We start from the raw sequence: 45,561 nt of genomic DNA, 5'->3' as shown, positions 1-45,561 counted from the left end.
AAAATAGTTAAAGATTCTTTAGTCGTACCTCTTTCTGAATGACAGCTCAATAAAAGCTATCTTCCAAAAGGGAAGGAATTCAAGAAAAGTAAAGCATAATTAAATTTATAGAACTAAAAATTGAGGACTAAATAATTCTCCTCCTTTTTTCAAGGAGGAGTGGATTTCGTCCTCGTAAAAGGAGGAAAGACGAGGTGGTTATTTATCATATAATCACACTATCATTAATCCTATTGCTCTTCATCTGCCAAAGGAGAAATCATAATGTGTGCTCTATGCGTTCCAGGATTCATAATCCAAGGATGGTTTGAGGCTAAAGGAGCTTCTGGTAAACCTGTAGATTCTGAAGTTGCCCAAGGCATATAAACCACATAGCGTAGTTTAGCTCCTTCTACTTTAGATGTTTCAGGGTCGTATGCTGTTGATTTTCCGAAGTAAATATGCAAAGTAGCTCCAGTTGTGATTTTGAGAGCACCAGATTTAACTTCTTCCTCACGAATATCAAAAATCTCTTTAGGATTCTTTCCTTCTGCTTTTAAAGCACGTCCTCTTGCCATAAAAGGTTCTAAATCTTTATGATAGCATGCTGCACTAAATCCGTTTTTATTAGGATCATCTGCAAGAATAATAAACTCGTTTGTACCTTCTTTAAGTGTCACGAATTCGCCTTTCATATTGTAACCAATAACTTTAGAGTTAGCTCTACTTTCTTCAGGAGCTGCCATTAATGCTGTGGCAATTAAATCGGCATCTGTAGTAATAGTCTTTAATTCTCTATGGTTTTCAATTGGAGTATTTTCTTCTGTGATTTCTATTTTAGTAGAATTCTCAGTTGTTGTTTTAGTCTGTTCTGAAGAATTACAAGACACTAACAATCCTGTAAAAACTAAAGCTGTAATCAGATGTTTCATGTGTGTAGATGTTTTAAAAATTATTATGTGACATTGCGTATTGGAAAAAAACAATATATATGTTGTTTTGAAAACACTTAAGCAAAGCTTAGCGACTTACAAATTTCATATTCTTAACTGTCGTTTGGCTAAACTCTTTCCTAGTAATAATCCAATGACGGCTAATATAATATCACTAATGCTAAACCATAACTCTTTAGGTAACATTACGACATTAAAAATAGTTGCAGCCAACATTAAACCTCCAACAATATAAGCAGGTACCATACTGGTTTTAGAAATTAATCCTGCAACGAACATGCCTACAACAATTCCCATAAAATGACCAATTACAACCATGACTTTTGCTCCTGTTGGGATGAGGTTCATATTGTTTTTTATCCATTCCATATCCATTGGGTTGGCACCTTCTGGTAAAGGGAATAAGCTATGACCAATTAAGGTTTCAAAGATGTAAACCGTTAATGAGGCTAAAATGAAACCTACAATTGTTGCTAGAATATTTTTCATTGTACTGAAGGATTAGTTTGTTGGAATGAAGATACTGAAAAATTTTGACAGGTGTAATTAATTAGAGATTTCGTTTGAATGTGTTTATGCATGATTTCGTGTCGTGTTTAAGCAACTAAATTGGCAAAAATGAAACGAACCAGAAGAAATACCATAATAATTTCCATGTAGGTTAGAACTAGCAATGAACTATACACCATATTGGCTGTAGGTGTAATTAAACTCTATAGCTTTAACTTATAAGACCATTGTTTAGGTATAATCCAATAAGACTGAAGGTGTTAATTATTCCATGTGCAATTATTATAGGAAAAAGTTTTCGCTTAATTATAAAATAGACTGAGCCAAATATAAGGGCAATACAACTAGTGGCAATAACACCTGCTAGTCCTTGATAAATATGTAAAATTCCAAATATTACAGCATGTATTATTAATGCGATGAGTATTCCCAATTTATTATTTCCTGTACAATCTAACAATCTATTTAGTAGATACCCACGAAATAATAATTCTTCACCTAACGCTGCACCAAACCAAACAACTGAAATTAGGTAACCTATAAACACAAGAGGTTTTCCCATAAAAAAAGAAAATCTATCAGCTACACCTACTGGGTTTGTAAGCCCAAAACTTCCCAATATTGGTTTTACAATTAGTCCCATAATTGAAAAAACTAGTATTACAGTACCAAGTGCTATCAATATATTGCTTAACCAATTTCGTGTACCTTTTGGAAACTTAGGCCTAAACACTTTCCATTTTATTTTTTTTTGTTTCATGAAAATTGTGCTTACTATAATTCCACACCAAATTGCTATTGAGCCTGCACCAATCACCTCGAAATAATCTGCGAGATGTTTTATGGTCAATATAGTTAGGAATACAATTGCTATTTCTACAAAAATTTTAATATCAAAGGATTTTTTTTGTGGTTCTATATTATTCATCTGTTTGTTTTTTTGTAAGTTTAGGACAAATTTACTAATAATAATTTAATTAGGACAAGTTTACTAATGAAATCGACAAAAGACAAAATACTATATAATTCAAGGCGCTTATTTAATGAGCAATCTTATAGTTCAGTAACCATTAGAATGATTGCAAAATCGTTAAAGATGAGTTCAGGGAATTTAAACTATCATTTTAAAAAACGTGAAGAAATTTTGGAGGCTTTATATTTTGAAATGACAGAAGAATTCGATTATAGACTCTTAAGTTTCCCTGCGATGGAAGTTTCTATAAATCAAATAAAAATTGAAATTAAGTTGACGATGAAACGAATGATTGATTATCAATTTTTCTGGACAGATTTATATAATATATTAAATTTAAATGCTAATATTAAAACACATTTTCATGAAATATATGATGCACGATTTCAGAGTTATATCTTTTTATTTACTCAATTAAAAAAGAATAAATTAATGAAGGTATCTATACTGGACTGGGAATGTCAAAATCTTGCCGAACAAATGATTGTTTATAGTAATACTTGGTTGTATTCTACCGTATTATATGGAGGGAAAATACAGGATAGTATAATAGAAAAAAAAGCAAATACTTTATTAAGTTTACTTTATCCTTACCTTACTTTAAAAGGAAAGAAAGAATTTTATGAAATTACAAACTTTAATGAAAGTTAAATCTGTTTTTTAAAAATATTATCTTATTGAGATGTTTAATTTACATCCAACTGCAGTTAAACGAAGTTCGAGTATTTTTTTGATAAAGTGAATGCGTAAACGACGTATGTATAAAACAATAAAGTCCCAAACCTAAGTTTGGGACGTTTCAATAAAAATGAAGTCAACCATGTATTAAGCTCTATTTGCTTTGATTGGACAACCAATAGCTTTAGTAAAATTTGGTTCTGGTTTTGTACCATTTTTTAAAGCATTAATGGCATCTTCTAAGTAGTTTACTTTAACATCTTTAGGAGATTTTGCATTGTCATCAATGGTGCCAATGTATTGTACTTTACGGTCGCTGTCTAATAAAAATACGTGAGGTGTTCTTACAGCACCATATTGAGGGTAGATTTTTTGTCCTTCATCAACAAGGTAAGGAAACGTAAATCCTTTTTCTTTGGCACGTAATTTCATAGCTTCATAGCCTTCTTTTTCGTTTTCAGGACTGTTTGGGTTAATAGCTACTACAGGATATCCTTGTGGTGCATAGGTATTATTAATAGTTATTAAGCGGTCTTCATATAATTTTGAAAACGGACACTCATTACAGGTAAATGTTACAATATATCCTTTAGCTTTATCAATACTGGCTAATGATACCATAGATCCATTTACGTTTTTTAGATTAAAATCTGTGGCCACATCACCAATGTTGTAGCCTCCAATTTCTTCTAACGTCTTTGTTTGCTCTGGGCTTCCAGTTGGTGGTCCTTTACGGTCGCCTGGAGGTGGAGCTTTATGGTCGCCATCTTGGTGTGGTCCTTTTGGGTTTTTATCTCGATGTACTGATAATTCTTGTGTACCATTAGTCTCATTTTTACAAGAGATTAATACACTTGTTGATAAACCAATAATGGCAATTAATATGCTTATTTTTTTCATTTGTGTTGGTCTTAATATTTATGTATTGTGTTTTGTACTTCGTTTTCTAAATCTTCAAAACTTTCAAAAGAGCGTTCAAAAAAAGCACGCTTTTCTGCATTGAATATAATGGTAAATGGAATGGCTCCAGACCAATTAGGATCTATTTTATCAATCCATGTATTAGAATCTGGATCATCTAAAAGCACGACTTTAGATGTGATACCATGCTTTTGTAAAAAAGGTTTGAGTTTAGTATCTATATCTTTTTGAAAATCTAAACTCACTAATAAAATTTCGGCATCAGGATAGGCTTTTGCATATTGCTGAATATAAGGTAGCTCCTTAACACAAGGTGCACACCACATGGCCCAAAAATTAACAATATAGGTTTTGTTAGATGTTGTATACAGCAAGGGTTCGAAAGAGGTGAAGTTGTGTACTGGAATATCAGTACTCATATCCACGGTATGTTCATTATCATTTACCGTAGTAATTGCAGAGGCATTGTCTTTACATCTACTAAACACTAGTAAAACAATGATAAAATAACTATAATTAAGCTTTGCTAGTAAGCGTTTTGTAAGTGTTGATATTGTGATCATTTTATAACATGTGATATTAAGACGTCAAAAAAGAATAAAGGTTTAATTTCATTTCTATTTTTTTTACATTAAAAAAAAATCCCGAACAAATAGTCGAGATTTTAAATTTCCGCAGTAAAACGGAATGATAATTATATTTAAGATTTATCGTTATGGTCTAAATGACAGTTTGGTGTTTTACACTTGAGTATATTGCCAAACGTCGTTTAGCTACTATTACTCAATCAAAACCCATTCGCCTTTAGCGATTAATGGTTCGGCTTGTTTAAATTTTACAGTTTTGTTCTCACCACTCATAACATGCTTAATCGTTACACGATCATTACGACCAATTTTTGGTTTATCACGAACCACTGTCTCAATAACTTCTTGTTGACGAGAAGCACCAGAACCAACAGCTCTACTTTGCGCAGCACGTTCATCCATATTAGGGATTTCTTCCTTTTGCGTTTGTAAATTTTCTTGCTTACGCTCTTTAGCTTCTTGGATATTGTTTTGTGTTTCTTGAGGTAATTCTCCTTTAAATAAGAATGAAATGACATCTTTATTCACTTGGTCAATCATGTCTTTGAATAACTCAAAAGCTTCAAACTTATAGATTAACAACGGATCTTTTTGCTCATGAACAGCTAATTGTACCGATTGCTTTAACTCATCCATTTTACGTAAATGCGTTTTCCAGGCATCATCAACAATGGCTAATGAGATATTTTTTTCAAAATCATTAATTAACTGTGTGCCTTTCGTTTCGTAAGCTTTCTCAAGATCTGTAACCACTTGTAAGTTTTTTACACCATCTGTAAAAGGCACCACGATACGCTTGTATTTATCACGTTGATTAAGGTAAACATTCTCAATCACAGGATAAGCTAATTCTGCATTGCGCTCCATTTTAGCTCTATAATGTTCAAAGGCAGCTTTATAAACTTTACCTGCAATGTCTTGTACGTTTAGTTTTCTAAATTCTGCTTCGGAAATTGGCGAACTCATAGAGAAGTATCTAATTAATTCAAACTCGAAGTTCTTGAAATCTTCGGCAGCTTTGTTAGACTCTGCTATTCCTTCCGAAGTATCATAAATCATATTAGCCAAATCTACACGAAGACGATCGCCTTCTAATGCATGACGACGTCGTTTGTAAACCACTTCACGTTGTGCATTCATCACATCATCATATTCTAGTAAACGCTTACGCACACCAAATTGGTTTTCTTCCACTTTTTTCTGAGCACGCTCAATAGATTTAGAAATCATAGAATGTTGAATAACTTCTCCTTCTTGTAATCCCATTTTATCCATCATTTTGGCAATACGTTCACTACCAAAAAGACGCATTAAATTATCTTCTAGAGATACATAAAATTGCGAACTACCAACATCACCTTGACGACCAGCACGACCTCTTAACTGTCTGTCAACACGACGAGAATCATGACGCTCTGTACCAACAATGGCTAAACCTCCTGCTGCTTTTACTTCGTCTGTTAATTTAATATCTGTACCACGACCTGCCATATTGGTTGCAATGGTTACTTGACCAGATCGTCCTGCTTCATCAACAATTTCGGCCTCTTTTTTATGCTGTTTTGCATTTAAGACATTGTGAGGGATCTTGCGAATACTCAACATTTTACCTAAAAGCTCACTAATTTCAACCGATGTTGTACCAATTAATACTGGACGACCAGCTTGTGATAATGCTGTGACATCATCAATAACTGCGTTGTATTTTTCTCGTTTTGTTTTATAAACTAAATCTTGCTTATCATCTCTTGCAATGGGTCTGTTGGTTGGGATTTCAACCACATCTAATTTATAGATTTCCCATAATTCTCCAGCTTCAGTTACCGCAGTTCCTGTCATACCAGAAAGTTTACGGTACATTCTAAAGTAATTTTGAAGCGTTACTGTTGCAAATGTTTGGGTTGCATCTTCAATTTTTACATTTTCTTTAGCTTCTATCGCTTGGTGTAAACCGTCACTATAACGACGACCATCCATAATACGACCTGTTTGCTCATCTACAATCATTACTTTATTATCCATTACAACGTATTGGATATCTTTTTCAAATAATGCGTAGGCTTTAAGTAATTGGTTGAGTGTGTGAATACGTTCTGATTTAATTCCGAAGTCTCTAAATAATTCTTCTTTAGCTTCAGCTTCTTCCTCTTTTGTTAAGCCTTTAGACTCAATTTTAGAGATTTCCATCCCGATTTCGGGCATGACGAAGAAATCTGGATTATCTTTTCCGGAGATATATTCAACACCTTTATCTGTTAATTCAACCTGATTATTTTTTTCTTCGATAACGTAGTAGAGTTCTGCATCAACCTTAGGCATTTCTCTGTTGTTATCTTGCATGTAGAAGTTTTCAGTCTTCTGCAATAAAGTTTTAATGCCATCTTCACTCAAGAATTTGATTAATGCTTTATTCTTTGGGATACCACGATAAGCACGCAATAACAAGAAACCACCTTCTTTAGTGTCACCAGCTGCAATTAATTTTTTGGCTTCGGCTAAAACACCTACGAGTTCTTTTCTTTGAATACTCGCTAAATCTTCAACCTTAGGTTTTAGTTCGGTAAATTCATGACGATCACCTTGTGGTATTGGTCCTGAAATAATTAATGGTGTTCTAGCATCATCTACTAATACTGAATCGACCTCATCAATAATAGCATAGTGATGTGGACGTTGTACCAAATCGTCTGGCGAGTTAGCCATATTGTCTCTTAGGTAATCAAAACCAAATTCGTTGTTTGTACCATAAGTAATATCTGCTCTATAGGCTTTACGACGTGCTTCACTGTTAGGTTGATGGTAATCAATACAATCAATACTCATACCATGAAACTGAAATATTGGAGCCATCCAAGCGCTATCACGTTTTGCTAAGTAATCATTTACAGTTACTAAGTGTACTCCTTTTTCGGCCAATGCATTTAAGTAAACTGAAAGGGTTGCGACTAAGGTTTTACCTTCACCAGTTTGCATCTCTGCAATTTTACCTTGGTGCATAGCTGCACCACCAATTAGCTGTACGTCATAATGAATCATGTCCCAAGTAATTGGTTTACCTGCTGCATCCCAAGAATTTGCCCAAATGGCTTGATCTCCATTTAAGGTCACATAATCATTATCACCAGAAACCACACGATCAAACTCACTAGCGGTAACTGAGATTTCTGTATTATGAACAAAACGTTTTGCTGTTTCTTTAATCACAGCAAAGGCTTCTGGCATAATGTTGGTTAAAACCTCTTCGGTTACGGTGTAGATATCGTCGTTAATTTTATCAATTTCTACATAGATATCTTCACGTGCATCTATATCTTCGGTTGCCTCAGCATCTTTTGTTAATTGATCTATTTTATCTTGAAGTGGCTTGCGAGCCTCAGCAATTTTAGATTTGAATTCTATGGTTTTTGCTCTCAACTCATCGTGAGACAATTGCTCAAGTTTGCTTTCAAATGCTTTTACTTGATCTACAATAGGAGAGAGTGCTTTTACATCTTGCTTAGACTTGTCTCCTACAAATACTTTTAATACTGAATTTAAAAAACTCATTGGTGTTTATTTATTTTAATGACTTTGTCTAACGTTTAAAATTTATGTCAACCTAAACTTGGTTCAGTATGACAATTCAAAACTTTAGATAACGCCTTATCTTCAAAATTGTTAGACTTCAAAGATATGATTTGTGTTAGTTTTTTTGAAAGATAAAGGCACAAAAAAAGTCTCAACAAGAGACTTTTTAACTTTTATTTTACAATTAATATAACTTGAAAATACAAATTAAATTAATATTCGTCTTCGTTCCAAAGGTAATCCTCATCTGTTGGATAGTCTGACCAAATTTCTTCAATTGAATCGTAAGAGTCGCCTTCATCTTCTATCGCTTGTAGATTTTCAACAACTTCCAAAGGAGCTCCTGTTCTAATAGCGTAATCAATTAATTCATCTTTAGTTGCTGGCCAAGGTGCATCACTTAAATACGATGCTAATTCTAATGTCCAATACATGTGTTATGCGTTTTAAATTTCTGCAAAAATAAAATTATAGTTCAGAAAGTCAAGAAAAAAGTGAATTAATTAAATAAAAATTTAAAAGAACTTATGTTTTTTAATGATTTTAGGCCAAATGAACTATAAAATATGTTCGCAATTTGTTATTGATACCAATTTTAATTTTAGATGACAGTAGTAAAAATGTTTAGTTTTTTTACTGAAATTTCAAACCAGAATTGCAGTTATGATTCTTTCTTCGGAATCCATTTAACTTCATTGGCTTGTAAATCATAAGACAACTTTCGTGCCAACACAAATAGGTAGTCAGAAAGTCGGTTGAGGTAGGTTAAACTTTCTGGTTGAAACGGTTCTAAGTCATTAAGAGCACTTGCTAACCGTTCGGCTCTTCTACAAACACAGCGAGCAATGTGACAGAATGACACCGTTTGATGTCCTCCTGGCAATACAAAATGCGTCATTTGAGGTAACGACTCGTTCATTTTATCCATTTCTTGCTCTAATTGCTCAATATCTTCTTCGGAAATTTTAGGTATATTCAATCTGTCCTTTCCATTTTTAAGCGTTGCCTTTTCAGGATCTGTGGCTAAAATAGCACCAACGGTAAATAACCGATCTTGAACATCAATCAATACATCTTTGTAGTGATTATTAATGTTTTGGTCTCTAATTAATCCTAAGTGAGAATTGAGTTCATCTACGGTTCCGTAGCTATCAATTCTAATATGATGTTTAGGAACTCTAGTACCGCCAAATAATGCGGTTGTACCTTTATCTCCTGTTTTTGTATATATTTTCATTTTGAAATAGTTCTATTACGAAATCAAAGTTACGTATTAGTTTTTTCTCGCAGAGATGTAACGTCATAAAGTCACGAAGCTTATTTTAAGGCGATTACTTGCGTTTGCTTTAAAGCGTATTCTTAAACTCTTGTTCTAATTCAACGTATCGCTCTCAATAATGCCATCACGCAATCTAATAACGCGACGTGCATGAGCTGCAATGTCTTCTTCGTGCGTTACCATAATAACGGTATTGCCCGCTTTGTGGATCTCATCAAAAAGCGCCATGATTTCGTGACCAGTTTTAGAGTCTAAGTTACCTGTAGGTTCATCTGCAAGAATAATAGATGGTTTGTTTACTAAGGCGCGACCTACAGCCACACGTTGCCGTTGACCACCAGAGAGTTGGTTAGGTCTATGATCCATACGGTCTGAAAGGCCAACTTCCGTTAAGACCTCTTCGGCACGTTTGGTACGTTCTGTTTTAGATTTTCCTGCGTAAACCATTGGTAAAGCCACATTGTCTAAAGCTGTAGTTCTTGGTAAAAGGTTAAAGGTTTGAAATACGAAGCCAATTTCAGTGTTTCTAATTTCGGCTAGATCATCATCACTCATTTGGCTTACATCTTTTCCATTTAGAATGTATGAACCACCAGTTGGTGTGTCTAAACAGCCCAAAAGGTTCATAAGTGTTGATTTGCCAGAACCAGAAGGTCCCATGATGGCAACGTAATCGCCTAGTTCTATATCTAAATCGATACCTTTTAAAACGTGAACGGTTTCTTGACCTAATTGAAAATCACGAATGATATTTCTAATTTCAATAACATGACTCATAACGAGAATTAACTTTTAAATGATGTTTCTGCAATATAATCAATAAGACGCTAAACCATAAGAGTTGTTACACTCTAATGGTGAAATTTTCTTTCACTTGTTCTGTTCTAAAGCATACAAGTCCCCAAAAAAAAGTGTCTATTGTAACTGTTACTTTTGGGTGTGTTTTGATAATTTCCCAAGCTTTCATCATGTCTTTAGACCAGTAAATATCATCAAAAATAAATACCGAATCGTTGTGGGATTGGTTTATTAGTGTCTCAAAATAGTTGAGTGTTGCTGTTTTATTATGATTTCCGTCGAAAAAAATAAGATCGTAAGTTTGATCTTTTAAATTAGGAAGGGTTGTTTTAAAAGCGCCAGTTTTAATAGTAATGTTTTTAATAGTTGCTTCGGAAATTTGCTTTCTTGCAAATTTTGAGATGTTTGGGCAACCTTCTAAAGATATTATATGATTATCTGTTTTGGCTAATGCCATAGCTTGAGTAGCAATGCCTAAAGAAGTGCCTAATTCTAAGGTGTGTTTTGGATTTAAGTACTTGACTAAGCGATAGAGTAATTGCGCACGTTTTAAAGATGTGCCAGAGTTTTTGGCAATAGCACTAATTTGTCTTTCGTTAGATTTAAAAACTTTAGAGCCTGAACCAAAATCGGTTATTTTAATGTTTTTTTTGTTTTTTAATAATGAGTTGCGATAGTTTTTAAGTTTAGCATATTCAGGATATTCTGTTTTGTCATAAAAGCATTGAGTGACTAAATCATACACAAAAGGTGAGTGTACACCATGTTGATTGGTAGATTTTAATAAGAACTTTATGTATTGAATGAATTGAAACACGCTTTAACTATATTGGTTATAGTCCTAATTTTTCTGCTAGTTCAAACCATCTCATTTCTTTTGTTTCGATGTCATCAATAATGACTTGTAATTGTTGAGATAATTCGGTGATTTTTTCTTGGGACAGATTTTCGTCTAGAAATTTTTCTTCCAGTTTTTTCTTGTCTAATTCTAGTGAACGGATTTTACTTTCAAGGTTTTTGTATTCTTTCTGTTCGTTGTAAGTTAATTTATCTGCTTTGTTCTGGTCTAGTTGATTTTCCGAAGTATTAGACGTTGTCGTTTCTGGTTTTGTTTCTGGAGGAGTTGAGGCTTCATACTCGCGATAATCTGTGTAATTGCCTGGAAAATCTTGAACTTCACCTTGACCTTTAAACACAAATAGGTGGTCTACAATTTTATCCATAAAATACCTGTCGTGAGACACTACAAGTAAACAGCCAGGAAAGTCTAATAGGAAATCTTCGAGAATATTTAAGGTAACAATATCTAAATCGTTTGTAGGTTCATCCAGAATTAGGAAATTAGGGTTTTGTATTAAAACGGTACATAAGTACAATCGTTTTTGTTCGCCACCACTTAATTTTTCTACGAAATCATGTTGTTTTTTTCCGTCAAAAAGAAAACGTTCTAGTAGTTGTTTGGCGCTAATTTGCCGTCCTTTTGTTAATGGAATGTATTCGCCAAATTCTTTAATAACGTCTATTACTTTTTGACCTTGTTTAACATGGATTCCACCTTGTGTGTAGTATCCAAATTTTACGGTTTCGCCAACTATGACTTTGCCAGCATCTGGCTCTAGTGCATCTGTTAACATGTTTAGGAAGGTGGATTTTCCTGTTCCGTTTTTTCCAATTATGCCAATGCGTTCACCACGTTTAAATGTGTATTCAAAATTTTTAAGAATTACAAGGTCATCAAATGATTTTGATACGTTATGGAATTCTACAATTTTGCTACCTAAACGTTCCATATTGATTTCTAATTCAATCTTATGGTCGTTTCTACGTTGGTGTGCTCGTTTTTTTATATCGCTAAAATCATCAATTCGAGATTTTGATTTTGTGGTTCTCGCTTTAGGTTGGCGACGCATCCATTCTAGCTCTTTTTTGAAGAGTTGCTTGGCTTTTCCGGTTTCAACTTGTTCTTGAGCAATTCTAGTTTCTTTGTTTTCTAAGTAATAGCTGTAATTACCTTTGTAATTGTACATTTTACCGTGATCTAGCTCGATAATTTCGTTACATACACGTTCTAAGAAGTAGCGATCGTGCGTGACCATGAATAATGTGAATTGCGCTTTGGCGAAGTATTGTTCTAGCCATTCAATCATTTCTAGATCTAAATGGTTGGTAGGTTCATCAAGAACTAATAAATCTGGATTACTAATTAAGGCTTGAGCAAGAGCGAGACGTTTTATTTGTCCGCCAGACATCGTGCTAATTTTTTGGTCTAGATTATGAAGGTTTAGTTGTGATAGAATTTGTTTAAACTGAAGTTCAAATTCCCAGGCATTATGGATATCCATTTGCTCAAATGCTTTTTGGTAGGCTTCAGCATCTTCGGGTTTTTGTAATGCTTTTTCGTAATTCTCAATGATTTTGAGTTGTGGAGATTCCGAAGAAAAAATAGTATCATTAATTGTTGATTTTGGATCAAACTGAGGATCTTGCGATAAAAAGGCTATTCGTAACCCGTTTCGCATGACGATTTGGCCTGAGTCTGGCGTGTCTGCACCTGAAAGGATATTAAGGATTGAGGTTTTACCGCTTCCGTTTTTCGCAACAAATGCTATTTTGTCATCTTTATGAATACTAAATGAGAGGTCTGAAAAGAGCTCTAATTCGCCATAAGATTTTGATATGTTTTCAACTGTTAAGTAGTTCAATGGAATATTTTTTACAAAGAAAGTGATATTACTCAAAAAAACGACTAATAGTTTTGATATTAATGGTGATAAGCTATATTTGTGAAGCAACAAGCAACGTTAAAATGAATAAAATATTATTGTTTACAGGATTGTTACTATGTGTATTATCAACTTCTTGTATACCTCATAAAGATACCATTTATCTTCAGCAAAAAGATATGGTTACAGATTCAAGTCAAGTTATGGTAAGGCAACCAAAACCATATCGTGTTCAAGTTAATGATATTTTAAATATTAGAATAAAGGTTTTAGATCAAGAAAATGCGGTTATTTTTAATCCCGTTGGAGAAGTTAACTTAAATGCAACTAGCTCTGAGCGTGCTTATTTTGATGGATTTACAGTGGATTTGCATGGTAATATAAGAATTCCGTCTTTAGGAAAAATTAATGTGCTTGGTTATACTGTTGAGGATATCGAAATGATGTTGAAGGAAAAACTTTTAAAGGAACAGTTCAAAGAGACTGCAAACATTTTTATAACTGTTAAACTGTCTGGATTACGTTATACCGCAAATGGTGAAGTGGGAAGACCAGGAACAGTTACCTTGTTTCAAGATCGTGTGAATATTTTTGAGGCTATTGCTAATGTAGGTGAAATACCCGTTACAGGGAATAAAAAGGAAGTGCAAATTATTAGGCAGTATCCACAAGGGCAACAAATTCATACTGTTGATTTAACAAATGTTAAGGTTATGAATTCACCGTATTATTATATTCAGCCTAATGATATTATTTATGTTAAACCACTACCTCAAAAATCAATAGGGACAGGGCAAACTGCTGTACAAACTTTGGGTACTATTGCTACGGTTGTGTCTCTAATTACTACTACTCTATTGTTATTTACAAGGTTATAGGATATGGATAATACTCAGGAAGAATTTGACTATAGTGAGTCTGGTCGTGTAAGTTTTGATTTTAAAGGCTACCTATTTAAAATATTAAATCTTTGGAAATTTGTATTAATATCTATTGGTATTGCTATTGGTATTGCATATTACATTAACGTTAGAAAACAAAGTGTTTATAAATTAGATTCGTTAATTTCTATTGAAAACGATCAAAATCCTTTTTTTACAGCTAACACAAGTATTTCATTTAATTGGGGAGGCGTTTCTGGTAAGGTTGGAAAAATTGTTACTGCAGTACAAACAAGAACTCATAACGAATTTGTTGTTGATTCGCTCCAGTTTTATATGGAATATTTAAGGGAAGGTAAATATAGAAAAGAAGATATCTATAAAAATGCGCCATTTGATTTAATCATTGACAAATCGAAACCTCAAGTGTTAAATTATCCGATAGGGATTAGAATTTTAAATGATACTGAATTTGAGGTGTTTACCGAATTTGAGGGTGAAAGGAAGACTGCTCAGTCGTACGGAGATAAATCAGTAGAGACCGTAGATGTGCCAATGGGTGTGTTTAAGAAAACGTTTAAAACAGGTGATGTCATCAATCTTCCTTTTTTAAATGGCCGTTTGGTATATAAAGCTCATATAAATCTAAAGCCTCAAACGGAGTATTTCATCAGGTTCTTAAATTTTGATGGGATTGTGAATAGGTATAAAAGAAGTATTATTATAGGGCCAGCCGCAGGTTCAGCTTCTTCTATTTTAAAGTTGCAATTGGCAGGGAATAATAAAGCTAAAATTGTAGATTATTTAAATGCAACTTCAGCAATTTTAAGTAAGTTAGAGTTAGAGCGTAAAAACTTGTACGCTACAAATACTATAAAATTTATTGATAGTAGTCTTGCAGCGGTTAATGTTGATCTTAAGGGTTTTGGAGATGAAATGAATGAATTTAGACGAAAGAATAAAGTGTTTAATGTTTCCGAAGAGATTTCACAAATTTCTGGGCAACTTAGAGGTTACGACGTTACTAAAGAGCAAGAAAACGCAAAATTAGCTTACCTTGATAACTTAGAAAGTTATTTAAAAACCAAAACCAATTATACCGAAATTGCAGCACCTACAAGTGTGGGTATTCAAGAAGATAATATTTTGTCTAGTGTGGGAAGAATAATTGCTTTAGCGGCAGAGCGTCAGAATCTTGAATATACTACTAAAGAAGGCTCTGAGTTATTTAAAGATTTAGACAGACGTATTGATGCTGAAAAAAATGTATTGTTAGAGACAATAAGTGCAACGAAAAAAACAATAAGGATACAATTGTCAACATTAAATCGCAATATTGCGAATTTAGAGGCAAAACTTATTGGCTTACCTGAGGATCAACAAGAATATCTTAAAATTCAAAGAAAATTAGATATTAGTCAAGAAGCCTATAACATTTATATGGTGAAACGCAGTGAAGCGGCTATTGTTAAAGCCGCTAATATATCTGACATTACGGTGATTGATGAGGCTAAAGATATAGGAGTTGGTCGTATAGGGCCTAACAAGACGCTTAATTACATGATGGCTTTAATGTTAGGTGTTTTTATTCCCTTGTTCTTGATTTTTGTCTTGTTTTTATTAGATAATACTATTCACGGATCTGATGAGGTTGAGCAACTTTCTAAAATCCCTATTTTAGGACTGCTGGGTAAATATAATTACAAAAACAATTTAATTGTTTTTGAAAAACCAAAGTCTGCGGTGGCTGAGTCTTTCAGGGCAATACGTTCTAGTCTGCAGTTTTTATATAAAAGACAAGGTAAGGTAGAAGGGAAAACGCTTATGGTCACATCATCAGTAAGTGGTGAGGGTAAAACCTTCTGCTCTATAAATATCGCAACTGTATATGCGTTGTCAGGTAAAAAGACTATCTTGTTAGGGTTAGATTTACGAAAACCGAAAATTTTTGGAGATTTTGATATTAGCAATGATAAAGGTGTTGTCAATTATTTAATTGGCGAAAGTAGTTTTGATGAGGTTAAATATACAACACATATTGAAAATTTAGATGTGGTCCCATCTGGACCTGTTCCTCCAAATCCATCAGAACTACTTATGAGTGATCAAATGAAAATTTTAATTGATCAACTTAGAAGAGATTATGATATGATTGTGTTGGATACGCCTCCTTTAGGTTTGGTTACAGATGCACTTGAATTAACACAATATGCAGATGCTACCATATTTATGGTGCGTTTAGACTATACCAAAAAAGGCATGTTAGCCTTAATTAACGCTAAATATAGAACTGGAGAGGTCAAAAATATTAGTTTTGTATTGAACTTCTATAAACATAAAACAAACCATAATTATGGTTATGGCTACGGTTATGGCTACGGTTATGGTTATGGTGTTTATGGTAATGCATATCATGAGCGAGAGGATATGTCTATATTAACAAAAATAAAACATTTTTTAAAACGGATTTAAATTGATCTCTAAAAAGCAACTTTTTTGGAAACGTATATTTGATTTTTTATTATCTCTAATGTTGTTTCCGTTATGTATTGCGCCTCTTTTTGTTCTAATTTTAATAGCAACATTCGACACCAAAACATATGGTATTTTCACGCAACAACGAGTAGGGCAGCATGGTCAGCTATTTAAGATATATAAATTAAGAACTCTTAAAGAAGAAGTTCATAATTTGGGACATCTTAGTAAAAGTGCAACTCGTATAGGTAAGTTTTTACGACGTACGAAGTTGGATGAACTTCCTCAATTGTTTAATGTTTTAATAGGAAATATGAGTTTTGTTGGACCTAGGCCAGATGTTCAGGGATTTGCAGATACATTAATTGGAGAAGATAGCGTTGTTTTAAAAGTGAAACCCGGCGTTACTGGACCGGCTACATTAAAATATAAAAGCGAAGAAGGTATTCTTGCTCAACAAAATGACCCAGAAAAATACAATAGAACGATTATTTGGGTAGATAAGGTTGAAATCAATAAAAAATATGTGCAGAATTGGAGTTTTTATTTAGATTTGAAACTTATTACTAAATCTATACTTAACTGAAAATGAATACAAGTAAAAAAATTACAATACTAGGACTAGGATATGTAGGTTTGCCATTGGCAGTAGAATTTGCCAAAAAATATATGGTAATAGGATTTGATATCAATGAAACACGAATCAAAGAACTAAACGATGGTATTGATAAAACATTAGAAGTTGAAGATGACCATTTAAAATCTGTACTTACAACAAATCCAAATGCTAGCACAGGATTATTCATTACAAATGATACCAATCAAATAGCAGACTCAAATGTGTATATTGTTACTGTGCCAACACCAACAGATGAGCTGAAAAGGCCTGTGTTTACACCGTTAATTAAAGCTAGTGAAAGTGTTGCTAAAGGTTTAAAAAAAGGGGATATAGTGATTTATGAATCCACTGTATATCCAGGTGCAACAGAAGATATCTGCGTACCAATTTTAGAGAAACATTCAGGATTAAAATTCAATCAAGATTTTTTTGCAGGCTATTCTCCAGAACGTATCAATCCTGGCGATAAATTACATACCGTTACAAAAATATTAAAAGTAACCTCTGGATCAACCCCAGAAATAGCAGTGGTTATTGATGATTTGTATAAATCTATCATAACAGCAGGAACACATTGTGCACCATCAATTAAGGTTGCCGAAGCGGCTAAAGTTATTGAGAATTCGCAACGAGATATAAATATTGCTTTTGTAAATGAGTTATCTAAAATTTTTAGAATATTAGATATAGATACCAAAGCTGTTTTAGAAGCTGCAGGTACCAAATGGAATTTTATAAATTTCTCTCCTGGTTTAGTTGGAGGGCATTGTATAGGTGTTGACCCTTACTATTTAGCTCAAAAAGCTATCGAATCTGGGTATAATCCTGAAATTATTTTGGCTGGTCGTAAGATGAACGATAGTATGGGAAGTTATGTAGCACAAGAATCTGTAAAAATGATGATTCAAAAAGGCGCAAGAATCAAAGGTTCTAACGTGCTTGTTTTAGGGATTACATTTAAAGAAAATTGTCCAGATATTAGAAACTCTAGAGTTATAGATATCATAGAAGAATTTGAAAGCTATAATGTAAACGTCGATGTTTATGATCCATGGGCATCCAAAGAAGAAGTTGAACATGAATATGGTTTTGGTTTATTAGATAAAGAAACGCAATTAAAACCAGATTATGATGCTATTGTTTTAGCAGTATCTCATGATGAATTTTTGAAATTAGATTTACAGAACCTAAAATCTGAGACCTGCATCATATTTGATGTAAAATCATTATTACCTAAACATACAACAGACGCTAGATTATAATGTACGAAAATAATTATCACAATCAAGATTTAAGCCAGTTGTCATTTTTAATCACTGGAGGAGGAGGATTTATAGGGTCTAACCTTGTGGAATACCTTTTAAAATATAACGCTAAAAAAGTACGTGTCTTAGATAATTTTTCTAATGGTCACAGGTATAATTTAACAGCGTTTCATGATCATCCTGCTTTTGAGCTTATTGAAGGCGATATTAGAGATTTGCAAACCTGTAAAGATGCTATGAAAGATATAGATTATGTCTCTCATCAAGCAGCTTTAGGTTCGGTGCCACGTTCTATAAATGATCCAGCAACAACCAATGAGGTGAATATATCTGGGTTTTTAAATATGATGATTGCTTTAAAAGACTCTACAACTGTAAAACGTATGGTATATGCAGCGTCTAGCTCTACTTATGGCGATAGTCAAACCTTGCCAAAAGTTGAAGATACTATTGGTAAACCCTTATCACCATATGCAGTGACTAAATATGTAAACGAGTTGTATGCAGATGTCTTCGGAAAAACGTATGACACAGATGTTATAGGCTTTAGATATTTTAATGTGTTTGGACCAAAACAAAGTCCTAATGGAGCATATGCAGCAGTAATACCATTATTTATGCAAGCGCTTAAAGATGAGGAATCTCCTAAAATTAATGGTGATGGAGGACAAACACGAGACTTTACATATATAGACAATGTAGTGCAAGCCAATGTGAAAGGTTTCTTTGCTTCAAAAGAAGCTAAAAATCAAGTGTTCAATGTTGCTTGTGGAGAACGAATAACTATTAATTATTTATGGAATTCACTTAAAGATTCTGCAAATTCTAATTTAGATGTTATTTATGGACCCGAACGTCAAGGAGACGTAAGAGATTCGTTGGCAGACATTTCAAAAGCAAATAACCTTTTAGGCTACGAGCCGCAATTTACAGTGAGAGAAGGATTAAAAATTACTTGGGATTCGTTTACATCTTAATTATAAAAACTAATATTGATTTTTATTAAAAAAGCTGTCTGGTAAAGACAGCTTTTTATATTTGTGACATTTTTTTTTAAAGATGATTTTTTATTCAAAAAAATATAGAATGATTTTAATTTATTATTCTTTAGACTGTGTTTTCGTTTACTAATGGAATTAGTATATTAGCACTATCAAAAAAGAAGTGTTTTAGAAACAAACCATGGCATTAAAAACTCGTGTTTATCAGAAGGAACGCACTATAAAATTTGGTAAGCTATTAATAGAGAGTTTAAGTGATATGTTTAAATCACGATTTTTGGCTAGACAGTTAGCTGAGAGAGATATTAAAGCTATGTACCGACAATCCTATTTAGGGATTATTTGGGCTTTTGTTACCCCATTGGCAACTGCAGCTGTATGGGTTTTTTTAAACAATAGTGGTACTGTTCGATTATCTGATACAGGGATACCCTATCCTGTTTATGCATTTTCAGGGACTTTGATTTGGTCTATTATTGTTGCTTCTATTAATTCGCCTATGCAGAGTACACAGGCTGCAAAAGGTATTCTTACTAAAATTAACTTTCCTAAGGAGGCTTTATTGCTTTCGGGGGTTTATAAGTTGTTATTTGATAGTTCTATTAAAATTTTACTCCTAATATTGTTTGTGTTTATTTATGGTGTTGGGTTTCATTGGAGTTTGTTTTTGTTTCCAATAGCTATAATTGGAGCTATACTTTTCGGAACCACTTTGGGCTTGTTTTTAACACCAATAGGGTTGCTTTACAAAGATATTGGAAAAATCATAACGTTTGGAATGCAGTTTTTAATGTACGTCACACCTGTGGTTTATGCCATTCCTAAAACAGGTATAATGAAAACTATTATGGAGTGGAATCCTATAACCCCAATAATATTAACAGCTCGTGATTTAGTTGTAGGGTTTTCACCAATTTATGTGGTTGATTTTTTAATAGTTTTAATGATTTGTATCCCTTTATTGTTCTTAGGGTTGATTATTTATCGTATCTCAATTCCAATTATTGTGGAGCGTTTGAGTGCTTAGGTTTTGAAAATTAATTTATAGTAGAAAAAAATAATATACATTATATGCCAAACATTAATTTATTTCATGTCTGAAAATAACCACATATCAATAAATAAAGAAGTTCTAGTAAAGGTAGAGGGGCTAAGCAAAAAATTTTGTAAAGATCTTAAAACAAGCCTATGGTATGGAGTTAAAGATTTGGTAAGTGGAGTGTTTGGGTCTAGTGAAGAACGTGAGTTGCGCCCTAAAGAGTTTTGGGCGGTTAAGGATATAAATTTTGAGCTTCGTCGTGGTGAATGTTTAGGTTTAATAGGTCATAATGGAGCTGGTAAAAGTACCTTGTTGAAGATTCTTAACGGACTTATCAATCCTGATGCAGGGAAAGTAACTATAAAAGGACGTGTAGGAGCACTTATAGAATTAGGAGCCGGTTTTAATCCTATTTTAAGCGGCCGAGAAAATATTTATAACAATGGTGCTATTTTAGGATTTACTCGAAAAGAGATTGATGCTAAACTAAATGAAATTATAGAATTTGCTGAACTTGAAGAGTTTATCGATATGCCTATTCAGCATTATAGTTCTGGTATGAAAGTACGTTTAGGCTTTGCCGTAGCTGCACAAATGGAGCCAGACGTATTAATTATTGATGAGGTTTTGGCGGTTGGAGATTTGGGTTTTATTTTAAAATGCTTTAAAACCATTGATACTATTTTGCCGCATACAGCAGTGATTTTTGTGTCTCATAGTATGCCAATGGTGTCTCGTATTTGTTCTCAAATTATTTTGATGGAACAAGGTTGTTCTCAGTTTAATGGTGATGATGTAGGAAAAGCTATTGATTTGTATTACAAGCGATTTACGAATAATGAGAGTAATATTGTTTTTGATGATGGAAGTTTAATTTTAGATAAAGTAGATATTATAAATGTAAAAAACGATAATAGTTTAATACAAGTTAATTGGGGTGACGATTTATGCATCGATTTATTATTTACAAACAACACCTTAACAGAATTACCTGCTTTTAGTCTAACTATTTTTGATAAAGAGCAGAGACCTGTAGCGTTGTTAACGCCTAATACGCTTGAGTCTGAAATACAATTTAATGAGAATAATATTCAATTTAGAGTTATACATAAAAAATTACAGCTTTCAAAAGGGGTTTATTCCATTAATGTTTCTGTTAACAATATGAAAAGTAAAGAGCCTTATTTAAGAATTAATAGTATTTTGGATTTTCAGATAATAAATGACTTAGAAACTTGGCCTCCTTTTTTATTGGAAGCTAATTACTCAAAGAAATAGAATATGAAATTTCTAAGAAAAAATAAGCCAAAAATATTTTGTATAGGTCAAAATAAAACAGGTACTACGTCTTTAGAGTCTTTTTTTAAAGACCATGGTTTTAATGTGGGAAACCAACGTAAAGCAGAATTATTGATTGATGCTTATATTAACAGAGATTGGAAACCTATTATAAATTACTGTAAAACTGCTCAGGTATTTCAAGATATACCATTTAGTAATGATTATTTATATGTTTTATTAGATCATTATTTTCCTAATGCTAAATTTATTTTAACAGAACGATCTTCTTCTGAAGATTGGTATAATTCTATAACAAAATTTCATAGTAAACTTTTTGGTAAAAATGGCAGGATTCCTACTAAAGAAGATTTACAAAATGGAACATATATTTATAAAGGTTTTATTTGGAAAACTTTTTATGAAAAATATGGAGAAACGGTTAATGATATTTATAATAAAGAGAAGTTGATAAGTATATATGAAAGTAGAAATAAAGGTATTAAAGATTATTTTAAAAATAAAAATAATTTATTGATACTAAATGTTGCAGAGGCTGATAGTGTTATTAAACTTGCTGATTTTATAGGAATAACTTCAAAATACACAACGTTTCCTTGGGAAAATAAAACTAATGTAACAAAATGATAAACGTCACCAAAACATTTTTGCCACCACAAGAGGAATATCAAGAAATTTTGAAGCGTGCTTGGGATACAGGGTGGATGACCAATCGAGGTGTTTTGGTTAAGGAATTAGAGGTTGCTTTGCAAACATATTTAGGATCTTTTTCTTTTATAGCAATGACTAATGGGACTTTGCCCTTACAAATTGCCATAAAGGCCTTAGGTTTGACTGGCGAAATTATTACAACCCCTTTTAGTTATGTAGCAACGACGAGCAGTATTGTTTGGGAAGGCTGTACACCTGTATTTGTTGATATTCATCATGATTATCTTACTATTGATGAAACTAAAATAGAAGCTGCTATTACAGATAAAACTACAGCTATATTAGCCACACATGTCTTTGGAAATCCTTGTGCAATAGAAGCTATAGAAGCCATAGCAAAAACACATGGATTAAAGGTTATTTATGATGCGGCACATTGTTTTGGCGTGTCTTATAAAGGAAGTTCTCTTTTTAATTATGGTGATGTTAGTAGCTGTAGTTTTCATGCTACTAAACTGTTTCATACCGGGGAAGGTGGGGCCTTGTTTTGTAAAGAAAAATATTATAAATCTATGTTTTCGCATCATAATTTTGGACATGATGGTCCGGAGGCTTTTCAGAGCTTAGGGATTAATGCTAAAATGAGTGAGCCACAAGCTGCCATGGGCTTAGCAGTATTGCCTTATATGGATGAGATTTTAGAAGAACGAAAAAACATAGTTGATACTTATAATGCAGCCTTTAAAGAGTCAGCGTTTCAATTGCTTAAAATTAGGGAGGGCACTATTTGGAATTATAGTTATTATCCTGTCATTTTTAAAGATGAAACAGAACTTTTACGAGTAAAAACAGCTTTAAACCAAGAGTCTATTTTTCCTAGACGCTATTTTTATCCTAGTTTAAATAATCTTCCTTATTTAAACCAACAAAATATGCCAATATCAGATAGTATATCTAAAAGAATACTATGTTTACCTTTATTTGTAGGAATGAATAAAGCGCTTTTGGATAAAATAATAAATAAATTAAAATGAAAAATTTTACTATTTTAGTATTTCCTTGTGGATCTGAAATTGGTTTGGAAATTCATAGATCTTTAAAGTTCTCAAGTCACATAAGTCTTATTGGGTTAAGTAGTGTTGAAGATCATGGTAGGATGGTATATGATCAATATATTGGAGATGTACCTTTTTATAATGAAAAAGGGTTTTTACAAAAACTTAATGCTATTATTAAAGCACACCAAGTTGATGCCATATATCCTGCAATGGATAGTGTGATTTCTTTTTTAGCAAAACATAAATCTGAATTACATTGTAATTTAATAACTTCTGTTTCTGATACTACAGAATTATGTTTGTCTAAAACAAAAACGTATCAATTCTGTCAAAATATTATAAATACACCTGATATATTTAATAATATTGACCATATTAAAAATTTCCCGGTGTTCATGAAACCAGATATTGGATATGGTTCTAGAGGGGCAAAAAAAATCCATTCAATATCAGAGGGACATGAACACATTAAGCAATTTCCGTCTAGCATTATTTTAGAGTATTTACCTGGTAATGAATTTACAATAGATTGTTTTACAAATAGGCACGGTAAATTACTTTTTTCAGGAGCTAGAGAACGTAAACGTATTCAGAATGGCATTAGTGTTCAAACTGTACCTGTTGAGAATAAGGATGCTTTTATTAAGATTGCAGAACAAATTAATAAGGTTATAGAGTTTCGAGGAGCATGGTTTTTTCAAGTCAAAAAAAATAAACATGGAGAATTAGTTTTACTTGAAATAGCTAGTCGATTAGCTGGGTCATCTTCTTTATATAGGAATTTGGGGGTTAATTTTGCTCTTTTAAGTGTTTATGATGCATTTGATATTGATGTGAATATTTTTCATAATTCCTATAATTTAGAATTGGATAGAGCACTGACTAATAAATATATAATTAATATTGAATATCATTCGGTATATATAGATTTTGATGATTGCTTGTTGATTAGAGGTAAAATAAATACTGATTTGGTTAAATTTATCTTCCAATTGATTAATGAACAGAAGCGTGTAGTGTTAATTACAAAGCATAAAAATGATATATTAAAAACCTTGAAAGAATATAAGTTGTCTGAGCTTTTTGACGAGATTATACATTTAAGTATAACAGATAAAAAGTATAAGTACATTCCCAATAAGAATACTATTTTTATTGATGATTCTTATGCCGAACGTTATGAAGTTTATAAAAACTTGAATATCCCTGTATTTGCTCCAGATAATATTGAAGCCCTAATGCATTTATGAAAAAAGTTTGTCTCCATATAGGTTACCCTAAGTGTTTATCAACTACTTTGCAGAGAAGCTTTTTTGAGAAACATCCTCAAATTAATTACGCAGGTGTCGGTATTAATGATAATATTTCATATGTAAATAAAGACATTGAATTTATTTTTGAGTCATTACTGAAATACGCGAATGATTGTTATTGGAATCAAAATAAAAAACAAGCTAAAAAAACAATTGAGGAATTTGTCAATAACTCTAGTTTATTGTCTCTTTTTTCGAGTGAACACCTAGGATTTAAGTTTTCTCAACAACAAATAGATAGTGTAGAAAAAATTAAAAGATTAGCATTTTTATTTTCCGATTTTGAAGTTTCAATTTTTATTATTGAGAGAGAACCTATTAATTTACTTAAAAGTCTTTATCGAGAATTTTTAAAGATGGGTTACAAAGATAATTACACCTATTTTATGCGTGAGTTAGTAGCTTTAAGTGATAGGAATTTTTTATCAGATTTAAATATATTAAATAAGAAATCACAATTAAAAGAGCATTTTTATAATGTAGATATAACATGTTTGAATTTTGAAGACCTAACAAAAAATCAGGAGTTTTTAAATGTAACACTGTCAAGTGTTTTAAGAATAGACAATCATAAACTACCTATAAAGAATGATAATCCTTCAATATCTAATGAGCATCTAAGTAAACTTCTTAAGTATAATCAAATGCATCCCAGAGAACTTGGTTTATCCCAATATGAGCCATTTGAAAGGCATCGTAATAGAATTGTTTATCAAAGATCAGAATTAGATTATAAAGAAGAAGAAATATTTAGGAATGTTATCAATAAAAGGCTTGTTTTAAATAAAGCTTTTAAAGGAGACAAGAATACTAGTTATAAGAATTTATTCCAACTTACAGATTTAGAAGAATTAGTTTTGCAAAAGATAAGATCGTTTAACCCTTAAGTTTTATATGAATTTTAAAGAATTTAAATTAAAATATCAAGAGAAAGACGTTCTTGAAATTCCAAATAGAGTTGTAGATAATCCACTTTTATCTATTTGTGTTCAAACTTATAATCATGAGCATTATATTCGCCAATGTTTAGATGGTATTTTAATGCAACAAACAAATTTTGATTTTGAAATTTTACTTGGCGAAGACCAATCCAATGATAAAACTAGGATTATTTGTAAGGAATATGCTCAGCAATTTCCCGATAAAATTAAGCTTTTTCTACACCATAGAGAAAACAATATTATTATTGGTGGTCGACCTTCAGGAAGATTTAATTTATTGTATAATTTGTATTCGGCTAAAGGGAGATATTTAGCTTTATGTGAAGGTGATGATTACTGGACAGATCCTTTCAAGTTACAGAAGCAAGTTGATTTTTTGGAAACTAATCCCGATTACGACATCTGCGCTCACAAGGTGTTTGAATTAAATGATTTTAATAAAAAAGAGATTAAGAAAATACCTAATATTGATACTGATACCGATTATTTGATTGAAGATTATATTTTAGGAAATAAGACAGGTACTTGTTCTTTAGTTTTTGAGAGTAAATATATTAAGTATTTGCCAAAATTGTTTAATAAATTACCTTTTGGTGATTTAGGAATTGTTTTGACTGTACTAAAACATTCTAATAAAAAGATGAAAGTTTTTAATGAAGAAATGGGTGTTTATAGGGTGCATTCAGGGGGTGTGCACGCTAAATTTAGATCAAGTACGAAAAAACTGATTTCTAATTATAAACAACACTTAAACTTTGTGTCAATTATTGAAAAAGATTTATTGTTTGAAGATTCTTATAGGATATCTATTCTAAAAAAACGATTAAATACTTATTGGGAAATCAAAAGATTAGCTAGAATAAACAAAATGTATTTAGCGTATGGTTTTTACAAAATCCGTTATGAATTAATAAAAATGTATTTAATAAAAACGAAAAATTATGAACAATAAACAGACGTTTTGTACAATCATAACCTCTAATTATTTTTTTTATGCAAAAGCGATTTATGATTCTTTAGCAGAAATTATAGTTGATTTCAATTTTAATGTTTTAGTTGTTGATGAAGATATTGACTTAATTGAATACAAGACTATTAAGATTATTAGATTAAATGAGATCAAGACTGTTTTGAAATCTGATTATTCAATGATTCAAAAGTATGAATCAGATTTAGAAAGTAATCTAAGGTGGGCTTTAAAACCTGTGTTTCTAAAATATTTATTAACGATTAGAGGTTACGATAAGGTGTTTTTTTTAGATCCAGACCTATATTTCTATAGTGATCCATCTTTTTTGTTAGATATTTTAGATCATAGAGATGTTATACTTACCCCACATTGGCGGTCAAAAGACCCTTTTTTAGATGCTTCTAATTTTAACTGTTTATTTACAGAAGGTCTTTATAATGCTGGTTTTTTTGGATGTAATAAAAACGCCATAAATGTGCTAGATTGGTGGCTGAGCGTTTGTAGCTATAAAATGGAAAAAGAAGAAGGGTTTTATGTGGATCAGATTTATTTGAATTTAATGCCTATCTATTTTTCATCTCAAGTTCAAGTTATAGAGCATAGAGGGTGTAATATTTCTAATTGGAATAGGGTTGAGTGTGAACGCACAAATATTGATAACGAGGTTTTGATTAATAATTCGTTTCCAATTGTATTTATTCATTATACTAATGCAACTATTAAATTAATTGCTAATGGTATAGATGGTTTATTAGAGCCACAATTGAATATGTATAAACAAACGTTAGAGAAACATAATCCAGAATTTCAGTTTGCACATGAAAATGCAATAATTAAAAAGGATAAAACTATTATATCAAAAATCTTTTATAAATTATTTAAGTAATGCCAAATAATTCTAATAGAATAAGTAACATTAAAAAAGACCAAATGACAGCCGGATTATATGGTTTCATAAGAAAATAAATGATGAATATAGCTATTTTTTCACCCAGTCAAAATCCTTATTCTGAAACTTTTATTCAGGCACATAAAACCTATTTAAAGGATAATGTGTTTTATTACTATGGACCTAATGGGAATATGAAGTTAGAAGGTTCAGACCATTTAATGTCTAAGTCAGAAAGATGGAGTTACCGTTTGATTCGTAAAATAAAGAATTACTCTTTTAATTATACTAATCAACAATCCATACTGTCCTCTTTGAAAAAGCAAGCTATAGATGTTGTTTTGGTAGAATATGGAACACATGCCTATCATTTATTAGATCTTCTAAAACAGAGTCGCTTACCAATTGTAGTTCATTTTCATGGATTTGATGCTAGTGTAAATGCCGTAGTTAAAAAATGTAATAACTATAAGGATGTATTTGACTATGCTGCAAAGATTATAGCGGTTTCAAAAAAAATGGAGCAGATGTTGTTGGATACAGGATGTCCGAAGAAAAAGCTAATTTACAATGTTTATGGTCCTCAACCCGAATTTGAAATTGTAAGTCCAAATTTTTCAAGAAAACAGTTTATATCCATAGGACGTTTTACAGATAAAAAAGCACCATATTATACCATTATGGCTTTTAAGGAAGTCGCAACTAGACATCCTGATGCAAAATTATTACTCGCTGGAGATGGTGAGTTACAAAATATGTGTCAGAATTTAGTAAAACACTATCAGCTTGAAAATCAAGTACAGTTTTTAGGAATTATTTCACCTGATGCTTATAGAGCATTATTAGCGGAGTCCTTAGCTTTTGTTCAACATTCTATTAGATCTGAAAATGGAGATATGGAAGGAACACCTTTAGCTGTTTTAGAAGCTAGTGTTGCTGGGTTGCCAGTGATTTCTACTTACCATGCAGGAATTCCTGATGTGATTATACATGGTGAAACAGGATTGTTGAATGAAGAACATGATGTAAATACAATGGCCAAACATATGGCTAGACTTTTGGATGATATGCAATATGCTAAACAATTAGGAGCTAACGGGAAAAATCATATTTTAGAACATTATAGTATGCAGAGACACATTAAAAGTCTTCAAGACATATTAGAATACATTAGTAAATAAAATTAAAGAATGTTATTCAATTCCATAGACTTCTCCATTTTTTTGCCTATAGTGTTTGCGCTCTATTGGTTACTGAGATCAAAACTGTCTTCTCAAAACGTTCTCATTGCTATTTCTAGTTATGTGTTTTATGGTTGGTGGGATTGGCGTTTTTTAGTGCTTATTTTATTTAGTACGCTCGTTGATTATTCTATTGGTTTGTGGATGGCTAAAACAGAAGAGCCTACTCATCGTAAATATTTGCTTTGGGTAAGTCTTGCCGTTAATTTAGGATTGTTAGGCTTCTTTAAATATTACAATTTCTTTTTAGATAGTTTTGTTGATGCTTTTAACTTTTTTGGACAGCCTTTAGATTTTAGAGGACTAGACATTGTTCTACCAGTTGGTATAAGCTTTTATACCTTTCAGACACTCAGTTATTCCATTGACATTTATAGAAAGAAATTAGAACCCACAAAAGATTTTGTAGCATTTGCTGCTTTTGTTAGTTTTTTTCCACAATTAGTAGCTGGTCCTATTGAGCGCGCAACGCATTTATTACCGCAATTTTATAAAAAACGTAAATTCAGTTATCCGTTAGCTGTAGAGGGTATGCGTCAAATATTATGGGGCTTATTTAAAAAAATGGTTATCGCAGATAACTGTGCTAAATATGCCAATGAGATATTTAACCATTCCTCAGGCTATAATGGTAGTACCTTATTTATAGGCGCGTTATTTTTTGCTTTTCAGATTTATGGTGATTTTTCTGGGTATTCTGATATCGCCATAGGAACTTCAAGATTATTTGGTTTCGATTTAATGAAGAATTTTGCATATCCATATTTTTCAAGAGATATTGCAGAGTTTTGGAGACGATGGCATATATCCTTATCAACTTGGTTTAGAGATTATGTGTATATCCCATTAGGAGGAAGTAGAGGAGGTACTTGGCAAAAAATACGTAACACCTTTATTATTTTTATTGTTAGTGGTTTTTGGCACGGAGCCAATTGGACGTTTGTTGTTTGGGGAGCTCTAAATGCTCTTTATTTTTTACCATTGCTATTACGACAAAAGAATAGAGTATACACTGGAGATATAGCGTCTGGTAGAATCTTGCCAAGCTTAAAGGAATTTAGCGGCATGTTACTTACATTCGTTTTAACCTTAATCGCTTGGGTGTTTTTTAGAGCTGAAAATGTTACCCATGCGTGGAGTTATTTATCGACTATATTTTCGAGTTCATTTTTTAATTCTCCTCAAAAGTTACCTTTAGATGTTTTTGGTTTATTAGTTGTATTCTTATTAATGGAATGGCAAGGGCGTTCAGAAGATTTTGCGTTATCAAACATTCATGAAAAAGTGCCTGCTATTGGTAGATATGCAATTTATTATGGCATACTATTTTGTATCTTTTATTTCTCAGGAGAACCACAGGCTTTTATTTACTTTCAATTCTAAACCATGAAACGAGCACTATTAAAATATTTGTCATTTAATGAGATAATTCTTAGCGAACAGCATGTGTCCCATATAAAATAATAAAATAAACACATGAAAAATTTTCTCTTAAAGAGTATTTTGTTTTTTGTTTCAGTACTGGTTGCAGCTATTGTGACTGATATTTGGGTTTCTAAGACTTTGGCCAGTTCTGAAAGTTACGCCATGGGAGATGCTAAAATTTGGAATGATATTTTAAAACATGATATCAACGATGAATTGTTAATTTATGGCTCTTCAAGAGCTTGGAGGCATTTTGATCCTCAGGTTATTGAAAAAGAAACGGGAATGTCTGCATATAATTTTGGTGTGGATGGTCATGCCTTCGATATTCAGGACTTAAGACATAAACTTCAGCTAAAACACAATTCACCACCTAAGGTTATTATTTATTCCGTTGATGTTAATACACTGATATTGTTTGATGGCTTATATAATGACGAACAGTTTTTACCTTTTTTCTATTCAGATCCACTTTTTAATACATATACTAAAAGCTATGATAATTTTTCGTCTACAGATTATAATTTACCTCTTGTTAGATATAGCGGACGAAAGAAAGCCTTAACCTATTTTGTAAAGGAAGTGATTAATTGGCCACAAGAGCGTATGAGAACCAAAGGGTTTAAGGCTTCAAATGAAACTTGGAATACAGATTTTGAAAGCGCTCGCAAAAACAAGACTACTTATTACAAAAAAATAGATACTAACATGGTTAAATGTTTTGATGCGTTCTTAAAGGAAATGCATTCAAAAAAAATAGCAGTTATTTTAATGTACACACCAGAACATGTTTTAGGACAACGTTTGATTGAAAATAGAGAGGATATTATATCTATGTTTGATTCTTTAGCAACAAAAAATAATAGTCCCTTTTTTGACTATTCTAAAGCTAAAATGAATAGTGATAAATCCTATTTTTATAACAGTTTACATTTAAATGCCAAAGGTGTTGAAGCATTTAATAACTTATATATGGAAGATTTAAAAACATTTATTAATTCTGAAACTAATAAGTGATTTTAAAGACTATCATTCAGAATTACTAAAAAAGAATGCTAGTTTTACAATCTAAGAATTGCATTAATGACCAAACCAATCATTTCTATTATTATACCAACGTTTAATCGAGAGCAATTAATTGTTGATACTCTTAATTCTATAACGAATCAAACCTATGAAAATTGGGAATGTTTGGTAGTAGATGATGGAAGTATTGATAGTACAAAAGCGGTTGTAAACGCATATGTAGAAAAAGATGCACGTTTTACTTTTGTTGAAAGACCAGAGGGAAGTGTTAAAGGTGCTCCAACGTGCAGGAATATTGGTCTTGTACAGTCAAAAGGGGATTATGTTATGTTCTTTGATTCAGATGATATTTTGCCATCACATATTTTAAAAACCCGAATAGAATTTGCATTAAATAATAGTGGTTATGATTTTTATGTGTTTCAAACCATACGCTTTTTTGATAAGTTACATCTTAAGGATTGTGTTTGGAATGATTTATCGCAACCAAATGCTTCTGATTTTAAAAGCTTCTTAAGCTTAAATCCGATCTGGCACACTTCAGGACCATTATGGTCCAAAAGTTTTTTAATTAATAATAAGCTTTTTTACACTGAAGGTGTGAGCTCTTGGCAAGATTGGGAATTTCATATTCGAGCCCTTTTACTGAGCACTAATTATCTAAAAAGTGATGATGAAACTTCTGCCGCATTACAAAGATTTCATAAAAGTGAAACCATTAATAAAAATAATACTGTTGTTGTAACAGAGAATAGATTAGAGCTTATTTCTTTAGTGGTGAGCGCTATACAAAATCAGGATTCTTTTAAAGACAAAGAGGTACAATTACTTGTATTCAAATTGTATTATTTTGTAATATCTAAACTGCCTTTATCAAGTTTAAAACACGGTTTATGGCAAAACATACAAAACAGGTTATATCTTGTGCCAAAAATAGATTTTTGGTTTTGGAGACGTTTGTTGTATTTCAGAAAGCGTAATCATCATTTTTTCTATAAAGTCATAGCTAGCTTTTTTATCATATTAAAAAAAGGTTTTTTTAATAAACGATTTGCTATTGAAGATTACTCAGATAGAACTTGGTACAAAATAAAAATAAAAAACACAACTAATAGTAGCGCTCAATAATAGGTGAAACGCATGAAGAACATATTATTTATTACAAATGATGGGAGTCGGACAGGTGCGCCCATTTTATTGTTAAACCTAATAAATTGGTTTGTTGAGCATAAAAGCGATACTTATAAAATAACATTACTCGCCGTTAAAGGTGGACCTTTAATCAATGATTTCAAAAAAATAATTGATGTTAAAATTTTAAATCATAAAAGTGATACCAAATTTAAATTATTGAATAGTGTATGGAGTAAAATCAATAACAGAAAAGCTAAATTTGAATTAAAGCAGACAAAGTGGGATTTGATTTTTTCAAATACAATTGTCAATGGGAAACAAATTGAATTTTTAAAAACGGCATCAGTACCTGTAATTTCTTATATTCATGAGTTGGAATATAGTATTAGTAGTTATTTAAAAATAGGTGTAGTTCAGGGTACATTATTGCATTCAGATTTTTTTATATGTGGTTCTCATATGGTGAAAAACAATCTTATTAATAATCATAAAATAGAGTCTTCAAAAACAAGTGTCGTTAATTCTTTTGCAGATTTAAAAAGTAATGACAAAAATTTTAAAATTTCAGAAAGCATAAAAAAAGAACTCTCAATACCTGCTAACGCTATGGTCGTTGGAATGATGGGGAAATTGAATTGGAGAAAAGGTGCCGATTTTTTTGCAAAAACAGCAAGTAGATTAGCTTCAAAAAACATTGTTTTCCTTTGGGTTGGAGCAAGTAATCAAAGTTTAATAGAGATGCTTAATTACGACTTAGAAAAATCGAATAAAGACATTAAATTAAAAATGGTACCACCAACTCCAGAATTTTCTAAATACTTTAGTGTTATAGATGTATTTTTTCTAAGTTCTAGAGAAGATCCTTATCCTATGGTTTTTATAGAAGCTGCATCCTATGGTATACCAATTTTGTGTTTTGAAAACGCAGGTGGAGCTCAAGAGTTTATTGATGATAAAGTAGGAGCCGTAATTCCTTATGGAGATATAGAGGCTGCTGTAGATAAAATTCAATACTTTTATGACCATAGAGAGCTATTAGATACTAATGCCAATTATATAAAAGCGAAGTCCATTACAAGTCATGATGTTGCTGTAAACGCACCTCACATTGTTAACGTTATAGAAAAATTAATTGAAAACTAATTATTTATGGTTGTAGGTAATGGTTTAATAGGTCGAACGTTCTCAAATTATAAGCTTAATAAAGAAGTATTGATTTTTGCTTCTGGAGTGTCTAACTCATCCGCAAATAACCATGAGGATTTTGAAAGGGAAAAACGCTTATTCCTAGAATCTATAAGTAAATATACGTTTAAAAGAGCCATTTATTTTAGTACCTGTAGTATTTACGATGATTCTATTTTAGGTAGTGCCTATGTAAAGCATAAGCTTGAAATGGAAGAGCTTGTGAGAAATAATTGTACAGACTATATCATTTTTCGTGTATCAAATGTGGTTGGTAAAATAGGTAATCCTAATACGTTAATTAATTATTTTACAAACGCTGTTACTAATGTCCAGCCCATTAAGATTTGGAAACAAGCACAGCGAAATATAATAGATATAGAGGATGTTAAGTTTATTGTAGAACGTAAAATTCATTTAGGAACAAAAAATAAAACTATAAATATTGCTGTAAGAAAAAGCGAATTTGTAGTCGATATTTTAGCTCAAGTTGAACACTATTTAGGTAAAGTAAGTAGAAAAGAACTTATTTCAAAAGGATGTGAATTACAAATTGACACATGTGATATTAGTGATGAACTCTCTGTAATTGAATCTAAAAAAGGTGAAGGCTTACAGTATATTAATACCCTTTTGAGAAAATATTACTAAGTCCAATCTTGTTTAAGAGTTTTATCAATTCTCGATCTAAGAAAGAGCAATTTCTAGTGAAAAATAATCGGAAATTTTTTAAATTTTGAAAACTTTTAAGAAGCGTCTACCCCAAATTGATTTAGCAATTTTATTTGAGTATGATAATTTTAAAAGTTGAAAAGATATATTTTTTTCTGCTTCTATTTGTTTTGTCAGTTTACTTTGTATGTGATTAAATAGTTTTACATCAGCAGCATTTTTTTTTAAGATTAAAGCTCTTGTTTCACCGCTTATAGTTTTTATTTTTTTAGACGAATCTGTTTTATTTCTATAATTGTAATAAGGCATACTCCAACCATATAACTTTTGTAATAAGAGAAGTGATTCATCATAATTTTCTTGAAGCCCAACAAAAGAAAAATGCTTGTCAATATTATCTAAAGCAGTTGTTAACATGGTTTTATCATCTGCGTTTTTAAGACCGCTGATTAATCTAACTTGTGCATTATTTACATCAGACGCATCAATGTTTTCAACAAAATCATGAAAAGACATATTATTTTAATGTATTCTATCAAAGAGTCTGTGAGTAGGTCGGGTTTTTACAAAATTGTAGAAAGATAAAACTCGTTGTTCTGGATGTCTTAAAAAAGTGATGTACTTAGAGTCTCCAGTAAGGTGCTCATGCAAGCCATAGTACATATGTCCTTTTAATACCTGTATATTAGATCGTTCAACTTCGGGAAGGTCTATGAAATCTTGTGTAGTTAATGTTTTGTTGTTTTTTACCTTAATGTGGTATACCATTTCTTTAGGGTACAATCTATCGATTAACCTGTTAAAAGTCATACCTCCATTTTTAGGAAGATGTAAGAAAATGATATTGTCTTTTGACTTATAATTCATAATTTAAAATTACTAACCTTTTTCTGAATAAGAGTGATTTTAAACATCAATTTTTTTTGATCTGTTATTTTTTTGTGTTTATTTTTTAACCGTTATTGAATTCAAAAATAGATCTAAAAGTGGCAGTTTCTATTTGTTGTGTTATAAGTAATAAGATAGGAAAATTAATCGAATAAAGAATTCTAATTATGAGTAATGAACTCTAATTTTTAAAATTATTTTTTCATTATCAAGTAATGTTCATCATTAAAGTAAACTTTTTTCATTTAGATGAAATTTAAAATACAATTTTCTGCTTTTTTTTATAAGTTTGAACGCTATGGGAAAATTAGTTTCTGTTATTTTAACTAATTACTATCATGCAAAATACCTGCAGAATAGATTGAATTGTATTTTAATCAGTCGTGTCGAAACTTTAGGCTGATGGTTTAGAGAAGACGTTTTAGTTGTTCTAAAATAATTGACTAATAATATAATTGTATAATCTATTTTTGTTTGAATTAAAAAGTTAGTGAAAAAATCTAAAATCTTTATAATAGGACTTCACAAAACAGGCACTACTAGTGTGATCGTTATGTTAGAGAAATTCGGTTACCTGGTAACAGGTCCCGATACTAACCTATATTATGATTACATGAATAATGATTTTGAAAACATTGATGAATGTATCGATAAATATGATGTTTTTCAAGATGATCCTTGGTATGAGATTTTTGAATATATAGATTCAAAAGTATCTAATGCGAAATTTATTTATTTAAGCAGAGAAGAAAATTCTTGGCTTGATAGTGTTCAAAGGTTTTATGGAGAAGATAGATATAATAATATAATCAGACGACATTTTTATGGAGATCCGAATAGTTTAGATAAACCTGAACTTTATTTAGAAAAGTATAAATCTCATCAGAAAAGGGTTTTTAAATATTTTGAAGACAAGACAAATTTTATAAAAGTTGATGTAAGAAACCATGAAGACGCAATTAAATTGCAAAAATTTCTTGGATTAAAAATTAGATATAAGAAATTTCCAATAGCCAATAAAACTCCAAATTCATTTAAAGAAAAACAGATTAAAAGTGCTCAACTTTCTGTAAAAGGATATTTTGGTTTAAATAAATTGGTTAAGTTTTTTCTCAGAAATCTTTTTGACTACAATAAATATATAGAGATAAGAAGTAAGATACGATACAAAAGATCACTGTTTAAAAGATTTAAAACTAAATGTTACAATAGTTTATTAAGAAATAAATAAAAACTGTTTAAGATGTTTTTATAAGATAAATTTCATGGAAAAATTAGTTTCTATTATTTTACCCAATTACAACCATTCAGAATATCTACAAGATAGATTGGATAGCATTTTTAATCAGTCGTATGAAAATTTTGAAGTTATTCTTCTTGATGATTGCTCAACAGACACAAGTCTAGATATTTTAAAGACCTATGAAACGCATCCTAAAGTGTCATATTTTATTCCTAACAAAAAGAACAGTGGTTCTCCTTTTATACAATGGCAAAAAGGCTTAAAATTGGCTAAAGGAGATTTTATTTGGATTGCAGAAAGTGATGATTTTTGTGATCTTAATTTTTTAGAAACACAATTAAAGTGTATAGAATCAGCTGATGTAGCAGTCGCAAAAACTATGGCTTATTACAAAGGCACCAGCGATAATGAAGTTTTACATCCCGTTTTTGATGAGGCTAAACAAAAAGATAGTATATTATATTGCCCAATTTTAAACGTGAGCGCTGTGCTTTTTAAAGCATCAAAACTTACAGATTTAAATGAGGGGTTTTATACTAATTTCAAAATAATAGGTGATAGGGTGTTTTATTTTGAATTTTTTTTAGATTCAAAAATAGTATTAAACGAATCTACAATTAATTATTTCCGTCAAAGTGACTCTAGTATCTCTAAATTAAATGATAGAAGTATCGCTTATTATTCAAGCTATTTTAATGAGCATTCTAAATTTATTTCTTATGCAAAAAACAATCGCTTAGTCTCAAAAACTATGTATAAGCGTTATGTTGCTAAGTTTTATAATCGTGTAAGTAATAGAGTCTCACAAAAGAAAAAGCGAAGTTTACCATATTTGTTATTGTTTTTTAGATATAAGTTGAGGTTGTTCGTTTAGGTAATATCTTATATTAATTTTTGTAATCTCCTTTTGGGATACAAACCAGCCATTCCATAATAGCCTTTCTGTTTTCACTTAGTATTTCTCGTTTCTTTTTGAGGTTTAGTCCATCTAATTCTTTGAAATTAAAATCTAAAGCTTTGTGAATATCATCTTTACTGTATATAGATATTATGTTGTGTGTGTCTTTAATTAATTTCTTTAAATAAGTCGTTATTTCAATATCAATCAGATCATGAGTTTCAATAATTAAATCACAATTTTTTAAGTTACTAATATTTGATTCATTGAATAATAACTTTTCATAGCCTTCACAATCGCAGATAATTAATCCTTTTTTTGAGAATTCAAAATTTTTAAGCTTTTCAGCATTAAATTCTGATTTTACAAAAACTCGTTTGTCAACACCATTTAGTACTGCCATCTCCTTACATAACTGCCTTGCTTTTTCATTAATATCAAAAGCATAGATTTTTGCAGATTTACACTTTAATGCCATACCAATAGCATAATAACCTTCAGCACAACCTACATCAATAATTTCAGAATAGTTTTTAGATGCAAAATCTTCTATTTGATATTGAATCTCCATTTCATAAGAGCCTAAAAGTTTTGGATATAAAGTACTGCCAACAGATTGTAAACTGGGATATGTCATTCCTTTAAAAGGACCATTAAGTACTTCTAAGGTATAGTTTAAAATCTCCATAACTGAACGTTGCTTTGTTATTTCAATTTGTGCTAATTCATATTGCCTTCTTTTTCGAAATAAAAAATATCCAACGGAAGCTATAGGTTTTAGGGCTTTCCAAAAAAAGTCCTTTTGAACTAATCTAATTAATAAAAATCTAACTCTATTCTTCATAATTTTAATTAATTTTTCACATTGAGAAAGTTGGCTTTTTTAACAGCGTACCTTATTAGACTTTTTTTTTAACACCTAAAATATTTGAGCCCGAAACTAAGGTTTTTTTTAAAACTATATTAATCACTAAGTTAGTTTTATTAATTTTTTAGAAGTAAAATATACAACTAGTAGTATTTTAGTAAGAAGTATTATATTTGAAAACGTTAAATTTATTAAATGAAAATAGCCGTTGTTTTAACTGTTAAAAATGAAAGCAGACTCTTACGTGATAATTTGCGTTATCATTACGAGATAGGAGTTTCTAAAGCCTTTGTGTATTTTGATGGTACAACGGATGATGGAAAGGAAACTATAAAAGACTTTGATTTTGTAGATAGCCAAGACTCGGTTAACCCTGAAGTATATAAAAATTTAGATTATTTAAATAAATTTACATCACAAGCAGAAGAGCATCATACGGCTAGGCAATGTTTAAATACCTATGATGCACTTCAGAAAAGTAAAGCCTTAGGTTTTGATTGGTTAATATCTATTGATGCCGATGAGTTGATTGCTACCCAAACAGATAAACGTTCTAACCTTAAAACATTTTTTAATAATCAAGATGATTCTGTAGATGTTATAAATTTTAGAACGCTTGAAGTTTTACAACAGCAGGAACATTTTGAAAATGTATTTGCAGAAGCAGACCTTTTTAAGACTCGGAAAAATTTTAAATATCGAGGGGAAAGTATTTTTAGGAAGATTTACAATCCTAGTCTCCAGAAGTTTGATAAGCATTATTATTGGTACGGACAAACTATGGGGAAAGGTGCAATTCGCATAAACTCAGATTTAATTCCTCATAATGTGCATCGATATATCCATAAAAATGATGATCAACCTAAAAACATAAATGACGGATATGTTTTACATTATCACGCTTATGATGCCGAAGATTTTATTAAAAAATTTAGAAATTTCAGTCAACATCCTGAACACTTCTTATCTGGAAATCGAGTGGAATCCTTAAAATTATTATTAAAAGATGTTGTTAACAATCAAGGTTATTCAGAAGTTGAACTTAAGGAGTATTTTAAAAATAATCTTCTGTTTACATCTAAAAACATAAAGAAACTATCTAAAAATAAAAAATTATTTTTTTTAAAAAGGCGTCAAAGTGCTGTAAAACAAGTTGTCTCAGTAGTGAAAACTTTTGATGAAATTAAATATTTAAAATAGAAGAATTATGTTTAAAAGCGATGTTAGAATCTTGTTTATTCATGCAATTAAAACAAATAAAGATTAAAACCTTTATATCTATTCAAGCAAATCATTACTACATATATAGTGTTTCTTAAATTAAAATAAACATGATTCATTTTCTATATAACTTCTTTTTAACCAAGAAACCTGCAAAAAAAGAGAATAATTTAATAAGGTGGTTGTATTGGCAACTTTATAAATTTTTAAAAATAAGGTTGATAGGTTATTATAAAAATATTTCAATAAATTCCTTAGGAGTTGATTCAGAAAGCAACCTTATAGTCAGTTTAACTTCTTTTCCTGCAAGAATAGATGTGGTTTATTTAGCAATCAGAAGTATTCTAAATCAAACAGAAAAACCAAAAAAAATAATTTTGTGGTTAGGGGAAGAACAATTTCCAGATGGTGAAAGTAGCTTGCCTAACTCATTATTAGACTTAAAACCTTTAGGTCTAGAAATTGAATTTTGTAAAGATCTTAAAGCGCACAAAAAATATTATTTTGCTTTTCAGAAATATCCTAATAATTTAGTTGTAACGATTGATGATGATGTTATATATCCTAAAAATTTATTAAAGATATTATTAGAAAACCATAAGTTATATCCAAACAGTGTAATTGCAAATAGGGTGCGTTATATGGAAATGGAGAATAAAAATTATAAGCCTTATAGACAGTGGAGAATAAATAGTGTAAATAGTGATAATCCTTCTAAAAAAATATTTTCAACAGGCGTTGGAGGAGTATTATATCAACCTCGGTTTTTTAAGAAATCGTTTTATGATCTTGAAGGAATTAAAAAAACGAATTGTATAGGTGATGATATTTGGTTGAAAGCAGGTCAGGTTTCTAGTAATGTGCCTGTTGCTTTTACAGATTTTTATTTTAAACAATTTATAGAGGTTCCAGAATCTCAAAAAGAGAATTTATACTCGATAAATGTTTTTGAAAGTGATAATGATAGGCAGATAAAAGAAGTATTTGATTACTTTGGGGTCAATGTTAAGTCTTTTACCGAGTAAATCTTTCTAAGATAAAAATATTTTAACTCTAGTTCAACATGAAAACAATTACCACTTCCATAATTCCAATAAAACAGACTTTTGCAAAAGTACATGGAGAGCATACTCCAAATTATGAAGCTATTTGTGTATTTGCAGCTATCGGTTTTTTTTTAGGAGAGGATACGTATTGGAAGGATGAAAAAGTATTACAACCAGGTACAACCTATGTTTTAGATGATAATGGTTATGTTATAAGCGAAGAAAAAGTTTTTAATTGGTTTTATAAACCTAGAGACATTTCATTTCAAACTGCTTTAGATGAATTTACCAACTTGTTTGAAAGTATAGTTAAAGAGCAGGTAGAAGGAAAAAAGATGTTATTGCCTTTGTCAGGTGGTTTGGATAGTAGGAGTCAGGCTGTTGCTTTAAAGCATTTAAATGCAGATGTGCATAGTTATTCTTATTCGTTTTCAGGAGGCTTTAAAGAACATAAAATTAGTGAACAGATAGCCAACGCTTGTGGCTTTGATTTTGATTCGTTTTTGATTCCGCCTAATTATTTATGGAATAGCTTAGATCAAGCTGCGAGTATAAATAAATGCTATTCTGAATTTACACTACCTCGTCAAATGGCTGTTTTAGATCAGTTTAAAACTATGAAGGGTGAATTTTCTTTAGGACATTGGGGAGATGTTTTATTTGATAGAGGTATTGCTGTTAAAGACAATGATTTATCAGATTTAGAACTTATTTATAAAAAAGTAATTAAAAAAGGAGGGCTTGAATTAGCAAAAGGATTGTGGCAATCATGGGATTTAGAAGGCGATTTTGAAAGTTATTTAAAAACACGTATTCAAACGCTTTTAGACCAAATAGATATTACAGATAAAAGTGCTAGAATACGTGCTTTTAAAAGTTTGTATTGGGCACCTCGTTGGACTTCCGTAAGCTTGCGGTTTTTTGAAGCAGCGCATCCCATAAATTTACCGTATTACGATGATCGTATGTGTCGTTTTATTTGTGAAATTCCAGAAGCCTATTTGGGAGATCGAAGACTTCAAATTGCATACATAAAAAAGCGTAACCCAAAACTAGCCAAAATTGAATGGCAAGATCACATGCCTTTTAATTTATACAGTTATAATGAAACTCAATTGACAAAATCTTTACCTTATCGTATCAAAAGTAAGTTACAGCGTGAAATTAAAGGTCTTATGGGAAAAAAATACATCCAGCGAAATTGGGAACTTCAATTTTTAGGAAACGATAATGCATCTAAATTAAAAAGTCATCTTTTTGATAATGATTTTCAAATGTTTTTAGGAAGTAATATCGCTCACGTCATGTATGAAAACTTTAAAAATAAAGATGCTGTATTTTATTCTCATTCGGTCAGTATGCTTTTAACACTGTCATTATGGTTTGGAAAAGAAAGGAAGGAGTCTGTTTTTAAGAGTGTTTCTTCCTAAAGTTAAATCATATCTAGTATAACTAACCCGACAATTGCACATCTAAAGTTTATTTAAAAATGTATTTTTGAATTTTAAAGGTCTTATGACAAAAAAAACAAGAATATTATTTACCATTCCTAATTTTGATACCGCTGGAAGTCAATATGTCTTGTTAGCCATTATAGATAAGCTAGATAAAAGTCATTTTGATGTGTTTATAGGAGTTCAAAAAAGTCAAGAATTAATTCCAAATGTAGTGCCAGATGACCATAAAATGTTGATAGATTACACTGGGAGTTTTCTTAAAGACATTTATAGCTTAGCAAAAGTATTATACCGTTTTAAAATTGATTTAGTTCATTCATGGGATTATAAATCTAATTTTATTGAGCCTATCGCATGTAGGTTAGCATTTACTCCTTATTTGTACACAAAAAAAAATGCAGCATGGTCTAAAAGATGGTTTTTAAAAAGCCTGCTATCAAAACATATAGCTTACAACCATCCTAAAATGAAATCTAATTTTTTTAACCATTTTCTCTTACGAAACAAAGTGAGTTTTATTCATCATGGTATCAATTTAGTCCAGTTTAAACCAATTGAATCTAATCATAAAGATGAAGGTGTTTTTAAAATGTGTTGCATTGGGAATATTGGAGACAATAAGAATCAACTTTTTATTTTAGAACAACTTAAAGTGTTACCCGAGGCAATCCATTTATATCTTTTTGGAAATGCTGATCCTGTATATTTAATTAAACTAAAAGATTTTATAACGAAGGAACAGTTGCATAATCGTGTTCATCTCCGTGAATTTGTAGAAAATGATCAATTGCCAGAGCTTTTAAATGGTTTTGATTTGTTTTTATTGGTTTCTAGGCGTGAGGGATTGCCCGTATCTATTCTTGAAGCACTTGCCTGTGGTGTTCCTGTATTATGTTCAGAATCGGGAGGTGGTACTCAATACATTTTAGCAGAAGAAAAAGGAGGTGTTGTTTTTAACTTAAATCAACCTGAAAAATTTAAAGAGTCACTTTTGAAATTTTTTAATAATAAAGAGTATTTTCATCAAAAAAAGAAAGAAGCTACTTTAACGGCAAGAAAATTTGATTTATTAAAGGAAGTAAAAGCTTATGAATCTTTATATTTACAATTATAGTGCAATGCTATTATAAACATATTGTTATTCTAGGATCTGCGCGAAGTGGTACGAGTTGGGTTTCAGAGCTTATAGCTTTGAAACATCGTTACAGATTGTTATTCGAACCAGAACATGAGTATAATACCAAACATGGAAAATTAATTTGTGATCAATATTTAACACCTGAAACTAGTTCAGTAAGCATAGATAAATACTTAAAACGAGTTTTTGCTAATAGAGTAGATTGTGATTGGATAGCACAAGTAAGTAATAGGAAATGGAAACGTCATTTATGGCCTTTTGTGCCTAAAAAACATATCATTAAATTTGTGCGTTGTAATTTATCTGTACATTATATGGTAAAAAGGTTTAACATTCCTACGGTGTTAATTGTTAGAAATCCATATGATGTTTTAGCTTCACAACAACGTGTTAAATTTCCATGGCTTTATGATCTTAGTAGGTTCGAAAATCAAAAGGCGTTATGTGAATTACTATTAAAAACGTATAACTTTGATTTAAATAAACAACAAAACTTGAGTAATTTAGAAAAGCTATGCATTCGTTGGTGTATTGAAAATTCAGTACCATTTTTAAACAAGAAGCAAGCTGATTTTGAAATTTATAAATATGAAGATTTTAAAGGAGATATAAACTTATTTAAAAGCTTTTGTAAGCGCTATAATTTAAAACCTTTAGATAACTTGAATACAATTTTTACTCAGCCCTCTAGTAAAACTCATCCTAAAAGCAATGTAATTACAGGGGGAAGTAAAAGGTATCTTTTTTCTAAAGATGAATTTAAACTGATCAATCAATATTTAGATATATTTAAAATTGATTTATACGATAGAAAAATAGGTGTATGAAGATAGCTTTAGTTTTAGCTCAACCTCCTGGTTATTCTGAAACCTTTTTTAATTCTAAAATAAAAGGTTTACAAGAAAATGGACATGAGGTTACATTGTTTACAAGTTCTAGTCAAGAAACATATACGTTATGTAAACATGTTAAAAGTCCAAAACTTAACCGATTTTTTTTGATTCAAATTTTTAAGATGATTTGGATAGGGTTTCTATTGTTATCTAATATACGAGCGGTTTCAAAATATTTTAAATTAGAGAAAAGCAAAGGGAATTCTTCAAGACGGATTCTTGAAAAAATATATTTGAACGCTCAATTACTTAAATTTAAAGGAGATTGGATACACTTTGGATTTGCTACTTTAGCCTTAAATAAGGAATTTGTAGCCGAAGCAATAGACGCAAAAATGGCTGTCAGTTTTAGGGGTTTTGATATTAATGTATATCCTTTAAAACATCCGGGTTGCTATGATTTGTTATGGCAGCAGGTTGATAAGGTGCAATCCATATCTCAATATCTATTAGTAAAAGCAAATAGTCTCGGCTTGTCTAAAGAAACTCCTTCGAAGATTATAACTCCAGCTGTCAATATAAAAACGTTACCAAAAAGGATTGTTAATGAGGTTGAAAATAAATTAACGATTATAACCATTGCTCGATTTAATTGGATGAAAGGAATCGATTATTTAATAGAAGTTGCTGCACATTTAAAAAATGAAGGTTTAGATTTTGAATGGCAGTTAATTGGTGCTGGAACAAATTCCGATAAGGAAAAGTATCTGTATCATATTTACGAAAAAGGACTTGACCAACATGTGATGTTAAAAGGGAAGTACTCTCATGACGAAACATTAAATATATTAGCAACAGCAGATATTTATGTTCAGCCTAGTGTAAATGAAGGGTTTTGCAATGCAGTTTTAGAAGCTCAGGCTTTAGGAATTCCTAGTGTAGTTTTTAAGGTTGGTGGACTTCAGGAGAATATTTTAGATACTAAAACTGGTTGGTTAATTGAACCTTTTGATGTTGTAGCTATGGCTAAAAGAATCATAAATATTACAAGTTTAACTCATGAAGAAAAAGTGAAAATATCTGAACAAGCTGTAAGTCGTGTTCAAGAACAATTTAATTTGAACCATCAAAAACATGCTTTCCATATATTTTATACGCAATAATTAAAAGATGCTATTTAACTCCTTAGATTTTGCGATTTTTTTACCCATAGTTTTTGTTATTTATTGGTTTGTATTCAACAAGAACTTAAGGCTACAAAACTTGTTTATTGTTTTTGCGAGTTATGTATTTTATGGTTGGTGGGATTGGCGTTTTCTCTTTTTAATACTTTTTAGTTCGTTAGTAGATTATGTGGTTGGTATTGCGTTAGCCAAACAAGAGGTACAAGTAAAACGAAAGGTTTTATTGTGGATTAGCATTGTTGTGAACTTAGGTTTTTTAGGCTTTTTTAAATATTACAATTTTTTCTTAGACAGTTTTACAACTGCTTTCTCCTTTTTTGGAACAGATATTCAAGCACGTTCCCTTTCTATTATTTTACCAGTTGGAATTAGTTTTTATACGTTTCAAACTTTGAGTTATACTATTGATGTTTATAAAAGACAATTGAAACCTACAAAAGATTTTATATCCTTTGCAGCATTTGTTAGTTTCTTTCCACAATTGGTAGCTGGACCTATTGAGCGTGCATCAAATTTATTACCCCAATTTTATAATAAGAGAAATTTCAACTCTAAACTAGCTATCGATGGCTTTAGACAAATAATATGGGGCTTATTTAAAAAAATAGTTATTGCTGACAATTGTGCTCAATTTACCAATGATATTTTTAATAATTACACAGATTACTCTTCAAGTACTTTGTTTTTAGGTGCTTTTTATTTTGCGTTTCAGATTTATGGAGATTTTTCTGGA

General features: G+C 31.1%; 43 protein-coding genes (1 of these 43 running past the window's edge). 29 read left to right on the top strand and 14 right to left on the bottom strand.

What is annotated here, in order from left to right:
• Positions 1-230 precede the first annotated feature (230 nt).
• The 3 genes from TD29_RS00970 to TD29_RS17765 form a co-directional block, all read right to left on the bottom strand.
• The gene (locus TD29_RS00970; protein WP_040278234.1) at positions 231-911 is read right to left on the bottom strand and encodes a hypothetical protein; all 681 of its coding nucleotides are present in this window, start codon (positions 909-911) and stop codon (positions 231-233) included.
• A 105-nt stretch (positions 912-1,016) separates the two neighbouring features.
• Positions 1,017-1,421, bottom strand: coding sequence for a hypothetical protein (locus TD29_RS00965; RefSeq protein ID WP_040278233.1), 405 nt, complete (start codon positions 1,419-1,421; stop codon positions 1,017-1,019).
• Positions 1,422-1,653: 232 nt separating this feature from the next.
• On the bottom strand, positions 1,654-2,370 hold the full coding sequence (locus TD29_RS17765; RefSeq protein WP_052466925.1) for a CPBP family intramembrane glutamic endopeptidase: 717 nt from the start codon (positions 2,368-2,370) through the stop codon (positions 1,654-1,656).
• Between the two features lie 66 nt (positions 2,371-2,436).
• Here TD29_RS17765 and TD29_RS00955 point away from each other — a divergent pair, with 66 nt between their 5' ends.
• The gene (locus TD29_RS00955) at positions 2,437-3,066 is read left to right on the top strand and encodes a TetR/AcrR family transcriptional regulator (protein ID WP_040278231.1); all 630 of its coding nucleotides are present in this window, start codon (positions 2,437-2,439) and stop codon (positions 3,064-3,066) included.
• Between the two features lie 174 nt (positions 3,067-3,240).
• On the opposite strand, the gene TD29_RS00950 is transcribed toward TD29_RS00955, so the two are convergent.
• From TD29_RS00950 to TD29_RS00915, 8 genes are all read right to left on the bottom strand, one after another.
• A complete protein-coding gene (locus TD29_RS00950) occupies positions 3,241-3,993 on the bottom strand; it encodes a thioredoxin family protein (protein ID WP_052466924.1) in 753 nt (250 codons plus the stop codon).
• A gap of 11 nt (positions 3,994-4,004) precedes the next feature.
• On the bottom strand, positions 4,005-4,577 hold the full coding sequence (locus TD29_RS00945; protein WP_052466923.1) for a TlpA family protein disulfide reductase: 573 nt from the start codon (positions 4,575-4,577) through the stop codon (positions 4,005-4,007).
• Between the two features lie 216 nt (positions 4,578-4,793).
• Complete coding sequence (gene secA, locus TD29_RS00940; RefSeq protein ID WP_040278230.1) at positions 4,794-8,147, bottom strand: preprotein translocase subunit SecA; 3,354 nt, start codon at positions 8,145-8,147, stop codon at positions 4,794-4,796.
• A 233-nt stretch (positions 8,148-8,380) separates the two neighbouring features.
• Positions 8,381-8,602 (bottom strand): DUF2795 domain-containing protein, encoded by a 222-nt coding sequence (locus TD29_RS00935; RefSeq protein WP_010177336.1) that lies wholly within the window; start codon positions 8,600-8,602, stop codon positions 8,381-8,383.
• Between the two features lie 227 nt (positions 8,603-8,829).
• Entirely contained in the window at positions 8,830-9,405 is a 576-nt protein-coding gene (locus TD29_RS00930) for a cob(I)yrinic acid a,c-diamide adenosyltransferase (protein ID WP_040278228.1), read from the bottom strand.
• Between the two features lie 135 nt (positions 9,406-9,540).
• Complete coding sequence (locus tag TD29_RS00925) at positions 9,541-10,224, bottom strand: ABC transporter ATP-binding protein (protein ID WP_040278227.1); 684 nt, start codon at positions 10,222-10,224, stop codon at positions 9,541-9,543.
• A 67-nt stretch (positions 10,225-10,291) separates the two neighbouring features.
• The gene (locus TD29_RS00920) at positions 10,292-11,062 is read right to left on the bottom strand and encodes an O-methyltransferase (RefSeq protein WP_040278226.1); all 771 of its coding nucleotides are present in this window, start codon (positions 11,060-11,062) and stop codon (positions 10,292-10,294) included.
• A 16-nt stretch (positions 11,063-11,078) separates the two neighbouring features.
• Complete coding sequence (locus TD29_RS00915; RefSeq protein ID WP_040278225.1) at positions 11,079-12,947, bottom strand: ABC-F family ATP-binding cassette domain-containing protein; 1,869 nt, start codon at positions 12,945-12,947, stop codon at positions 11,079-11,081.
• A gap of 104 nt (positions 12,948-13,051) precedes the next feature.
• Here TD29_RS00915 and TD29_RS00910 point away from each other — a divergent pair, with 104 nt between their 5' ends.
• From TD29_RS00910 to TD29_RS00820, 19 genes are all read left to right on the top strand, one after another.
• Positions 13,052-13,846: a polysaccharide biosynthesis/export family protein gene (locus TD29_RS00910; RefSeq protein WP_040278222.1), complete on the top strand. Its 795-nt coding sequence runs from the start codon at positions 13,052-13,054 to the stop codon at positions 13,844-13,846.
• Positions 13,847-13,849: 3 nt separating this feature from the next.
• On the top strand, positions 13,850-16,321 hold the full coding sequence (locus TD29_RS00905) for an exopolysaccharide transport family protein (RefSeq protein WP_040278221.1): 2,472 nt from the start codon (positions 13,850-13,852) through the stop codon (positions 16,319-16,321).
• Between the two features lies 1 nt (position 16,322).
• On the top strand, positions 16,323-16,910 hold the full coding sequence (locus tag TD29_RS00900; protein WP_241485191.1) for a sugar transferase: 588 nt from the start codon (positions 16,323-16,325) through the stop codon (positions 16,908-16,910).
• Between the two features lie 2 nt (positions 16,911-16,912).
• On the top strand, positions 16,913-18,205 hold the full coding sequence (locus TD29_RS00895) for a nucleotide sugar dehydrogenase (protein ID WP_040278220.1): 1,293 nt from the start codon (positions 16,913-16,915) through the stop codon (positions 18,203-18,205).
• Positions 18,205-19,185, top strand: a complete 981-nt coding sequence (locus TD29_RS00890; RefSeq protein ID WP_040278219.1) for an SDR family oxidoreductase — start codon at positions 18,205-18,207, stop codon at positions 19,183-19,185. Before TD29_RS00895 ends, TD29_RS00890 begins: the two co-directional genes overlap by 1 nt.
• Positions 19,186-19,390: 205 nt before the next feature.
• Complete coding sequence (locus TD29_RS00885; RefSeq protein WP_040278217.1) at positions 19,391-20,236, top strand: ABC transporter permease; 846 nt, start codon at positions 19,391-19,393, stop codon at positions 20,234-20,236.
• A gap of 66 nt (positions 20,237-20,302) precedes the next feature.
• Positions 20,303-21,526, top strand: coding sequence for an ABC transporter ATP-binding protein (locus TD29_RS00880; protein ID WP_040278216.1), 1,224 nt, complete (start codon positions 20,303-20,305; stop codon positions 21,524-21,526).
• Positions 21,527-21,529: 3 nt separating this feature from the next.
• Positions 21,530-22,174: a sulfotransferase gene (locus tag TD29_RS00875; RefSeq protein ID WP_040278215.1), complete on the top strand. Its 645-nt coding sequence runs from the start codon at positions 21,530-21,532 to the stop codon at positions 22,172-22,174.
• Positions 22,171-23,232 carry a DegT/DnrJ/EryC1/StrS family aminotransferase gene (locus TD29_RS00870; RefSeq protein ID WP_040278213.1) on the top strand — a complete coding sequence of 354 codons (1,062 nt, stop codon included), beginning with the start codon at positions 22,171-22,173 and terminating at the stop codon, positions 23,230-23,232. The genes TD29_RS00875 and TD29_RS00870 overlap by 4 nt, the downstream gene beginning before the upstream one ends.
• Positions 23,229-24,506, top strand: coding sequence for an ATP-grasp domain-containing protein (locus tag TD29_RS00865; RefSeq protein WP_040278212.1), 1,278 nt, complete (start codon positions 23,229-23,231; stop codon positions 24,504-24,506). Before TD29_RS00870 ends, TD29_RS00865 begins: the two co-directional genes overlap by 4 nt.
• Positions 24,503-25,456, top strand: coding sequence for a hypothetical protein (locus TD29_RS00860; protein WP_040278211.1), 954 nt, complete (start codon positions 24,503-24,505; stop codon positions 25,454-25,456). Before TD29_RS00865 ends, TD29_RS00860 begins: the two co-directional genes overlap by 4 nt.
• A gap of 7 nt (positions 25,457-25,463) precedes the next feature.
• On the top strand, positions 25,464-26,462 hold the full coding sequence (locus TD29_RS00855) for a glycosyltransferase family 2 protein (RefSeq protein ID WP_052466922.1): 999 nt from the start codon (positions 25,464-25,466) through the stop codon (positions 26,460-26,462).
• Positions 26,452-27,366 carry a hypothetical protein gene (locus TD29_RS00850; protein ID WP_040278209.1) on the top strand — a complete coding sequence of 305 codons (915 nt, stop codon included), beginning with the start codon at positions 26,452-26,454 and terminating at the stop codon, positions 27,364-27,366. The genes TD29_RS00855 and TD29_RS00850 overlap by 11 nt, the downstream gene beginning before the upstream one ends.
• Before the next feature lie 80 nt (positions 27,367-27,446).
• The gene (locus tag TD29_RS00845; protein ID WP_084203362.1) at positions 27,447-28,550 is read left to right on the top strand and encodes a glycosyltransferase family 4 protein; all 1,104 of its coding nucleotides are present in this window, start codon (positions 27,447-27,449) and stop codon (positions 28,548-28,550) included.
• Between the two features lie 9 nt (positions 28,551-28,559).
• Complete coding sequence (locus tag TD29_RS00840) at positions 28,560-29,993, top strand: MBOAT family O-acyltransferase (protein ID WP_040278206.1); 1,434 nt, start codon at positions 28,560-28,562, stop codon at positions 29,991-29,993.
• A 93-nt stretch (positions 29,994-30,086) separates the two neighbouring features.
• Entirely contained in the window at positions 30,087-31,052 is a 966-nt protein-coding gene (locus tag TD29_RS00835) for a hypothetical protein (RefSeq protein WP_152611438.1), read from the top strand.
• A gap of 66 nt (positions 31,053-31,118) precedes the next feature.
• Positions 31,119-32,189, top strand: a complete 1,071-nt coding sequence (locus tag TD29_RS17760) for a glycosyltransferase family 2 protein (RefSeq protein WP_052466921.1) — start codon at positions 31,119-31,121, stop codon at positions 32,187-32,189.
• A gap of 12 nt (positions 32,190-32,201) precedes the next feature.
• Entirely contained in the window at positions 32,202-33,338 is a 1,137-nt protein-coding gene (locus tag TD29_RS00825; protein WP_040278202.1) for a glycosyltransferase, read from the top strand.
• A 6-nt stretch (positions 33,339-33,344) separates the two neighbouring features.
• Positions 33,345-34,031 (top strand): NAD-dependent epimerase/dehydratase family protein, encoded by a 687-nt coding sequence (locus TD29_RS00820; RefSeq protein ID WP_040278201.1) that lies wholly within the window; start codon positions 33,345-33,347, stop codon positions 34,029-34,031.
• 78 nt (positions 34,032-34,109) lie between these two features.
• On the opposite strand, the gene TD29_RS00815 is transcribed toward TD29_RS00820, so the two are convergent.
• Both TD29_RS00815 and TD29_RS00810 read right to left on the bottom strand, forming a co-directional pair.
• Positions 34,110-34,568, bottom strand: a complete 459-nt coding sequence (locus tag TD29_RS00815; RefSeq protein WP_040278199.1) for a hypothetical protein — start codon at positions 34,566-34,568, stop codon at positions 34,110-34,112.
• Between the two features lie 6 nt (positions 34,569-34,574).
• Positions 34,575-34,919, bottom strand: a complete 345-nt coding sequence (locus TD29_RS00810) for a sulfotransferase family 2 domain-containing protein (protein WP_040278198.1) — start codon at positions 34,917-34,919, stop codon at positions 34,575-34,577.
• A gap of 511 nt (positions 34,920-35,430) precedes the next feature.
• Here TD29_RS00810 and TD29_RS00805 point away from each other — a divergent pair.
• Together TD29_RS00805 and TD29_RS00800 are read left to right on the top strand one after the other, a co-directional pair.
• Complete coding sequence (locus TD29_RS00805; RefSeq protein ID WP_040278196.1) at positions 35,431-36,171, top strand: sulfotransferase; 741 nt, start codon at positions 35,431-35,433, stop codon at positions 36,169-36,171.
• 34 nt (positions 36,172-36,205) lie between these two features.
• Positions 36,206-37,057, top strand: a complete 852-nt coding sequence (locus TD29_RS00800) for a glycosyltransferase family 2 protein (protein WP_052466920.1) — start codon at positions 36,206-36,208, stop codon at positions 37,055-37,057.
• A 13-nt stretch (positions 37,058-37,070) separates the two neighbouring features.
• Here the strand turns inward: TD29_RS00800 and TD29_RS00795 are convergent, their stop codons facing one another.
• On the bottom strand, positions 37,071-37,925 hold the full coding sequence (locus TD29_RS00795; RefSeq protein WP_040278195.1) for a methyltransferase domain-containing protein: 855 nt from the start codon (positions 37,923-37,925) through the stop codon (positions 37,071-37,073).
• Positions 37,926-38,144: 219 nt separating this feature from the next.
• Here TD29_RS00795 and TD29_RS00790 point away from each other — a divergent pair, with 219 nt between their 5' ends.
• From TD29_RS00790 to TD29_RS00760, 7 genes are all read left to right on the top strand, one after another.
• Positions 38,145-39,149, top strand: a complete 1,005-nt coding sequence (locus TD29_RS00790) for a glycosyltransferase family 2 protein (protein WP_040278192.1) — start codon at positions 38,145-38,147, stop codon at positions 39,147-39,149.
• A 131-nt stretch (positions 39,150-39,280) separates the two neighbouring features.
• Positions 39,281-40,195, top strand: coding sequence for a hypothetical protein (locus tag TD29_RS17755; protein ID WP_052466919.1), 915 nt, complete (start codon positions 39,281-39,283; stop codon positions 40,193-40,195).
• Between the two features lie 38 nt (positions 40,196-40,233).
• Positions 40,234-41,646 (top strand): asparagine synthase-related protein, encoded by a 1,413-nt coding sequence (locus TD29_RS00780; RefSeq protein WP_040278191.1) that lies wholly within the window; start codon positions 40,234-40,236, stop codon positions 41,644-41,646.
• An 85-nt stretch (positions 41,647-41,731) separates the two neighbouring features.
• Positions 41,732-42,787, top strand: coding sequence for a glycosyltransferase family 4 protein (locus TD29_RS00775; protein ID WP_040278190.1), 1,056 nt, complete (start codon positions 41,732-41,734; stop codon positions 42,785-42,787).
• 77 nt (positions 42,788-42,864) lie between these two features.
• Positions 42,865-43,638, top strand: a complete 774-nt coding sequence (locus TD29_RS00770; RefSeq protein WP_394331528.1) for a sulfotransferase family protein — start codon at positions 42,865-42,867, stop codon at positions 43,636-43,638.
• A complete protein-coding gene (locus TD29_RS00765; RefSeq protein ID WP_040278186.1) occupies positions 43,635-44,807 on the top strand; it encodes a glycosyltransferase family 4 protein in 1,173 nt (390 codons plus the stop codon). Before TD29_RS00770 ends, TD29_RS00765 begins: the two co-directional genes overlap by 4 nt.
• A gap of 7 nt (positions 44,808-44,814) precedes the next feature.
• Positions 44,815-45,561: the 5' portion of an MBOAT family O-acyltransferase gene (locus TD29_RS00760; protein ID WP_040278185.1), read on the top strand. 690 nt of this gene lie beyond the right edge of the window; the window shows 747 of its 1,437 coding nt (coding positions 1-747); it begins with the start codon at positions 44,815-44,817; its stop codon lies beyond the right edge, outside the window.

It is taken from the genome of Psychroserpens damuponensis, assembly GCF_000826655.1.
Taxonomy (GTDB): domain Bacteria; phylum Bacteroidota; class Bacteroidia; order Flavobacteriales; family Flavobacteriaceae; genus Psychroserpens; species Psychroserpens damuponensis.
This window is presented reverse-complemented; position numbering and strand designations above follow the sequence as displayed.

What these genes read in the sequence shown, in the direction of transcription:
- TD29_RS00765 (WP_040278186.1), top strand. Translation starts at nt 43,635, where the DNA reads ATGAAGATAGCTTTAGTTTTAGCTCAACCTCCTGGTTATTCTGAAACC.
- TD29_RS17760 (WP_052466921.1), top strand. Translation starts at nt 31,119, where the DNA reads ATGACCAAACCAATCATTTCTATTATTATACCAACGTTTAATCGAGAG.
- TD29_RS00870 (WP_040278213.1), top strand. Translation starts at nt 22,171, where the DNA reads ATGATAAACGTCACCAAAACATTTTTGCCACCACAAGAGGAATATCAA.
- TD29_RS00860 (WP_040278211.1), top strand. Translation starts at nt 24,503, where the DNA reads ATGAAAAAAGTTTGTCTCCATATAGGTTACCCTAAGTGTTTATCAACT.
- TD29_RS00825 (WP_040278202.1), top strand. Translation starts at nt 32,202, where the DNA reads ATGAAGAACATATTATTTATTACAAATGATGGGAGTCGGACAGGTGCG.
- TD29_RS00955 (WP_040278231.1), top strand. Translation starts at nt 2,437, where the DNA reads ATGAAATCGACAAAAGACAAAATACTATATAATTCAAGGCGCTTATTT.
- TD29_RS00815 (WP_040278199.1), bottom strand. Translation starts at nt 34,568, where the DNA reads ATGTCTTTTCATGATTTTGTTGAAAACATTGATGCGTCTGATGTAAAT.
- TD29_RS00935 (WP_010177336.1), bottom strand. Translation starts at nt 8,602, where the DNA reads ATGTATTGGACATTAGAATTAGCATCGTATTTAAGTGATGCACCTTGG.
- TD29_RS00795 (WP_040278195.1), bottom strand. Translation starts at nt 37,925, where the DNA reads ATGAAGAATAGAGTTAGATTTTTATTAATTAGATTAGTTCAAAAGGAC.
- TD29_RS17755 (WP_052466919.1), top strand. Translation starts at nt 39,281, where the DNA reads ATGATTCATTTTCTATATAACTTCTTTTTAACCAAGAAACCTGCAAAA.
- TD29_RS00810 (WP_040278198.1), bottom strand. Translation starts at nt 34,919, where the DNA reads ATGAATTATAAGTCAAAAGACAATATCATTTTCTTACATCTTCCTAAA.
- TD29_RS00845 (WP_084203362.1), top strand. Translation starts at nt 27,447, where the DNA reads ATGATGAATATAGCTATTTTTTCACCCAGTCAAAATCCTTATTCTGAA.
- TD29_RS00890 (WP_040278219.1), top strand. Translation starts at nt 18,205, where the DNA reads ATGTACGAAAATAATTATCACAATCAAGATTTAAGCCAGTTGTCATTT.
- TD29_RS00880 (WP_040278216.1), top strand. Translation starts at nt 20,303, where the DNA reads ATGTCTGAAAATAACCACATATCAATAAATAAAGAAGTTCTAGTAAAG.
- TD29_RS00875 (WP_040278215.1), top strand. Translation starts at nt 21,530, where the DNA reads ATGAAATTTCTAAGAAAAAATAAGCCAAAAATATTTTGTATAGGTCAA.
- TD29_RS17765 (WP_052466925.1), bottom strand. Translation starts at nt 2,370, where the DNA reads ATGAATAATATAGAACCACAAAAAAAATCCTTTGATATTAAAATTTTT.
- TD29_RS00850 (WP_040278209.1), top strand. Translation starts at nt 26,452, where the DNA reads ATGAACAATAAACAGACGTTTTGTACAATCATAACCTCTAATTATTTT.
- TD29_RS00970 (WP_040278234.1), bottom strand. Translation starts at nt 911, where the DNA reads ATGAAACATCTGATTACAGCTTTAGTTTTTACAGGATTGTTAGTGTCT.
- TD29_RS00925 (WP_040278227.1), bottom strand. Translation starts at nt 10,224, where the DNA reads ATGAGTCATGTTATTGAAATTAGAAATATCATTCGTGATTTTCAATTA.
- TD29_RS00950 (WP_052466924.1), bottom strand. Translation starts at nt 3,993, where the DNA reads ATGAAAAAAATAAGCATATTAATTGCCATTATTGGTTTATCAACAAGT.
- TD29_RS00865 (WP_040278212.1), top strand. Translation starts at nt 23,229, where the DNA reads ATGAAAAATTTTACTATTTTAGTATTTCCTTGTGGATCTGAAATTGGT.
- TD29_RS00895 (WP_040278220.1), top strand. Translation starts at nt 16,913, where the DNA reads ATGAATACAAGTAAAAAAATTACAATACTAGGACTAGGATATGTAGGT.
- TD29_RS00780 (WP_040278191.1), top strand. Translation starts at nt 40,234, where the DNA reads ATGAAAACAATTACCACTTCCATAATTCCAATAAAACAGACTTTTGCA.
- TD29_RS00820 (WP_040278201.1), top strand. Translation starts at nt 33,345, where the DNA reads ATGGTTGTAGGTAATGGTTTAATAGGTCGAACGTTCTCAAATTATAAG.
- TD29_RS00910 (WP_040278222.1), top strand. Translation starts at nt 13,052, where the DNA reads ATGAATAAAATATTATTGTTTACAGGATTGTTACTATGTGTATTATCA.
- TD29_RS00945 (WP_052466923.1), bottom strand. Translation starts at nt 4,577, where the DNA reads ATGATCACAATATCAACACTTACAAAACGCTTACTAGCAAAGCTTAAT.
- TD29_RS00790 (WP_040278192.1), top strand. Translation starts at nt 38,145, where the DNA reads ATGAAAATAGCCGTTGTTTTAACTGTTAAAAATGAAAGCAGACTCTTA.
- TD29_RS00840 (WP_040278206.1), top strand. Translation starts at nt 28,560, where the DNA reads ATGTTATTCAATTCCATAGACTTCTCCATTTTTTTGCCTATAGTGTTT.
- TD29_RS00930 (WP_040278228.1), bottom strand. Translation starts at nt 9,405, where the DNA reads ATGAAAATATATACAAAAACAGGAGATAAAGGTACAACCGCATTATTT.
- TD29_RS00835 (WP_152611438.1), top strand. Translation starts at nt 30,087, where the DNA reads ATGAAAAATTTTCTCTTAAAGAGTATTTTGTTTTTTGTTTCAGTACTG.
- secA (WP_040278230.1), bottom strand. Translation starts at nt 8,147, where the DNA reads ATGAGTTTTTTAAATTCAGTATTAAAAGTATTTGTAGGAGACAAGTCT.
- TD29_RS00905 (WP_040278221.1), top strand. Translation starts at nt 13,850, where the DNA reads ATGGATAATACTCAGGAAGAATTTGACTATAGTGAGTCTGGTCGTGTA.
- TD29_RS00885 (WP_040278217.1), top strand. Translation starts at nt 19,391, where the DNA reads ATGGCATTAAAAACTCGTGTTTATCAGAAGGAACGCACTATAAAATTT.
- TD29_RS00775 (WP_040278190.1), top strand. Translation starts at nt 41,732, where the DNA reads ATGACAAAAAAAACAAGAATATTATTTACCATTCCTAATTTTGATACC.
- TD29_RS00800 (WP_052466920.1), top strand. Translation starts at nt 36,206, where the DNA reads ATGGAAAAATTAGTTTCTATTATTTTACCCAATTACAACCATTCAGAA.
- TD29_RS00855 (WP_052466922.1), top strand. Translation starts at nt 25,464, where the DNA reads ATGAATTTTAAAGAATTTAAATTAAAATATCAAGAGAAAGACGTTCTT.
- TD29_RS00965 (WP_040278233.1), bottom strand. Translation starts at nt 1,421, where the DNA reads ATGAAAAATATTCTAGCAACAATTGTAGGTTTCATTTTAGCCTCATTA.